Raw genomic sequence first — 57509 nt, 5'->3', positions numbered from 1 at the left:
CCACCCGACCGCACGCAGCCGGCAAGCAGCAATGACCTCAGCCGCAATGAGCGCGAGGTCCTGCAACTGGTGCTGGAAGGCCTCACCGTTTCCGAGATCGCATTGCGCCGCCACCGCAGCGTGAAGACCATCAGCACCCAGAAGGTGGCCGCACTGCGCAAGCTGGGCCTGCGCAACGATGCCGAGATCTATGCCATGCGCCGGCAACTGGCGGCACCATGAGGCGGCGCCGCCTGCGCGCCTCCCAGCCCCTGCTGCTGGCCCTCCTGCTGGTGCCCGCCGCCGCGGCCGAGGACACGCAATTGCTGGCATGGCGGCCCGGCAGTGTGGTCCGCGTAGCCACCGCCCCCTCCCTGCGGCCCGTGCCCGCAGCGCTTGCCGACGCCACGCCCACCCTCGCCCATGGCTACGCCGCGCTGGTCACCAGTCATTCCCGGCTGATCTTCAGGGAGCAGGCCTATCCCAGTACCGCTGCATCCATCGCCGCAGTGTGCCGCAACGAGGCCGACCTGACCGTGGTGGTGGGTATTACCCATCATCTACAGCCAGCCTGCCCCAACCTGCTGGCATCGCGGCGTTTCCGCAACGGCAAGACGATGGTGGCTGGGCGCGCCAGCGACCCCCTGCCGCACAGCCTCGCAGCACTGAAGAGCCGGAGGCTGGCCGTGGTCGAGGGCGGCCCCTACGCAGACTGGCTGGCCGTGCATCACCCCGATGTGCAGAAACTGCTGGTGCCCGACCGCCATGCCGCGCTGGCTGCCGTCGCCTCCGGCGTTGCCGACGCGACGCTTGGCGTGGAGACCACGCTGCAGCCGATCATCCGTCGGCATTTCGCGGACAACCTGCAGATGCAGCCGCTCGACACCGACTTCTCCTCCGACCTGTACCTGCTGGTGCGCAGCGAAGATGCGCAGCTTCTGGCTCGCATCGAGCAGGCGCTGCAGGACATCACACTGGAGCAACATGCAGACCTGTTGCAGCTCTGGTCCCAGCAGATGCTGCCCACCTCCGTCGAACGTGCGCTGGACTGGATGCGCGCGCCGCCGCCATATTGGCTGGTGGCCTTGGCTGCGGCACTCGGCGGCCTGCCACTGCTGTGGCACGCACTGCGCCCGCGCCTTGGACGGGGCGAGCGCAGTCGCGCCCGCGCGATGGGCATGATCAGTCATGAGGTGCGTAATTCGACGCAGGCGATCCTTGCATCACTCGACCTGCTCGGACAATCGCCCCTCGATCCAGGCCAGCGCACCCTGCTCGCCGCCGCCCACGCAGCGGGCAACGCATTGCGCAGCCTGCTGGGCCGCTCGCTGGATTTCTCACGCCTCGCCAGCGGCGGTTTCAGGCCACGGGTGCGCGCATGCGACGTCGCTTCGCTCTGCCAACAGGCACTGGACGCGATTCGCCCGCAAGCGCAGGCCAAGAGGCTGCACCTGCTGTTTGACTACACGCCGCAACCCGCGCCGATGGTGATGCTGGACCCCGAGGCGCTGCGCCAGATCATCGACAATCTGCTCGGCAACGCGGTGAAGTTCACCGACCTTGGCGGCATCGACCTGCGCCTGCACCTGGCACCAGCCGATGATCCACAGGAACTGCTGCTGGATGTGATCGACAGCGGCATCGGCATCAGCGCCAAACAGGCCGCGCGGCTGTTCCAGCCGTTCCAGCAGGCGGACGGAAGCCAGGCGCGTGGCGGCAGTGGACTCGGCCTGGCGATCGCCCGCGAACTGGCCAGCGCGATGGGCGGCAACCTGACCTTGCATAGCGTGCATGGGCGCGGCACCCGCTTCACCCTGCGCCTGCCGGTTCGAATCAGTGGAAGCGACGTCATGCCGGTACCGACCGGATCAGCCGGCACGCCACTGGACGGGCTCGACCTGCTGCTGGTCGAGGACCACCCGCTCAACCGCCGGATCATTGCCGAGCAACTCTGCCAACTCGGGGCGCAGGTGCACGCAGTGGGCGATGCCGCCGGCGCACTGGCTGAGCAGGCACGGCACGCGCGCCGCGCCGTACTGATCGATATCGGCCTGCAGGACATGGACGGCTATGCGCTGGCGAAGGGGCTGCGCGAGCAGTCCGATGTTCCCTTGCGATTGATTGCACTCTCGGCCCGGGAGGGGCGCGGGCATGTTGCGCGCTGCCGTGAGGCCGGATTTGACGCCGTTCTGGGCAAGCCACTGCAGGCGACGCAACTGCTGCAGGCGCTGGGCGTGGCAACGGACGAAGCGCCCGCGTCGATCGACAGCGTTGTTGCGCTGGATCGTGGCTACCTTGCCGAGATCAACCGCGAACTGCTCGACGTCGCGCAGGCCACGAACGCGCGCGATGCAAGCGCCCTGCGCCATCACGCCCACCGGCTGCAGGGCGCGTTGCAGATCTGCGGCGCGGCCGGACAGGCCGACATCGCCGCTGATCTATGGGAACTGGGGCATGACCCCGAGCCCGACTGGAACGATGCGCAGCGCCTGTTGCAGGTGCTGCGCAGCTGGCATGACTCCCGCCTCGCGGAAGGCATGCCCTGAGCCTGATCAAGCCGCCAGGCGCTCGACCTGGCGACGGGTCAGGTCGTTGAAGCGACCCAGCGACATCAGGTGCTGGTGGATCAGTGCCAGCCAGCCGCTGCGGTGCCACTCGACCACGGTCGCCTCCGGCAGCGCGACGAACTTCTCCACGTCCACGACCTGGAAGCCATTGAGGTTGAACTCGCGGCCATCCGGGGTGCGCACGGTGGCGTTGCGCTCGACCAGCAGGCCGTTGTCGATCAGGGCCTTGGAGAAGGCCTGGGTCTGTTCGTGCTCACGGGTGTACTGGCCGCAGAACTCCAGGGCCTGCTGCACCATCTCGGTGGCCTTGCCGTCGACGAACAACGGCTGGCCTTCGTCACCGCCCTTGACCACGCGCGCGCTTTCCTCGTCGATGCCCAGCAGGAAATCGTTGTCCGAGCCGGTATCGATGAAGATGAAGGGGTGGCGACGCAGGTAGGCCGGGATATAGGCCTCGTCTTCCCACAGGCCATCCTTGATGAACAGGTTCTGGTCGGACACGCCAACGGCCGCCATCGGCACTGCGGTCGGGCCGGCGAACAGAATCGGGAAGTGGTGCAGGGCCAGCGAGAACTCGCCCAGCACCAGCGGGATGGCGTTATTGCCGGCGGCAAACTCGAGCCTGCCGGGCAGGATGCGCAGGTCGGCGTGCACATCGGCCTGCAGCGGCACCGGACGGGTGTAGAACAGGGGAGCGCCGCTCGGCGCCGCTTCGGTGGTGGTGTCGCTGGTGGTGGTCATCTTGGGAACCGTTCGATCATGCGCGCCTGCCATCCCGGGCGCGCCAGCGGGAACAACCTGAATCCCGCATTATCAACAAGCTCGATGACAACGGCCACCCCAAGGCCGGCCTATTTCAGCTGCAGGGGGTAGCGCTGCCAGAGTACGTGCACCAGAAAACCCGCCAGTTCGGTATCGCGGGCGCTGACTGCCGCGCGGATCTTGTCCAGCAGCACCATGTCCGAGCAGGAGCGCACATCGGCGTGGTTGGCCTGCCCCGCCCTGCGCGCACGGTAACGAGCCGCACGCTGCGCATCACTCATTGCGTACCCGAACTTGGGCGGACGACCGCGCTTGCGCGGCAGGGTCAGCTCCAGGGTTCCGGGGTCTTTGTCATCACGCATGAGAGGGGTGCGGGCGGCGGCGAGCAACGGGGGGTGCGCAATTTATCGTGAGGCATCACTTTAATCCAGCTTTTTTCGCAGTTTTGTTGCGGTGCAGTGCAACATTTCCGTGCCCCGCGACGAATTCATCCACGCATGGTGTGGCGCTACTGCAGACCCACACCGATACGCAAGCCCATCCGCACCCAGCGAATCCTCGCCAGGGACGGATGGAGAACGTCGCCAGCACCCACAAAAAAAGGGGAGCCCGCGAACGGGCTCCCCTCGCCTTCCTCATGCAACCCGCACCGGCTCGTACCCATGCAGGTGCGCTTCGCTGCTGGCCCGACCCTGGCTGAGCGATCGCAGCGAGGTGGTGTAACCCACCAACTGCGCCAACGGCGCAAAGCCACTGACTTCGGCGCGACCGTCCTGGTCCTCGATGCGGGCAATACGGCCGTGGCGACGGTTGAGGTCGCCCACCACATCACCCACCGACGCCGACGGCGAATGCACCGTCACCGCCATCACCGGCTCCAGCAGCTGCGTGCCACCTTCGGCAAGCGCCGCCTTGACCGCCTCGGCGCCAGCGCGATGGAACGCCATCTCCGAAGAGTCCCTGGCATGGGTCTGGCCATCGACCAGGCTGACCTCGATGCCGACCACCGGATGCCCTTTCGGGCCTTCCGACAGCGCGGCACGCACGCCCTTCTCCACCGCCGTGATGAAGTTGCGCGGCACCACGCCACCGACGATGCGGTCGTTGAACACCACCTGATCGTCGTCCCGCGGCGCCAGATCCAGCACGACGTGCGCGAACTGACCCTGGCCGCCGGTCTGCTTGACCAGCCGCCCGACCACGCCGGACATCGCGTGGATCGGTGTCTCCTGGTAGGCAACGCGCGGCGCACCCACGCCCACATCGACCTTCCACTCGCTGCGCAGGCGCTCGACCATCACCTCCAGGTGGAGCTCGCCCATGCCCCAGACCAGGGTCTCCGCCGTGTCGCGGTCGGTTTCGACGCGGAACGAGGGATCCTCCTGGGCCAGGCTGGCCAAGCCCTGCGCGATCCTGATCAGGTCGGCCGCACGCGCCGGCTCCAAGCGCCACGCCAATACCGGCGTCTGCGCCTGGATGTTCTCCAGGCGCAGCGGCTGTGCACGGCCGCTCAGCGTTTCACCGCTCACCGCATCCTTCCAGCCCAGCACCGCCACGATGTCACCGGCCGCCGCCTGTTCGATGTCGTAGGTCTGGTCGGCCTGCACCCGCACCAGCCGGCTGACACGCCGGCCCTGCGGATGCTGCGAGCTGGCTACGGCGTCGCCCACCTTCAAGCTGCCGGAGTACAGCCGCACGAAGCTCAGCGCGCCGTGCTGCTGGTGGGTGATCTTGAACAGCAGGCCTGCCAGCGGGCCATCCGGGTCCGGCGGCAGCACCACCTCGCCGTGCTCGCTTTCAGCAGTCACGGCAGGCCGGTCCAGCGGCGAAGGCAGGTAATCGACCACGGCATCCAGCAGCGTCTCGATGCCCTTGTCCTTGAACGCAGCACCGGCCAGTACCGGCACGCCCGCACCCGCCAGCGTCGCCCGGCGGATCGCCGCGCGCAGCTGTTCGGCATCGATCACGCGCCCTTCCAGCCAGGCATCGGCCAGCAGCTCATCGTGATCGGCCACGGCTTCGACCAGTGCATCGCGCTGCGGTTGCCACTGTGCACGTGCGGCGGCGTCCCACCCGGTTGCGATCGTCGCTGCACCGTCGTGCCACTGCAGCACACGCTCATCGACCAGATCGACCCAGCCGTTGAATGCGCTTTCGCTGCCCAGTGGTACACCCAGCGCCCACGGGCGTGCCTGCAGTTTGTCTTGCAGTTGCTCCAGCACGCGCTCGAAGGAGGCACCCATGCGATCCATCTTGTTGACGAATGCAATCAACGGCACGCGATGGCGTCGCGCCTGCCGCCACACCGTCTCCGACTGCGGCTGCACACCGTCCACCGCCGAGAATACGGCCACGGCGCCGTCGAGCACGCGCAGCGAGCGCTCGACTTCAATGGCGAAGTCGATGTGGCCCGGGGTATCGATCAGGGTCAGTCGATGTGGCGGCAGATCGCGCGGCGCCCACTGCGCCTGCACGGCGGCAGCGCCAATGGTGATGCCGCGTTCGCGCTCGATCGCCGAGAAATCGGTGGTCGCGTTGCCATCGTGCACTTCACCGACGCGATGGATTTCGCCGCTTTTCCACAGCAGGCGTTCGGTCAGCGTGGTCTTGCCGGCGTCAATGTGGGCAATGATGCCAAGGTTGCGACGATGGGAAAGGACTTGGGTGTTCATGAAGAGATTCCTGCAAAGCCAACTTCAGGGGCCGCGCACCCCGGTTGGCGACAGGGCGCGCGGCTAGCGTTCGGTCTCGGCGATCTGGTGCATGGCACGTTCTCCTTGGCTACTGGGTAGAGTCGGGTCGGTAGAGACGAATGTCAGTCGACTTCCGGGAAAGCAGAAACGAAAAGAGCGCCCCGGAGGGCGCTCTGTCGAAGGTCCAGCGATGGCCGCTTCAGCGGCCTCGTGGGGCTCCAGGCAGACACGCCCGTTCCGCGCTTGCGCGGGTCAGGGTGAAAAACTTCAGGAGCGGCATCCGGTTCATGGGGTGCATTCTAGACCTGCCAATCTGGCGCGCAAGTGGATATTGCACACATAAATGGAACGATGCGGCCGGCAGCGCTGGTGACACTTAATTGCAGCCGTGGAGCTTGCGGGCCTCGGCCACCGTCGCAGCCCGGTCATCCCCCATCGACATCCAGCCCTTCAGTGACATGGCTGGATCCACATGCGGCAACCGCGGCCCCTGATGAACAACGACCTCGGTCCAGCTGCCGACGGGGGGCAGCTCGGACAGGCGCGCCGCTTGGTCGTCCTCGGTGCTGAACATGTCGTCCGGACCGGCCGGCGGCGTGGTATTCACGGTTTCCGCCTTGCGGGTTCGTACCCGAAGCGCACCGTCCGGGAGCCGCTGGGTGATCACGTCGTAGCGCTCGACACCATACGCCCACCTGTTTTCGCCAACGCTGCGGGTCTGGCTACCGTCGTCAGCCACGGTTACCACCTCCCCTGCCGGCCCGACAACGCCCGCGACAGCTCCCAGGCCGGACATCAGCGCCTGATAGACGATCATCTGCCGCTGCTCGGCGGTCAACGCTCCTGCCTTGAGCTTGGCGGCAGGAATCTGCAGGTACGCGGCTTCACTGCACAGCACCAGCACCTGCTGGTCGTCCCAACTCACCGACATTTCTTCGTTGGTGAAGTACTGCGTCTTCGTTGACGTCACAGCGGCACCGTCGCCACTGGAGTATCGGGTCTCGATCAGCGAGGCGTTCTCGGCCGCGTTGGTCAGCGAAACCTGAGAGGTCGAAGCTGCATTGGCAGCACAAGCGGACGCAATCATCGCGGCAAGCAGCACGCTGCGGGTAACGGTGCGGAACATGGCATCAGTCCATTGAAGAAGACGAAACGGCCATGATACCCGGAGCAACCTGGCGGGCCCTCGCTCAGGCCACCACCACCAGCGGCACCCGGCGCCGCGGATGCTCCAGTACCACCACATCCTGCTGGTACACACGCCGCAGGTTGTCTTCGGTCAGCACCTGCAGCGGCGTGCCATCGGCTGCCACCCTGCCCTGCTCCAGCAGCACGATGCGATCGGCATAGCCGGCCGCCAGATTCAGGTCATGCAGCACCACGATCACGCAGGCACCGGTTTCGGCACAGGCGCGCACACTGCGCAGCGTTCGCTCCTGATGGCGAAGATCCAGCGCGGCCGTCGGCTCATCGAGCAGCAGCAACGGCGTGTCCTGTGCCAGCACGCGCGCGAACGTGGTGCGAGCCGATTCGCCACCGGACAGCTGCTGCACCTCGCGCAGGCGAAGCGCCTGCAGCTCGGCGGCATCGATCGCCGCTTCCACCTGGGTGCCATCCACCACCGGATCCGGCGGATGCGGCAACCGCCCCATCGCCACCACTTCTTCCACGCTGAAGGCAAAGCGCACGCCGTGCTCCTGTGGCATCACCGCGCGCTCGCGTGCCAGCGGCCCCGCCTTGTAGCTGGCCAGCGGCTTACCCAGCAGGCTCACCTCCCCGGCATCCGCGCGCAGGTCTCCGGCCGCAACGGCCAGCAGCGTGGATTTGCCTGCACCATTCGGGCCAACCAGTGCGGTCACCGTACCCGGCTCGAACGACAGCGAGATGCCATGCAAGATCTCGCGCTGCTGGCGGCGCACCACCACCTCGTGCAACTTCAACAGCACGCTCATGGCGCCGCCTTGCGGCGCTGCTGCAGCACCAGCCAGAGGAAGAACGGCGCACCCAGTGCGGCCGAGAACAGGCCCAGTGGAATCTCCGCCGGCGGATCAAGCGTGCGGGCAGCAGTATCTGCCACCACGATCAACAACGCGCCGAGCAGGCCGGACAGCGGCAGCAACCAGCGATGCCCGGGGCCGACCAGCAGCCGCGCCACGTGCGGCACCACCAGGCCCACGAAACTGATCGAACCGGCGAATGCCACCGCCGCACCCACCAGCAGCGCACTGAACGCCACCAGGCGTCGCCGCGTGCGGGTCACATCCAGGCCGAGGTGCTGCGCCTGGCGCTCACCCAGCGCCAGCATGTCCAGCGGCGTTGCCAGACGCTGCAGCGCCAGCACGCCGATGGCAAACAACGGCACCACCGCCGCCACGTCAGCCCAGTTGGCGCGTGCCAACGAGCCCATCTGCCAGAACACCAGCGACTGCAGTTCGCTTTCGCTGGCGATGTAGGTGAGGAAACCGATCAGCGCCGAACAGAAGGCGGCTATAGCGATACCGACCAGCAACAGCGTCGCATTGCCACTGCCCTTGCCCGGCCGCGCCAGCGCGTAGGTCAGGCCGATGGCCAGCGCGCCGCCGGCAAAGGCTGCCACCGGCACCAGCCAGCCGGCGGCACCCGCAGCGCCCAGCACGATGGCGGCCACGGCGCCCAGCGCCGCGCCCTGACTGACGCCAACGATGCCCGGATCGGCCAGCGGATTGCCGAACAGCCCCTGCAGGCTGGCACCGGCCATGGCCAGTGACGCGCCGACCATCGCGCCCAGCAACGCGCGCGGAATGCGCAGCTGCCAGACCACGGCCAGATCGCGACTGCTGACCGCCTGCGGATCGACCAGGCCCAGCTTCACCCCCAGCGCCTGCACCACCTCCAGCGGCGGCAGCCGCAGCGGACCCACGGCAAACGACGCCAGCACCGCCCCCAGCAGTGCCAGCAACGCCACCATCACCATCATCCGTCCGCGACGGCGGCGCCGATCCGCTGGACTCATGCCTTCGGCATCGCTGCGAACGCCTTGGCCAGCGCCAGCGCACCGGCTCCGGAACCGGTGCTGGTGTACTTCAGCTGCACGTCCGGCATCACCCAGACCCGGTTGGCCTGCCCGGCCGGGGTCTGCTTCAGCGTCGGGTAGGACTTCCACAGTCCCTCGGCACCCCCAAACAGCTGCAGGTCATGCTCGGTCACCAGGATCACCTCCGGTGCGGCGGCGACCACACCTTCATTGCTCAGCTGCGAGTAGTTCTTCACTCCCGCTTCGGTACCGATGTTGGCGCCGCCGGCCAGCGCAATCAGCTGCGCCGAGGCGCTGTCGGCACCGGCCACGGTCGGCGCGCCACCGGCACCGGTCGCCGAAACATGGATCACGCGCGGCGCATGGCCCAGGCCCCTGCCCAGTGCCGCCGCCTCGTCCAGCTGGCGCTGCACCTGGGTCGCCAGCGCCTGCCCAGCCTCAGCCAGCCCAAGCGCCGCAGCGACCTTGCGCACCTTGTCCGGCGCCGGCTGCAGATCGTCGATGACCACGGCCGGCTCGCCCACCTCGCGCAGCTTCATTGCCAGTTCGGTATGGCGACGCAGGCTGTTGCCGAGGAACAGCGAGCCCTTCAGGCTCAGCACGCCTTCCACGCCGGTGGTGCGGTTGAACAGGAACTTGTGCGGCGCGGCCAGGCCGGCCTGGGTGGTGGTGTTGGTCGGCGCAGCAAACACCTGCTTGCCCAGGCCCAGCGCCTCGATCACCGCGATGACATCGTCGCCGCCGGCAATGATGCGGCTGGTGTCGGTCACGTTGATATCAGCGCCGTCATCGGAGTGCACCTGGGTCGGCAGCACCGCTTTCTGGCCCTGCACGGACGGCATGTCGGTGCCAGTCAACCGCTGCCAGCCGGCCGGCAGCGCGGCATCGGTGGCGGCGCTCGCGGCGGGCGCAGCGGCGGGCTTGTCGGTGCCGGCTGGCGCCGACGCACCACCACAGGCGGCCACCACCAGCGAGACGGCCAGCGGAAGCGCACACAGGCGCAGACGGGAGGCGATGTTCATGGGTTCTCCTTGCGGGCAGGGCAGCGCGGACGCCACCCTGCCCTGTGACTTACTGCTTCGGGGTGATGCGGGTAATGCGGTCACCCTTCGGGTCTTCCGCGCCGCGCGACTTGTTCACGGCAAACACGTTGCCCTTGCCATCGGCACGCACATGGTTCGGCAGCGTGCCGCCATCGAGATTGGCCACGACCTTGCCCTCGCCGTTGACCACGGTGATCGTGCCGGCGCCGCGGCTGCTGACATAGGCCAGGCCCGAGGCATCATCGAAAGCAACATTCAGTGCGCCGGCGCCGACCGGCACGTCGTACAGCACCTTGCCGGCGGCCACATCGACGATCAGCAGGTTGTCGGTACCCTGCGAGGCCACGTACAGGCGATTGCGCGCGGCGTCAAAGGCCACGCCGGAGGCGCTGATCGAGTTGCCCAGGTCGATGACCTTTTCGACCTTGCCGCTGGCCACATCGATCACCGCCGCTTCCGGGGTACCAATGCTGACGGTGAACAGCTTGCCGCCCTTCTCGTCCAGCACCAGGCTCATCGGGGTGAACTTCCCGTCATCCACGCCGGACTCCAGCGTCACCTGCGGCAGCTCCTTGAAGGTCCTGGCATCGAACACCGACAGGTGGTCCTCACCCGTGGCCGAGGCGAACACCTTGCCGTGGGTGCCGTCGACCACCACGTCGCGCGCGTGCGGTACGGCATCGACCGGGAACTGGTGGACCAGCGACAGGTCCTTCTGGCGATAGACCGCAATCGAATTCTGGCGGGTATTGGTCACCCACACATTGCCGTTGGTGTCATCCACGCCCACGCCATAGACCGCGTACACCGCACCGTTCTTGCTGCCCGGCACCTGCGCCGGGGTGATCGCCCTGGTCACCTTCAGGGTCTTCGGATCCAGCTTCAGCAGCTGCGACTGGGTCACCGGCGGGCGGCCCACGGCCGAGGTGACGAACACCGCGTTGCTGGCCGCGCTGTAGGCGGACTGGTACAGGCCCGGCACCAGCTTGTTGGACTGGGTGGCGAACTGCGCCTGGCCGGACAGCGGCAGCTGCGGCGATACGCGCAGCTTCAGCACCGTGGCTGCGGCCGGCTGGCTCGCGCGCACCACCACCGGATGGGTGCCCGGCACCGCGTCGGCCGGAATGCTCAGCTGGGTCTTGAAGTTGCCATCGGCATCGACCACCAGCGGCTGCGCATTGAGCACGCTGTCGCCACGCAGCAGACTCACCTTCTGGCCCGGCACGAAGCCTCGGCCGACCACGTCAGCGGTGCTGCCCGGCACGACGTTCTCACCGCGTGAGACGACTTCGCCCTTGAAGGTGGCGTTGGCCGGCTGGTCGAACACCGGCTGCGCGGTGGCGCTCACGGCCAGCAACAGGCCGGCGGCGAGAGAGGCAAAACGGTAAGACGGACGGAACGACATGGAAGGCTCCTTGCACACGTAGGCCGCGCCACGTGGCGCGGGATTCATCGGTTGCCTGGGCCGCTGCACGTCGGCAGCCTCGCCTGGGTAGTGGGGCTCGCACGGGATTGCGTGCGAGGCGATTCATTCTGCGGTGCTGTCACCGCCATTGGCGGCACCGTCGCGGGCACTGCGATCGGTCACGCCGTACAGTTCATGCAGCGCGGCATGGAACGAGGCCGGCAGCATCGGGCCGTGTCCCAGGCCCGGGAACTCGCGGTACTGCACGCTCAGGCCCGGCACCTTGGCCAGCCGCTCGGACAACCGCATCGCCGCATCCGGCGTGGCACCGCCAATGCGGCGCAAGTGCGCGACCACGCGTGGGTTGTTCAGGTCGCGCTTGCCACGATCGCCAACACGCTCGGCACCGCCGAGCATCAGCCAGAGCTTTGCCGGCTGGCCATGCACGTTCTGCACGAACTGCTGTTCCGGATCACCCAGCGCCGCGCCCTGGCTCCACCACAGCGAGGGACTGGCCGCCAGATACGACTGGAACGCTGCGGGCCGGGTATACAGCGCATTGAGCACGAACAGGCCGCCCAGCGAGTGGCCCCACAGCGCTTGCTGCTGCGCATCGATGCGTGCACGGCGCTCGACTTCCGGCTTGATGCGGCGCTCGATCACATCAAGGAAGGCAGCCGCACCACCGCCCACCGCCTGCGTGCTGCCGCTCTCGTCGTCGGCCCGGTCGATCCACGCGGTGTAATCGAGTGTGCGCGCCTTCGAATCGATGCGCAGGTCGTTGTCGTAGCCGATCAGTACCAGCACCGGCGGTGCCTTGCGTGCTGCCAGTTCGGCCAGGATCGCCTGGTCCAGCACCATCGCCACGGCATTCCCATCCAGCGCGTACAGCACCGGCAGCGGCGCCTTGCCGGCCTTGGCCGGGATCGCCACGTTCACCCGCCAGCGGCGTTGCCGGTCGGGGCTGTCCACCACGAAATGCTCGAAGCGATAGCTGGCGGCCGGCTCGTCGAGCACGGTGTGGCCGATCTTCTGCAGCGGGTTGCGCTGCTGCGCGTGGGCGTACGGAGTAGCCAGGAGCAGGCCCATCAACAGAGCGACCAGGCCGCGGGCCATCGGACCACGGTGCAAAGGCAGAACGAAATGCTTCATCGGCGGCGGCAGAGGCGGCCCGCGGCCGCAGATTCACAGGGGACCGCAGTCTACCTCAAACGCGAATGATTATCACATCGATCACACGTCACGCTGTGTATCACGCGCGCGCATGCCCGGTTGCACAGGGGGCGCCGATTCCCCTATGTTGCCGGCCACCGGGGCATTGGATCGCCCCGCTTCCAGCGCAGCCATGGACGGCGGGCACGTTGCCGCCTGCGGGTTGCGTTCATCGCGCCACAACCGCCATGGGATTGGATCCCATGATTGTGAGACTCCCTTGAAGCACACCGCACTGATCGCCCTTACCCTCGGCCTGTTCACACCGCTGGCCGCGCATGCCGCGCAGGATCTGCCTACGCTCTACCGGACCTTTGAAGAGGCCGGCAATTCGACGCTGAGCATGCAGGAACTCAACCAGACGGTGACCTTCACCGCCGTGGCACTGGGCGTTTCCAGCAACCTGGCGGGCGAACCGCTCATCGAGGCCGGCGATGACCAGGGCAATGTCCTGGCCCGGCTGACCAGCGATGATGAGCAGCAGGCGGCCAAACTGGGCGCCCTGGACGAAGGTGCCATCTTCACCGCCAGCTGCACGCTGCAGTTCAGCTCCGGCACGGACTACCTGTCATTCCGCGATTGCGCCATCAAGTAAAGGCGAAGCCGGCGAAACGCCGGCTTCATTTACCTGCCCTGTGGAGTCGAGCCATGCCCGACTCACGCAATCTCAAGGGCCCGCAGGCACCGGGCCGTAGACGTTCTCCTGCGGCGTACCCGGCAGCAGCGCGAACACGAAGATGACCAGGCCGCCAAACGGAACGAAGGCCAGCAGGTACATCCAGCCCGACTGGTTGCAGTCGTGCAGGCGGCGCACGGTAACGGCGATGACCGGCACGAACGTGGCCAGCCAGAACACGACGAACAGGATGATCGACCCGATGCCCAGGACGTCGGACTGCATCACCAACCCGGCGATGAGCGGCACCGCCAGGACGGCTGAGACGATCAGCAGGAACAGCTGGAACATCCAGTACTCGCGGCGGTTGGCACGGCCCTCGAACTGGGCATAGCGCTTCAACGGCAGAATCATTTCCTGCACGGCATCGATCCTTGATGAGAGAAGCCGCGCAGTGTGCCAAATGCAGGCGCCGGGAACAATATTGCCGCTGTGGAGTCGAGCCATGCTCGACGGCTGTTCCAGAGCGCCCTGCAGCCCGTGCAAGAGCGAAGTCGAGCATGGCTCGACGTTACATGAACCGGGTCAGCGACCCTTTACTGCACGCGCGGCCTCGCGTTCGGCGCGCAGGCGGTCGAGCTTTTCCTTCAGCTTGATTTCCAGGCCGCGCGGCACCGGGTTGTAGTACACCCGCTCGCCCATCGCATCGGGGAAGCCGGTCTGGTCCAGCGCGATGCCGCCTTCGGCGTCATGGTCGTACTGGTACTCGGCGCCGTAGCCGAGTTCCTTCATCAGCTTGGTCGGCGCATTGCGCAGGTGCAGCGGCACTTCTTCGGTACCGCTCTCGCGCACGTCGGCCTTGGCCTGGTTGAACGCGGCATAGCCCGCATTCGACTTGGCGGTGCTGGCCAGGTAAAGCACCAGCTGGGCGAAGGCGAGTTCACCTTCCGGGCTGCCCAGGCGTTCGTAAATGTCCCACGCCTCCAGCGCCATGCTCTGCGCGCGCGGATCGGCCAGGCCGATGTCCTCGATCGCCATGCGCGTCAGCCGGCGCGCCAGGTAGGACGGATCGCAACCGCCATCGAGCATGCGGGTGAGCCAGTACAGCGCGGCATCGGGATTGGAGCTGCGTACCGATTTGTGCAGCGCCGAGATCTGGTCGTAGAACTGCTCGCCACCCTTGTCGAAGCGTCGGGTGCGGTCGGCCAGCACCTGGGTCAGTGTCTGCGGCGTGATGCGACCGCCCTCCCCGCCTGCCAGCTCGGCGGCGATCTCCAGCAGGGTCAGCGCACGCCGCACATCACCATCGGCGGCGGTGGCGATCTCCAGCAGCAGCTCGGGCGCGACCGCGATGCTCTCTTCGCCCAGGCCGCGCTCGCGGTCGCCCAGTGCACGCTCCAGCGCCTCGACGATATCGGTCGGCGAAACCGCCTCCAGCACATGCACACGGCAACGCGACAGCAGTGCCGAGTTCAGTTCGAACGACGGATTCTCGGTGGTGGCACCGACGAACAGGATCGTGCCGCGCTCGATATGCGGCAGGAACGCATCCTGCTGCGCTTTGTTGAAGCGGTGCACCTCGTCCACGAACAGCACGGTGCGCCGGCCTTCGGCGAAGCGCTGCGCGGCCTCGGCCAGCACCTGGCGCACGTCCGGCAGCCCGGACAGCACGGCGGAGATCGCACGGAATTCGGCGTCCGAATATTCGGCCAGCAGCAGCGCCAGCGTGGTCTTGCCGCAGCCGGGCGGGCCCCACAGGATCATCGAATGCACGCGGCCGGATTCGACCGCGCGACGCAGCGCGCTGTCCGGCGCCAGCAGGCGCTTCTGCCCGACCATTTCATCGAGGGTGCGCGGGCGCATGCGCTCGGCCAGCGGGCGCAGGTGATCCCGATCAACGCTCAGCAGATCGGGGCCGGGAAAGGAAGTTGAACGATGTCTTGCCACCTGCTCATTGTACCGCGAGAGCGTGCCAACCAAGGTTGGCACCCACCAGCACCCGCCTCAATCACCGATGACGTCGGTGCCCTTCGGCGGGGTGAAACTGAAGGTGCCGGCGGCAAAGCCCGGGTTGCGCTTCCAGCCGCTGAAGCTGATCACGGTGCGCTGGCCGACAGCGTCGGTGATTTCCATCTTGGCCAGACCCTGGGCGTTGAAGCCCAGCGCGGCGTACTGGAAGCTGGCTTCGGTCTCGCGTTTCGGCGACAGCGACAGCCACTGCAGGCCATCACGCTGCGCGGCCTCTTCGCTGACGTCGTACTGCTGTTCCAGCAGCGCCGGGTTGATCAGCGCGGTCAGCGGGCTGTTCTGCTCTTCCTTGCCCTGCTCGCGCACGGTGGCCTGGCCCAGATCCGGCTCGTACATCCAGACCTTCCTGCCGTCGGCCACGATCAGCTGTTCGTGCGGGCGCACGTACTCCCAGCGGAACAGGCGCGGCGCCGACAGGGCCACGCGGCCGCTGGTCGATTCTTTCACCTTGCCGCGGCTGTCGAACACCTGCTGGCTGAACTGGCCATCCAGGCCCTTCAGGCCACTGGTGAAGGTCTTCAGGTCATCGCGTGCGCCAGCCCAGGCGCTGCTGGCGGCGGCACAGGCCACGGCAAGGGTGGTGGTGGCAAGGAAACGGCGAAGGCGGACGTTCATGCGGAGATCCTGTCGGCACGCAGGCCAGGAAAGTTGGATACGAGTGTGCCCGGAACAAGCTGAATGGGCGATCAGGGCGCCATTATGACGCCCCGACTGTCGGACGGCGATGCGTGAACAGGCCGGCATTACGCCATGCACGCGGAGCGTGGATCTACTTCAGCTTGCCGTACAGCACCTGGCCGCGGAAGCCACGACGTACTTCGCGGTACAGCGCGCGGAACGCGGGGTAGTCCTGCGGCTGGCACAACGCCTCCGGTCCACGCACCGCGTTCTGCTGCAGGCGGTGGTGCACGATCACGTCCTGGCCTTCACGGCTCCAGTCCACCCGGTACTCGCCAGCGGCGTTGGCAAAGCGCTGGCTGGCCGGAATGGCGATGATCGGCGCGTTGGCCGGGAACTGCAGGCGGTAGGATTCTTCGCGCAGGCTGGCATTGCAGTAGAACGGCGTCTCGTTGGCCGGCGCCGAGGCGGTGGCGTACAGCCCCCGTACCGACTCGCCACCCGGCGGATCCGGCACCGCCATGCCACCGGCCACGCTGAAGTCGGCGTAGTCCTCGGCCTGGAACGCCATGCGGTAGCCGAACGGCCGGGTCAGGTCGACCGGTACGCCCTGGATCTGCAGCTGTCCTCGCCCGTCGAAACCGGACGCGGCCATGATCTGCTCTTCAGCGCGCGCACGGTTCTGCGCATTGAGCTGGGAGAACTGCGCGCGCATGCCGATCTCGGCATTCTCACCCAGGTTCGGAACGGTTTCGCCGCGCAGGTTGCCGTTGGCATCGAAGGTGAAACGCACTTCCATAGAGGTCGCGTTGCGCTCCGGCGTGTTGGCCGGGGTGCGCGCCAGCGTGGCATCGCGCGTGCGCATCACCGGCGCACCGAGGTCACCTTCCGGCAGCTGGCCGAAACGCGCCCACGCGGTGGTCGAATCCAGGTAAAGATCGAACTCTGGAATGTAGGTGATGGCGTGGTTGAAGCGGCCCAGCACCGGAATCTTCGGCAGCGTGGGGCCACCGCCGGCGCCGATCAGCACCGGCGAACTGGCGATGCCCTTGGCTGCCAGCAGCGCCTCGAGGATCGTGACGTGATCCTTGCAGTCGCCGTAGTGGTTGTCGAGGATGCTCTGCGCACTGTTCGGCTCCAGGCCGCCATTGCCCAGGTACACCGCCACATAACGGATGTTCTGCGCCACCCAGCGGTACAGCGCGTCGGCCTGCTCGCGGCGACCACTGATGCCGGCGGTGATCTCATCGGCCAGCGCCTGCAGCGCCGGGGTCACTTCGGCCGCCGGACCTGCCTTGAGCTGGTAGGCACGCCCCATCTGCGCCCAGTCACGGTAGGTGCTGGCCATGATGTTCGGGCCGAACTCCCAGCCGGCGGCCGACCAGTTCTGCGCCGGCATCGCCTCGCGGCGCTGGTAGCGCCAGCGCCACTGCGCCTGGCCGTTCTTCACCGTCGGCCGATCACTGCCCTGCACGCCGCGGCTGTCGACGAACATCGGCAGGCTGGCCGGCGCACTCAGGGTGACCTCGGCGTCCTCGTATTCGGTGAACACATTGAAGGTTTCCCACAGGCCGAAGTAGCCCGGGAAGTACGGCGTGGCCTGGGTCCGCCGCACCTGGTAGTACAGGCGCGTGCCCGGGGCCAGGTTGGGAAACACGATCACCCGCACCTTGCGGTCGGCGTACATCGCCGCCGAAGCGCTGGAGTAGCTTTCCTGGGTGTAGATGCGGTCGGCCGGCACGTCGCGGCGCTGGCCGTCGGCGGTGATGGTATAGGCGCCAAGCACTTCCAGCGTTTCCATCTTCTCGCTGTAGCTCAGCCGCACCTGGCTGAACTGCTCGACGGACGCCTTGGTCTTGAGCAGGACTTCGTAGGTTTCGGTCTGCACATTGCCCGCATCCGGCCGCACCTGGTAGTCGGCGCGGTAACGGACAATGCTGAAGTTGTTGCTGGCTTCGGTGTCGCCGCTGGCGGAAGGCGGCGCCGTGGCGGGCGCGGAGGTGGCGGTGTCTGCCAGTGCCGGGCCGGCAGCCATCATGGCTGCCAGCGCCAGAGCCAGCGCGCTGGGTACGGGGTGAAGCATGCGTCGGTTCCTTGGACGTCGTGGGGGTACGTCGGGTCTTACTTTGGCGGCGGCGGTGCCAGCACCGTGCGGTCGCCATTGTGTTCGGGCGCGCTGACCACGCCGGCCGCTTCCATGGCCTCGATCAGTCGCGCCGCGCGGTTGTAGCCGATCTTCAGCCGGCGCTGAACACCGGAAATCGAGGCACGACGGGTCTCGGTGACCACTCGCAGCGCTTCGTCATACAACGGGTCGGACTCGTCGCCGCCGCCGGAACTGGTCTCCGGCAGGCCGGTGGCGCCGACGATCACGCCGTCACCCATCGTCTGCACTTCGTCCAGCACGCCATCGATGTAGTCGGCCGGCCCCATCGCCTTCAGGTGCTCGACCACGCGATGCACCTCATCGTCGGAAACGAACGCACCGTGCACGCGCTCGGGCAGCGCGGTACCAGGCGGCAGGTACAGCATGTCGCCGTGGCCCAGCAGGGTTTCGGCACCAGACTGGTCCAGGATGGTGCGCGAGTCGATCTTCGAGCTGACCTGGAAGGCGATGCGGGTGGGGATGTTGGCCTTGATCAGGCCGGTGATCACGTCCACCGACGGGCGCTGCGTGGCCAGGATCAGGTGGATGCCGGCCGCACGCGCCTTCTGTGCCAAGCGCGCGATCAGCTCTTCCACCTTCTTGCCGACGATCATCATCATGTCGGCGAATTCGTCGATGAAGATGACGATGAACGGCAGCGTCTCCAGCGGGCGCGGCGCCTCGCCCAGCTCCGGGTTCGGCTTGAACAGCGGGTCCATCAGCGGCTGGCCGGCGTCCTGGGCTTCCTTCACCTTCTTGTTGAAGCCCGCCAGATTGCGCACGCCCACCGCGCTCATCAGCTTGTAGCGGCGCTCCATCTCGGCCACGCACCAGCGCAGGCCGTTGGCGGCCTCCTTCATGTCCGTGACCACCGGCGCCAACAGGTGCGGGATGCCCTGGTAGACACTCAGCTCAAGCATCTTCGGGTCGATCATCAGCATCCGCAGATCTTTCGGCGAAGCCTTGAACAGCAGGCTTAGCACCATCGCGTTGACCGCCACCGACTTGCCCGAACCGGTGGTGCCGGCCACCAGCAGGTGCGGCATGCGCGCCAGGTCGGCCACGGTCGGGCGGCCGGCGATGTCCTTGCCCAGCGCCAGGGTCAGCGCACTGGCTGACTTGTCGTATTCCTTCGAGCGCAGCAGCTCGGACAGGAAGATCATTTCGCGGGTGACGTTGGGGATCTCCAGGCCGATCACCGATTTGCCCGGAATGACGTCGACCACGCGCACCGACTTCACCGACAGGCCACGCGCGATGTCCTTGTCCAGCGAGCTGATCTGGCTGACCTTGATGCCCGGTGCCGGCTCGATCTCGAAGCGGGTGATGACAGGGCCGGGATTGGCGCCGACCACCTGCGCATCGATGCGGAAGTCCTTCAGCTTGAACTCGATCTGCCGCGACAGGGTCTCCAGCGTCTCTTCGTCGTAGCCCTTCGGCTGCGGCTTGGGATCATCCAGCAACGCCAGCGGCGGCAGGTCCGAGCCGTCACCATTGACGCCGCGGAACATCGGGATCTGGTTGTCACGCTTGGCGCGATCGCTCTTCTCGATCACCGGCTCAGGACGCGGCTCGATCTTCACCGGCTCGCGCTTGGCGCGCACCTCGGCATCGGCCTTGCGCACTTCCTGGCGCTCCTCGCGCATCACCCGGGTCTGCTTCCACTCGGTGACCTCTTCCTTCTTTCGCTGCAGCAGCGGTGCCAGCGACATCACGCCGCGGCCGATCTTCTCCATCACCGAGAACCAGGACAGCCCGGTCGCCAGCGTGATCGAGGCCAGCAGCAGCACCAGCACAAACAGGTTGGCGCCCAGCGCGCCGAAGCCCACGGTGAGTGAATTGCCGACCAGCTTGCCCAGGATGCCGCCGGCACTGGCGACATCGCCACTGAACAGGCGCACGTGCAGGAAGCCGGTGCCGGCAATCAGGAAGCCGACCAGGCCGACCAGGCGCAGCGCCGGGTCCAGGTCGTTCTCGCCCTTGCTCTCGCGCTTGAGGCCGAACATGGCGATCCACGCCAGCGCGCCGAGCACCACCGGCAGCAGGAAGGCGATGTAGCCGAACAGCTGCAGCAGCACGTCGGCGATCCAGGCGCCGGCACGGCCACCCATGTTGTGCACCGGCGCGACCACGCTGCCGGTATGCGACCAGCCCGGGTCGGTAGCTGAATAGGTGAACAGACTGGCCGCCAGATACAGCAGCGCTGGCGCGATGGCGATGAGGCCAAGGTCGCGCCAGAGGCGTTGGCGGCGTGGATTGTCGGTCGCCGCCGCCGCGGCCGTGCGACGTGACGCCTTGCTGTCGTCGGACTTGGAGCGTTCGGGGACCTGCTTCGCCACCTTAGACCATACCTTTGGAATGCGCTGTTAGTGATTGATAATAAATGAGACGGCGTCAGTTTTCAGTTATCCGTCATCTGACCGGGCAAGGTTGGGCCGGAACGGCCGCTGGACAACGGCGTTCTGTTCATCGGCTTGAATCGCCCTGCCCCAGCCGCCACTCTATGACCAGCCAAGGATGCTGCGCAAACATCGCCAGCGCCTTGTCCCATCTACCTTTTCGCGAGTCTACATGAGCACCAGCCTGCCCTCCCGCCACCAGCGCCTCGTCATCCTCGGTTCCGGCCCGGCCGGCTGGACCGCCGCCGTCTATGCCGCCCGCGCCAACCTGAAGCCGGTCGTCATCACCGGCCTGCAGCAGGGTGGCCAGCTGATGACCACCACCGAAGTGGACAACTGGCCGGGTGACGCCCACGGCCTGATGGGCCCGGACCTGATGGCGCGCATGCAGGCCCACGCCGAGCGTTTCGAGACCGAGGTCATCTTCGACCACATCCATACCGCCGACGTCTCCCAGCGCCCGTTCAAGCTGATCGGTGACAGCCACGAGTACACCTGCGATGCCCTGATCATTGCTACCGGCGCCACCGCCAAGTACCTGGGCATCCCGACCGAAGAGGCCTTCAAGGGCCGCGGCGTCTCCGCCTGCGCCACCTGTGACGGCTTCTTCTACCGCGACCAGGACGTGGTCGTGGTCGGTGGCGGCAACACCGCCGTGGAAGAGGCCCTGTACCTGTCCAACATTGCCCGCAAGGTCTACCTGGTCCACCGCCGCGATACCCTGAAGGCGGAAAAGATCATGCAGGACAAGCTGTTCAAGAAGGTGGCCGAAGGCAAGATCGAGACCGTCTGGCACCACCAGGTGGACGAAGTGCTGGGTAACGACGCTGGCGTGACCGGGGTGCGCGTGAAGTCCACCCTGGACGGCAGCACCCGCGACATCGATGCCCATGGCTTCTTCGTCGCCATCGGCCACCACCCGAACACCACCCTGTTCGACGGCCAGCTGGCGATGAACAATGGCTATCTGGAAATCCGCTCGGGCCTGGGCGGCAACGCCACCCAGACCTCGGTGGAAGGCGTGTTCGCCGCTGGCGACGTGGCCGACCAGCACTACCGCCAGGCGATCACCTCGGCCGGCTTCGGCTGCATGGCCGCGCTGGACGCCGAGCGCTTCCTGGATGCCGAGGGCAAGGCCAGCTGAAACGCTGACCTGCATCTGTAGCGTCGGGCCATGCTCGACTCAAACGAAGGGCCGACGCCATTGCGTCGGCCTTTTCGGTTCATCTGCCCTATCCTTCCCTCATGCCCTCCGCCCGCTTCATCAACGCCCTGCAGTCCATTCCCGCCAGCGACTGGGATGCCCTGCACGACGGCCTCAACCCGTTCGTCAGCCACGCCTTCCTCTCAGGCCTGGAACAGCACGGCTGCCTGCGCGAGGACTGGGGCTGGCAACCCCGGCACTTCACGCTCTGGGAAGGCAATTCTCTGATCGGCGCCATTCCGGGCTACCTGAAGACCAACTCGCATGGTGAGTTCGTGTTCGACCACGCCTGGGCCAACGCCTACGCCCGCCACGGCCGCGACTACTACCCGAAGTGGCTCGGTGCGGTGCCGTACTCGCCGGTGACCGGCCCACGGCTGCTGGCCCGTCACGATGCGCAGCGCGCGGCATTGCCGTCGGCCCTGCGCAAGGCGCTGCCGGCGCTGGGCGTGTCATCGGCCCACATCAATTTCCACACCGCCGCTGACGAGGGGGTGTTCGACGATGACTGGCTGCTGCGCGAGGACGTGCAGTTCCAGTGGCAGAACCCGGGAGACTGGCACACGTTCGAGCAGTTCCTCGCCGCGATGGACCACAAGCACCGCAAGAACATCCGCCAGGAGCGTGCCAAGGTCGCGCGCCAGGGCATCAGCTTCCGCGTGGTGCATGGCGACCAGGCCAGCCGCGCGGATCTGCAGGCGATGTATCGCTTCTACCTGCAGACCTTCCTCGAATACGGCAATGCGCCGGCACTGACCGACGCGTTCCTGTGCCATCTGGCTATCGCACTGGGGCGTGGCCTGGTGCTGTTCCTGGCCGAGCAGGACGGCGAGCCGATTGCCGGTGCGCTGTGCCTGCGCGGCGGCGACACGCTGTATGGCCGCTACTGGGGCGGCGCCACCCTGCCCGGCCTGCACTTCGAAGCCTGTTACTACCAGGGCATTGAGTACTGCCTGCGCGAAGGCCTGAGCCGTTTCGAGCCGGGCGCGCAGGGAGAGCACAAGCTGGCGCGCGGCTTCCTGCCGACGCGGGTGCGCAGCCGTCACTGGGTGGCCGATCCGGAGTTCGCGCAGGCATTGCAGGACTGGTGCCGACAGGAGCGCCGCGATGTGCAGCGTTACCAGCAGGAACTGCAAGAGCACAGCCCGTTCCGCGCGGAACCGTAGCGTCGAGCTTGCTCGGCTGACATACCAGTACTCGACCGATGTGCCAACCAAGGCTGGCACCTGCCGGAGAAGGTTCGCATCTGCCACAGACTGCGCTCGCTACAATCATCCGCATGACACGCCAGCTGCCCTGGCGCCTGGCCGATACGCCGGACGCGCCCTTCCCTCCGGCCGAAACCGCGCTGCGCCAGCCTGACGGCCTGCTCGCCGTCGGTGGCGACCTGCACCCGGTGCGCCTGCTCAACGCGTATGCGGGGGGCATCTTTCCGTGGTTCAGCGAGGGCGAACCGATCCTGTGGTGGTCGCCTGACCCGCGCATGGTGTTCCGCACCGATGGCGTGCACCTGTCCAGCCGCTTCCGCCGCCAGCTGCGTAGCTGCGACTGGGAGGTGACTGCCGACACCGCGTTTGGCCAGGTGATGCGCGCCTGCGCCGCCGCGCCGCGGCCCGGCCAGGACGGTACCTGGATCAGCCCGGCCATGATCGAGGCCTACAGCCAGCTGCACGACCTCGGCTTTGCCCATTCCTTCGAAGTCTGGGACCGGCAGACGCTGGTCGGCGGCATCTATGGGGTGGCGATCGGATCGATGTTCTTCGGCGAGAGCATGTTCAGCGGTGCCAGCGGCGGCTCCAAGATCGCGCTGGCCGCGTTGGCGGCCACGCTTGGCGGCTGGGGCTGGCCGATGATCGATGCCCAGGTGGAGAATCCACACCTGCTGCGGATGGGCGCCACGCATCTGCCGCGCGCAGCGTTTCTCGATCACGTGCGCCAGGCGGTGCGCAACAAGGGCCGTGAAGGCCCGTGGACGCAGGCGGTGGGACGCGTGCCGGCTCGGCGTTTGGCAGGGAGTTAACACAAACTTTGCAAGCTGGCCTCGTCACGCGTAAAATACCGCGCCTTAGGCCCAGCGTGGCCGTTTTCTGAACCGCACAGGACTACATGTCGAAAGACGATTCCATCGAGTTCGAGGGCACCGTCAGCGAGACGCTGCCGAACACCACTTTCCGCGTTCGTCTGGAAAATGGGCACGAAATCATCGCCCACATCTCCGGCCGCATGCGCAAGAACTACATCCGCATCCTTACCGGTGACCGGGTCAAGGTTGAAATGACCCCGTACGACCTGACCAAGGGCCGTATCACCTACCGCATGAAGTAAGCGGTCGGCGCCTGGCGCCACTTCAACAAGGCCAGCCCTGGTTGCTGGCCTTTTGTCATGCGCGGACTCCGGCCCTGCCGGAGGTCATCGTGACCGAACTCACCATGGCGTCAGTCAGCCCCGCTTGCGGCAGATTCGCATTTGCGCCTGCGTCGGCATCGTGGGATCCGATCCAGTCCGGATCGCCACCCCCCGCCCGACCATGAACGCCCTGCTCCCGCATGTCCTGCTGCAGGCAGTTCTGCTGGCCAGCCTCCCCCTGTCGGCATCCGCTGCCGAACCCGCAAAGCCCACCGCCCCGGCGGACTGCATCGCCGTCGGCGCCGACAGTGATATCCGCGCGTCCAGCACCGAGCGCGAAGTGCTGCTGCGCGACGGCGACAACCACTATCGGGTGCACCTGCAGAAGCGCTGTCTCGGCGCTGCTGCCTCGGCCAGCTACGTGTTCTTCACGCCCAACACGCCCGAGCGGATCTGTGGCGATGCCCGCAGCACGCTGCGCACCGACAGCAACCATTGCGGCGTGACCCGGATCGAGCCGATCGATGCGGCGACCTTCAAGCGACTGGCCCAACAGGGGCGCTGAGCGACGGAAACAACAAGGGCGGCCGAAGCCGCCCTTGTTCCCTTCTGCACCCGGCATGCACCCCGGGGCAGGCTTATTCCACCGTCGCCGGCAACAGGCGCTCCGGCTCAGCCTGGGTTTCGACCACCAGCTCGTCATCGCGGACATCGATGCTGACCTTGCCGCCATTGACCAGCTTGCCGAACAGCAGTTCGTCGGCCAGCGGACGCTTGATCCTGTCCTGGATCACACGGGCCATCGGACGGGCACCCATCAGCGGATCGAAGCCATGATGGGCCAGCCAATCGCGGGCGGTCGGGGTGGCCGACAGGCTGACATGCTTGTCCTGCAGCAGCATTTCCAGCTCGATCAGGAACTTGTCGACCACACGCAGGATGTGCTCGAAGCCCAGTGCCTGGAATTGCACCACCGCATCAAGACGGTTGCGGAACTCCGGGGTGAAGGCGCGACGGATGGTCTCCATCGCGTCGGTGGCATGGTCCTGCTTGGTGAAGCCGATCGAGCGCCGCGAGGCCTGCGCCGCGCCGGCATTGGTAGTCATCACCAGCACCACGTTCTTGAAGTTCGCCTCGCGACCGTTGGTATCGGTCAGCACGCCGCGGTCCATCACCTGCAACAGGATGTTGAAGATGTCCGGGTGCGCCTTTTCTATTTCGTCCAGCAGCAGCACGCAGTGCGGCGTCTTGACGATCTTCTCGGTCAGCAGGCCGCCCTGGTCAAAGCCGACGTAACCCGGAGGGGCGCCGATCAGGCGGCTGATCGAATGCGGCTCCATGTATTCGGACATGTCGAAGCGGACCAGTTCGATGCCCAGCTGCAGCGCCAGCTGCTTGGTCACCTCGGTCTTGCCGACACCGGTCGGACCGGCGAACAGGAAGTTGCCGATCGGCTTTTCCGGGTTGCCCAGGCCCGAACGGGCCAGCTTGATCGCCGAGGACAGCGTCTCGATGGCCGGGTCCTGGCCGAAGATCACCATCTTCAGGTTGCGCTCCAGGTGCTGCAGCACATCCTTGTCGGTGGCGCTGACCTGCTTGGCCGGAATGCGCGCCATCTTGGCGACGATCGCCTCCACTTCCTCGACGTCGATCAGCTCCTTGCGCTGGCCTTCCGGAAGCAGCCGCTGACGGGCGCCGGCCTCATCGATCACGTCGATGGCCTTGTCCGGCAGCAGGCGGTCGCCGATGTGCTTCACCGACAGGTCCACCGCCGCCTGCAGCGCCTCGTCGGAATAGGTCACACCGTGGTGCAGCTCGTACTTGGATTTCAGCCCCTGCAGGATCTCGTAGGTCTCGCCGACAGTCGGCTCGACGATGTCGATCTTCTGGAAGCGGCGGGCCAGCGCCCGATCCTTCTCGAAGATGCCACGGTATTCCTGGAAGGTGGTCGAACCGATGCAGCGCAGCTCGCCCGAGGCCAGCGCCGGCTTGATCAGGTTGGAGGCGTCCATGGTGCCACCCGACGCGGAACCGGCACCGATGATGGTGTGGATCTCGTCGATGAACAGCACCGCGTTGGGTACCTTCTTCAGTGCGGTCAGCACGCTCTTCAGGCGCTTCTCGAAATCGCCGCGGTACTTGGTGCCCGCGACCAGCGCGCCCAGGTCCAGCGAGTAGATCACCGCGTCGGCCAGCACATCGGGCACCGAACCTTCGATGATGCGGCGGGCCAGGCCTTCGGCGATGGCGGTCTTGCCCACGCCGGCCTCACCCACGTACAGCGGGTTGTTCTTGCGGCGGCGGCACAGGACCTGGATGGTGCGCTCGATCTCGTCGGCACGGCCGACCAGCGGGTCGATGCGCCCGGCCCGGGCCTGCTCGTTGAGGTTGCTGGCGAACTCGGTCAGGGCATCACCCTTTGGCTCGCCTTCCCCGCCTTCCATGCGGCCTTCGCCCTCGGAGGACGAGGACGGCTGCTCGCCCTCCTCGCCCAGCTTGGCGATGCCATGGGACAGGTAATTGACTACATCCAGCCGGGTCACATCCTGCTGGTTGAGGTAATAGACGGCATGGGAGTCCTTCTCGCCGAAGATGGCGACCAGCACATTGGCGCCGGTGACTTCCTTCTTGCCCGAGGACTGCACGTGGTACACGGCCCGCTGCAGCACGCGCTGGAAGCCCAGTGTCGGCTGGGTGTCACGACCATCGTCTTCGGCCAGACGGGACACCGACGCCTCGATGGCCTGCTCCAGCTCCTGGCGCAGGCGTTCGGCGTCGGCTCCGCAGGCCTTCAGAACGGCCTGGGCAGACGGGTTGTCGAGCAGTGCCAACAGCAGGTGTTCGACCGTCATGAACTCATGCCGGGCCTCACGGGCGCGCTTGTAGCACTGGCCGATGGTGTGTTCGAGGTCTTTGCTGAACATGGATTACTCCGGCGGCAGATGGGGACAATATGCGGCCTGACTACGCGATTTCCATCACCCTAGCGGATTGCAGCGTTCAGATGGCGTTAGCAGTACCGATTGCTTGAACTTCATTCACTCCAGGACAGACCAACCGGCATGAGCGAACCCTACCTGAGCCGATGGCGATTGCGACGTGATGGCCCGGCCATCCAGACACCCCGCGCCCAGCTCTGGCCGGTACTGACCCACGCCGGCGAGCCGGCGATGCTGAAGCTCAGCAGCGAGCCCGAGGAGCAGAACGCGTACCGGCTGCTGCGCTGGTGGGAGGGCGACGGCGCCGCCAGGCTGCTGGCCCATGAAGGCCCAGCGATCCTGATCGAGCGCGCCCGCGGCGATTCGCTGCGGCAACGTTCGATCGACGGCGGCGACGACACCTGCACCACGATCCTGTGCCAGGTCCTGCAGCGGCTGCACCGGCCCCGGAACGCGCCGCCAGCGGAACTGGTCTGCCTGCGTACATGGTTCGCCGACCTGCTGCAGCCAAGAGCGAGGCTGCCGCCACTGCTGGAACAGTGCAGATCACTGGCGGAGGCACTGCTGCAGGATTTTGCAGCAAGGCTGGAGCAGGTCAGTGCACTGGCTTGCCTGGAGCGCACCCGCCTGCTGCGCTGGATCGCGGCCAGCATGGGGCTGTCGGCGGTGTGGTTCCGCGACGATGGTGACCCGGCCGACATTGACGAGGCGGTGGCGACAATGGCGCTGGAGGCGCTGGCGCAGGAGTGACCCGCGGTGGGTGCCACCTTGGTGGCCCCCCTCCGGCAATCGGCATGCCCGGGCAAAACGCAGTCGAGCATGGCTCGACGCTACAAAAGGTCGGTCAGGCCTTTTCCATCGTGCACAGCAGCGGGTGCTGGTTCATCCGCGAGTACTCGTTGACCTGTGCAACCTTGGTCTCGGCCACTTCGCGGGTGAAGACCCCGCACACCCCGCGGCCACGGGTATGCACGTGCAGCATCACTTGCGTGGCCTTGTCCAGGTCCATGCTGAAGAACTGCTGCAGCACGTCCACCACGAAGTCCATCGGGGTGTAGTCGTCGTTGAGCAGCATCACCTGGTAGAACGGCGGTGGCGCCACTTCCGGGCGCGCGGGCTCCACGGCGACGCCGTGCTCGTGGTGGGAATCGGGGGAAGACTCGTGGGGCATCTGCCCATTATAGAGGTTGCGCCGGGCCTGCGTCGGCCCGCCGCAGATTGGACGGCACGGACGCCCACCGTCACAATTGCATCTTCTTTCAAACCTGCTTCACAGGATCTTCATGAAAAGGACTCTTCTCCCCGCCCTGCTGATCGCGCTGACCGCTGCTGGCCCTGCCGCCGCCGCGCCCGAGGCCGACAAGGCAGTGGCCCGCCACCTGGACAAGCTGGGCTACACCTATGAAGTCGACGAGGATGGCGACTACCGCATGGTGTTCGATGTCGAGGGTGACCGCACCCAGATGGTCTACGTGCGCTCGGCGGTGGAAGATTTCGGCACCCACAACATCCGCGAGATCTGGTCGCCGGGCTACAGCGCCAAGACCAAGCAGTTCCCGGTGGCCGTGGCCAACCGCCTGCTGGAAGACTCGCAGGACGCCAAGATGGGCGGCTGGGTGAAGCAGGACACCACGGCGATGTTCGTGGTGAAGATCGATGCCGATGCCACCGCCGACCAGCTCAGCGACGCCATCGATGCGGCTATCCGCACCGCCGACGCGATGGAGCTGGAACTGACCAAGAAGGACGAGTTCTGAGTTGAACGCCACACCCGACCCGCGCTGGGCACCGCACGCCACTGTCGCCACGGTGGTGATCGACGGCGGCCGCGTGCTGCTGGTCGAAGAGACCATCGATGGCCGCCCGGTGCTGAACCAGCCGGCCGGCCACCTCGAGCCGGGCGAAACCCTGGCCGAGGCGGCCCTGCGCGAGACCGTCGAGGAGACCGGCTGGACGGTGCAGCTGACCCATTTCATCGGCTGCTACCAGTGGACCGCCGGCGATGGCACCGCCTTCCTGCGCTTCTGCTACGCCGCACGCCCACTCTCGCACGACCCGGCACGGCCGCTGGATGCCGGCATCGACCGCGCGCTGTGGCTGACCCCGACCGAGCTGCAGGCGGCCGGTGAGCGCCAGCGCAGCCCGCTGGTGTGGCAGGTGGTGGCCGATTACCTGGGTGGCCAACGCCATCCGCTTTCGCTGGTCCGGGAGGTCGCATGAGCACCCCACGCGTGATGGTTGGCGTCTCCGGCGGCGTCGATTCCTCGGTCGCCGCCTGGCGGCTGGTGCAGCAGGGCGAGGCCGTGGCCGGCCTGTTCATGCAGAACTGGGCCGACGACGGCAGTGGCGAGTGCCGCGCCGAGGACGATCGCCGCGACGCGGTGGCCGTGTGCGGACTGCTCGGCATTCCGTTCCACTTCCGCGATTTTTCCAGCGAGTACTGGCAGGGCGTGTTCGAGCACTTCCTGGCCGAATACGCCGCCGGCCGCACGCCGAACCCGGACGTGCTGTGCAACCGCGAGGTCAAGTTCAAGCACTTCCTGGACGCCGCCCGCGAGCTGGGCGCCGAGCGCATCGCCACCGGCCACTACGCGCGGGTGACCCAGCGCGGCCACCAGTGGCTGCTGCTGCGCGGCGCCGACCGTTCCAAGGACCAGAGCTATTTCCTGCATCAGCTCGGCCAGGAGCAGCTGGCGGCGACGCTGTTCCCGATTGGCGACCTGGAAAAGAGCGACCTGCGCCGGATCGCGCGTGACGTCAGCCTGCCGACCCACGCCAAGAAGGACTCCACCGGCATCTGCTTCATCGGCGAGCGCGACTTCCGTGAGTTCCTCGGCCGCTACCTGCCGGCCAAGCCCGGCCAGATCCTCGACCCGGCCGACGGCAGCGTGATCGCCGAACATCCGGGCGTGTTCTATTTCACCCTGGGCCAGCGCGAGGGCCTGAACATCGGCGGCGTGCGTGGCCGTCCTGCCGCGCCGTGGTATGTGGTCGGCAAGGACGTGGCCAGCAACGTGCTTTACGTGGACCAGGACCGTGAAAGCCCGTGGATGCTGTCCGAGCGCCTGCGATCGGAGGCCGCGCACTGGATTGCCGGCTCGCCGCCGGCACGGCGCTTCGAATGCACCGCGCAGACCCGCTACCGCCAGCCCGACGAGCCGTGTACGGTCGACGTGCTGGACGACGGCAGCGTGCTGGTCACCTTCGCGCGCCCGCAACGCGCCGTTACCCCCGGTCAATCACTGGTGTTGTATGACGGTGATGTGTGCCTGGGTGGCGCGGTGATCGCCGCCACCGATGCGCCGCTGGAGCAGCGCTTGCGCACCACCCCTTCTCCTTTTGAGGTAATCGCTGCATGAGTTTCACTGTCGACGACCGCGTCCTGGCCCTGGCCGGCATTGCCCAGGCCCTGCAGCAGGTACGCCGTATCGCCGATACCGGCCATTCCGATGCCGCCGCCGTGCGCACGGCCGTGGACAGCGTGTTCCGGGTTGATGCGTCCTCGCCGCAGGAGGTCTTCGGTGACAGTCACGCACTGAAGGCGGGCCTGCGCCTGCTGCACAACTACTTCCGCAGCCAGGGCCAGGATCCGGTGCTGCCCAAGCTGGCGCTGTCGGTGCTGCAGCTTGAGCGCCGCTTCGTGCAGGACGGCGCCACCGTGAACAAGGTCGCCTCCGGCATCGAGCGCGCCCAGCGCCAGGCCGCCGAGCTGGGCGACAGCGGCCACCCGGACGTGCTGGCCAACCTGGGTGGCCTATACGCGGACACCATCAGCCACCTCAAGCCGCGGGTGATGGTCCAGGGCAACCCGCACTACCTCGGGCAGGCCGGTGTGGTCGCTGAGATCCGCGCGCTGCTGCTGGCTGCGGTGCGCTCTGCGGTGCTGTGGCGGCAGCTGGGCGGCAGCTACTGGGACTTCCTGTTCAGCCGCAAGGCGATGATCGAGGCTGTGGATCGGCAGCTGGCCTGAGGGTGCTGGCTTGAGCCCTGGATGCGGATCCTTCTCCGGCACGGAAAGGGCTCTGCCCCCGGAGCCGCCAAGGCGCCGGAAAACCGGCGCATTCAGAATGCACTTCAAGGCACATCGACGTTAAAGAGAAGGGGGGCACGGCCGATACATCCTCCGTGCACCTCCCGAGAACGTCCATGTACTCACGCATTTTCATCCGTCTGGCCGCCCCCCTGGCTCTGACCCTGCTGCTCCCCTTCGCCATCGGTTTCGAATGGCCGGCCGCCCTGCGCTGGGCGATCCTGACCACGATGACGCTGAGCTGGCTCGGCTTTGCGTGGTGGACCACCCGCGCCCAGGCGCACCGCTCCCCGGAACATGCCCGCGTCCTGCGTGAGCAGGATCAGCTGCTGACCGAACTGCGCAACTTCGTAGGCAACGAGATCGACGGATCTCGTGGCGAAGTGGAACGCGCCCGTGACCTGATCCGCCAAGCCGTTTCCAGCCTCGGCGGCAGCTTCGATGCAATGAACCGCAAGTCGCGCCAGCAGAGCCAGGCGCTGTCGCGCATCGTCGACCGCGCCGGCGATGAAGGCGGCGCCGGCCTTGACGTTGCCCGTTTCGCCCAGCACGCCAGCCATCGCATGGAGCAGCTGGTGGAAGCGCTGGAACAGGTCAGCGGCCAGAGCAGCGCCACCGTGCAGCACATCGACCAGATGGCACAGCACCTGGATGGCATCTTCGCGCTGCTGGAAGATGTCAAGTCGATCGCCGACCAGACCAACCTGCTGGCCCTGAACGCCGCCATTGAAGCGGCGCGCGCCGGTGAAGCCGGTCGTGGCTTCGCCGTGGTCGCCGATGAGGTCCGCAACCTGTCCGAGCGCTCGACCACCTTCAACGAGCAGATCCGCAAGCTGGCGCACAGCTCCAAGGACGCCATCGCCAAGGTCCGCGAGACGGTCTCGCACATGGCCTCGCGCGATATGGACCGTTCCCGCGAAGCGCGCCAGGAAGCCGCTGCGATGCTCGACAACGTCGCGCAGATCAATGCCTCGCTGGGCGACGGCATGCGCGAAGTGTCCGACTGCGCCCGTTCGATCGATGGCAGCGTGGCCGAAGCCGTGCGCGCCCTGCAGTTTGAAGACATCGCCACCCAGGCCCTGGGCGGCGTGCACACCCACCTGGACCGCCTGACCGCCATCAATCGAGAAGCGGTGGCCCTGCAGGAGCTGCTGCACCGCAATGGCGGCGTGTTCGACGAAGAGATCGCCACCGCCCTGCAGCGCACCGGCAGCCGCCTGCGCGAACTGCGCAGCGAGTGGGAACGCCCGCCGCACAAGCCGGTTGCCCAGCAGAGCATGGGCGCCGGCACCGTCGAGCTGTTCTGATCCTGATGTCCGCTGCCGTTGCCGGCAGCCCGCAAGGCCCCGGTTCGCCCGGGGCCTTTGCCTGTACCCTGCCGTTGGATGCATCCTGTACGCGCACCATGACCCTGATCCGCGCCCTGCCCCCTCTGACCGATACCGAGCGCCCGCGCAACGCGAGCGTGCGTGAGCAGCTGCAACAGCTGGAAGAGGTCGCCCGCGAAGAGATCCGCGAACTGCAGCAGCTGGCCGATGCGCGCCCGGCGCCTTGCCGCGCGGACGAGGCACTGCTGGGGCTGGCGTGGGACCTGGGGCTGGATGGCGAAGCGTTGAGGTAGATCCACGCCATGCGTGGATGGGTGGCGCCGCATGGCATGATGCCCCCGTTCCGCTCATGGAAGACCGATGGCCATCGCCCTGATCGCAGTACTGCTGATCGAGACAGTCCTTCTGACGGCCTGGGTGGCCGGCTATTTCAGCCGGGGCATCACCCTGTTCAATGAACGCATCGCGGCGTCGCCGGCCATGCAGGCCCGGCTCCATCTGGGCAGCCTGGAACGTGACCTGCCGCAGGACAGATGGCTGCACTTGGCCTTCCATGCACTGCCCGACGGCAGCATGGCGTTCCGCGAGAGCTTCGCGCCGAGCTTCGGCCTGCGCTACTTCCCGGTGATGCGAGGACGCATCATGCTCGACGCACGGCGGCACGAGGTGCGGGTGATCGGCCTGTGCAGCTGGTTCGTGGCGATCCTGTCGCTGCTGCTGTTGCCGCTGGTGGCCATGCGTCCGATGGTGGCACCGCTGCTGCTGGCACTGCCGCTGTTCCTGGCCAGCTATCTGGTCCAGAAGCGGCGCTATGGTGCCATCGTCGAGGCCTTGCGCATGCAGCTGAAGTCGGAGTTCCCGAGCTAGATCCACACCACGCGTGGAGGGCCGCATGTGCAGGCATTGGTGCCGACCAACGGTCGGCACCTGCCGGCGTCGGGGTTTCTCAGCCCACCAGCACCACTTCGCCGCTGGCGTCGGTGCGCGCCGAGGCCGGCAGGGGCTGGCGCAGCCACTGCGCCAGGTCGCGCGGGCTGAGCGGGCGCGAGTACAGGTAACCCTGAATCTCGTCGCAGCCCTGGCGACGCAGCATGTCTTCTTCCTGGTGCGTTTCCACGCCCTCGGCCACCACCTTCATGCCCAGCGCGTGGCCCAGATGCACGATCGCCTGGGTCACTTCGGCCGTGCCCGAATCGTGCAGCATGCCCTGCACGAAACTGCGGTCGATCTTCAGGCGCCCGACCGGGAAGCGGTTGAGGTAGTTGAGGTTGGAGAAGCCGGTACCGAAGTCGTCCACCGCCAGCGGCACACCGTGCCGTTCCAGCACGTCGAAGCAGTGGCGCAGGACGTCGGTGTCACGGATCAACGCGGATTCGGTCAGCTCCAGCTCCAGCCGCTGCGGCGGCCAGCCGTGGGCATGGCAGATCTCGATCACGCGCTCGGCAAAGCCGCGGTCGCGCAGCTGTACCGCTGAAACATTCACTGCGATGCGGTCGAAGCGCAGTCCTGCGCGGTCCCAGGCGGTGGCCTGGCGGCAGGCCTCGTTCAGTACCCAGTCGCCGATCCGTACGATCTCGCCGCATTTCTCTGCGATGGGAATGAACTCGGCCGGGCTGCAGTAGCCGATACCCGGCCGATGCCAGCGCAGCAGCGCTTCGATCGCCGGCGGCTCGCCGTGGTGGGCGTGCAGCAGTGGCTGGTAGGCCAGGCTGAACTCTTCGCGCTCGATCGCGCCGTGCAGGCCGTGTTCCAGCTCAAGCCGTCGCTGGATGCGGGCCAGCGCATCTTGGCTGTAATACTGATAGGTGTTGCGGCCAGCTTCCTTGGCCGCGTACATGGCAGCGTCGGCAGCGCGCAGCAATGAATCGAAGTCGGTCTGTGCATCGCCCAGCATTGCGATGCCGACGCTGGCGCCGACCTTCAGCGTGGTGTCGCCGCGACGCAGCGGCTCGGCCAGCGAGGCGATCAGCTTGCGTGCGACGTGGCCGGCGTCCTCCGGCTCGGCCAGGTCACGCAGCACGACGATGAACTCGTCGCCGCTGAAGCGGCCGAACAGATCGTTGTTGCGCAGGTTCTGGTGCAGGCGGGTGGCAGCGGCCTTCAACAGCGCATCGCCGGTAGCGTGGCCGAAGCTGTCGTTGATGGTCTTGAAGCCGTCCAGGTCGATGAACAGCATCGCCAGCGAAGTGCCGCGGTCGCGTGCTTCCTCGATGGCTTCGGCGGTCTGCTCGCCGAGCAGGACGCGGTTCGGCAGGCCGGTCAGCAGATCGTAGTGGGCCAGCAGTTCGATGCGCTCATTGGCTTCGCGCTCACGGGTGATGTCACGGAACAGCACCACGAAGCGCGGCGGCAGCCCATCACGACGGTCCAGCTCGACCAGCACCTGCACCCAGACGCGCAGGCCGGACTGGCGATAGAAACACAGGTCCAGCTGTTCAGGCAGACCGCCATTGGCGATACGTACCAACGCCGCTTCAAAGGCGTTGCGTGAGTCCTCGGTGTACAGCGCCAGCGCCTGGTCGAGGGTGATCGGCTCCTTGCGCAGGCCGTGGATGCGGTAGCACTCCTCGGTCCACTGCATGTGCCGGGTCTGCACCTCGATCTCGCAGCCACCGATGCGGCCCAGCGCGGAAACCCGGTTGAGCAGTTCGGTGCGCCAGCGGATCAGCGCATCGGTCTGGTGCTGCTCGGTGATGTTCTGTACCTGGCCCAGCAGGCGCTTGGGCTGCCCATCCATGTCCAGCAGCGGCTGCATCCACAACCGCAGGTGCTGCGAGGGCTCGCTGCCGCGGGTCAGTTCCAGTTCGAGATTGGCGGCGCGGCCATCGCGCCACAGCCGCCGCCAGGCCGCGCGCAACGCACCGCGCGAGCGGGGATGCAGCTGTTTCAACCAGCGCCGCTGGCCAGGCACGGCACCCTGCTCCAGCGCCAGCAGCGAACGCAGTTCCGGCGACCACCAGAAATGGCCCGTAGTGGGGTCGAACGACCAGCTGCCCATGCTGGCGATGCGCTGCGCCTCGCTCAGGTGCAGCTGCTGTTCCTGCAGCAGCGATTCAAGCTGCTTCTGTTGCTCGATATCGGTATGCGTGCCGACCATGCGCAACGGTTGGCCGTCGGCGGTTCGCGCCACCACGCGGCCACGGTCGAGCACCCAGCGCCACTGGCCATCGGCCTGGCGGAAGCGGAACTGGGCGCTGTACTGCTCGCTGTGTCCACGAAGGTGCTCGTCCAGCGCCGCGCGTACCTGCACGATGTCCTCGCTGTGCACGCGTGACAGCATTCCGGTGGCCATCTCGTCACCGAGCGCCGGGGTCCTGGCCACGCGGTCGCTGGGAATATCCCAGTCCCACAGGCTGTGGCCAGCACTGTCCAGTGCCAGCTCCCACCGCCCACCGCCATCGACCGGTGCCGGCTCGGGAATGCTCAGCGTGAAGGCCAGCAGGTTGCCGGCGCCGTCATGCACCGCACGCAGGTGGCCGTCGTAGTGGCCACGTGGGCCGCCCGGCAACGTACACGCCACGATGCCACCATCAGCGGCCATCAGGCGCAGATCTTCCAGCATCGGCGCATACGCTGCCACGGTAGCCGGCAACCCATGCTCGCGCGCAGCCGGATTGGCGGCCAGGGGGCGCCCGGTACGGTCGACGATGACCAGAGCCGAAGCAAGCGGGTGCTGCAGCAGGCTGGCGATGATCCCTTGGTCCACGCGATCTTGCTCCGGATGACACGCCCGTCAGCGGGGCACGCAGTGGTTAACGGCGCCTGCGGCGGATAATTGAGTGGTCAGGGCACACCTGCGCGGTAAGATGGCCGGCGCCCCTTTCATCCACGCCGTCCATGCCCGCAGAACCGACCGGCAACGCCCCTGTTCCAGACCCGCGGATGGCGCAGGCGCTGAGCCGTGACCGGCGGCGGGTGGTGCTGAGCTACCTGGTGATGGCACTGGCCTGGATGATCGCGTCCGACAGCGCCGTGCAGGCACTGGTGCCCGACCCGCAACAGGCCGCGGTCTGGCAGGGCGTGAAGGGCTCGTTCTTCGCGCTCGCCAGTGCCGGCCTGCTGTATCTGCTGCTGCGCCCGCTGGCCGAGCATGTGCTGCACACCCACGCCCGTCAGCAAGCCTCCGAGCTGCGTCTGCGGCAGATGTTCGAGGGCAATCCTGGCCCGATCCTGGTCTACGACCTGGATACGCTGGCCATCCTCGACGCCAACCCCGCCGCCTGCAGCACCTTCGGCTGGGAGCGCGACGAACTGCTGGAACAGACCATCGACGCGCTGTGGCCGCCGGGCCAGGACCAAGCCCTGCAGACCAAACTGGAAGCGATCCGCGAAGCGCCGGAGGAGCTGTGCATCCTGCGCACGCAGCTGCAGCTGCGCGATGGCAGCCTGCGCCAGATGGAACTGCGCTCCAATGCCATCAGCTACGACGGCCACAACGCGCGCCTGCTGATCGCCATTGACCGCACCGCCGAAGACCTGGCGCAGCTGCGTCGCGACCAGGCGCTGGCGCGCGTGGAAGAGGCGCATGAGCTGGCCCGCATCGGCGCCTGGGAACTGGACCCGTCCAGCGGCTTGGGCCGCTACTCCAACCAGGTCTATCGCCTGCTTGGGCGGCGCCCGCCCGAGGCCCGGCGCTGGCACCGTTTTGACGAACTGCTGGTACCGGCCGATCCGGCCACCGCGGCCCAGACCGAGCAGCTCCTGGCCGATCTGTGCTCGGGCGACACGGTGCAGGTGGACGTGCTGCTGCCACTGCTGTCGATGGATGGCCGCGCATTGACGGTGCACCTGCGCGCCACCAGTGGCCTTGATGAGGCCGGCCGCGATCGCGTGCTGGGTACCCTGCAGGACGTGACCGAGCATGAACAGTCGCGGCGCCTGCTGCGCGAGCGCGAGGAACAGTTCCGCGAACTGGTGCGGGTGCTGCCCGATGGCGTGGTGATCCTTTCCGACGAACACGTGCTGTACACCAACGCCTGGGCCGCCAGCCTGTTCGGCTATGGCACCCACACCCTGCTGGGCGAGCCGCTGTCGGCACTGGTGGCGGCCACCGACCTGGCACGCGTGCGCAGCCAGCTGCGGGTCGGGCAGCCGCACCTGGGTCCCGGGCACAGCAGCGTGGTGGCGATGCAGCGTGCGGATGGACGCAGCTTCCAGGCCGGGCTGGCCGTGGGCGAAGTGCGCTACGGCGGGCGCGACTGCAAGCTGCTGATCGTGCGCGACCTGAGCGATGCCGAGCGCACCCGCAGCGCACTGGAAACCAGCAACCGCGAACTGCAGGCGATGGCCGGCCGGCTGTTCTCGCTGCAGGAGGACGAGCGCCGTGCGATCTCGCGCGATCTGCACGACGACATCGGCCAGGCGATCACCGCGATCAAGCTATCGGCGTGTGCCGCACAGGAAGAGGACGACCCGCAGCGCCGCGCCGAGGACCTCGCGCAGATCGTCGGGCTGGCCGACACCACCGTGGCCAAACTGCGCGACATCTCCACCCTGCTGCGCCCGCCACAGCTGGACGCGCTGGGGCTGGAAGCCGCGCTGAGCTGGCAGGCGCGCGTGCTGTTCCGCTCCTCACCGGTGGAACTGCTGGCCGAGATCGAGCCGCTGCCGCACCGCCCCGACAACAGCATTGAGCAGGCCTGTTTCCGCATCGCCCAGGAAAGCCTGACCAACGTGCTGCGCCATGCGCGCGCCAGCCAGGTGCAGCTGCAGCTGCGCGACGTCGGCCAGCGCGGGCTGCACCTGCAGATCCGCGATGATGGCGAGGGCTTCGACCCGGACGGACCGCGCGGACTGGGCCTGATCGTGATGCGCGAGCGCGCGCAGAGTGTCGGCGGCCATGTGCGGATCGAGTCCGCGCATGGCGAAGGCACCCTGATCGACGTCCATCTCCCCTACCAGGCGGCCAGCATGGCCGCCGTCGAGTCACCGGAATACTGAGCCTATGTGGAATCCCAACCTGCCCCCGGTCAGCATCGATGATGCCCCTGACCGCCTCGGCGCCGGCAACCCCGAGCTGCAGGCGATGGTCGCCGAGGCGGCGTCGGGCGGCACCACGCTGATGCTGATGCACGTGGATATCGACCATTTCGCCTCGGTCAACGAGAACATGAGCGCCGAAGTGGGTGACCAGGCCTTGGTACTGGTGGCGCAGCGGCTGCAGTCCTACCTGCGCGGGCGCGGCAAGCTGTGGCGCCACGGCAGTGACGAGTTCCTGATCGCGGTGCCGCGCACCGCTGACGTGCCGCTGCCGGAGGACTTCGCTGAAGAGATCCGCCAGCAGATGGAGCTGCCGCTGTCGGTGCTGCCGTACACGCTGTTCATGACCGGCAAGCTGGGAGTGAGCCTGTGCCCGGAACATGCCAGCAGCACCTCGCGCCTGCTGGACCATGCCGAGGACGCGCTGTACCAGGCCGCGCGCGAAGGCGGCAACGCGGTGCGCATCCATGCGGTGGACACGCCGCCGAGCGCGCACAGCGAGAGCATCATCGCGCGCCAGATCATCGATGCCATTCCCAATGGCGAGCTGAAACTGCGCTACCAGCCGCTGGTCAGCGCCCGCGATGGCCACGTGGTGGGCATGGAAGCGCTGCTGCGCTGGCAGTCCCCGACCCTGGGCATGCTTGTGCCTGAGCGTTTCATGCGAACTGCCGAGCGACTGGGCATCATCGTGCAGATCGGCACCTGGGTGCTGGAAGGCGCGCTGAAGCAGGCCCGGCTGTGGCGCGACCAGGGCTTCGACGACTTCACCATCGCTGTGAACGTGTCGACCCTGCAGCTGCTGCGCCCGAATTTCTTCGCCGAAGTGATGTCGCTGTTGCAGACCGCCGGCGTGCCGGCGCAGATGCTGACGCTGGAAATCAACGAAAGCGCGCTGACCAACAACGTCAACTTCGTGCATGAAACGCTGGCCAACCTGCGCAATGAAGGCATCAGCCTGAGCCTGGACAACTTCGGCACCGGCGATTCCAGCCTGAGTGCGCTGGTGCGCTATCCGGTGGACAAGCTGAAGATCGACCGCAGCTTCATCAAGAGCGCGCCGGCCGGCAACCGCGAGGCGGCCATCGCCCGCGCGATCATCGCCATGGGCCACCAGCTGGGCATGACCGTGATCGCCAACGGCGTTGAATCGCAGGCGCAGCTGGGCTTCCTGCGCCGCAACGACTGCGACGTGTTCCAGGGCTATCTGTTCGGCGAACCGATGTCGGCCGATGCCGCCGGCATGACCCTGCGCCGCCGCTACCTGCGCCCGGAGGCCTTCGCCGAGACCCGCCCGGACCGCACCCTGTTGCTGCTGGACGACGAGGAGAACGTGCTGCGCTCGCTGGTGCGGCTGTTCCGCCGCGATGGCTACCGCATCCTGGCGGCGGGCAACGTGCGCGATGCGTTCGACCTGCTGGCGATCAACGACGTGCAGGTGATCCTGTCCGACCAGCGCATGAGCGACATGAGCGGCACCGAATTCCTGGGCCGGGTGAAAATGCTGTACCCCGATACGATCCGCCTGGTGCTGTCCGGCTACACCGATCTGAACACGGTGACCGACGCGATCAACCGCGGCGCGATCTACCGGTTCCTGACCAAGCCGTGGAACGACGATGAGCTGCGCAAGCACATCCACCAGGCGTTCCGCACCTACGAGGAACAGCGCCGCAGCAATGGCGGGCCGGCACCGGTGGAAAGCGGAGAGGGTGGCGAGGACCGCTCGCCGCTGCGGTAACCCACCTGTAGAGCCGAGCAGGGCTCGATTCTACAGAAGCGAGGTCAGCGCGGCTGCTTGATCGGCAACACCACGCGGAAGCGCGAGCCGACACCCGGGGTGCTGTCCAGGTCGATGCGGCCGTGGTGCTTGTTGATGATGCTGTAGGAGATCGACAGCCCCAGGCCGGTACCGCTGCCGACCGGCTTGGTGGTGAAGAACGGATCGAAGATGCGCTGGCGCAGTTCCGGCGAGATGCCGCCGCCGGTGTCTTCAAACTCGACCCAGACATGATCGCCATCAACACCGGTACGCACGGTGATGGTGCCGCGCTCGGCGATGGCATGGCCAGCGTTGAGCAGCAGGTTCATGTAGACCTGGTTCAACTCGGACGGCAGGCACTCCACCAACGGCAGCTGGCCGAATTCACGCACCAGGGTGACCTTGTACTTGAGCTCGTTCCAGATGATGTTGATGGTCGATTCCAGGCCGGCATGCAGGTCGACCAGCTTCCACGACTCGTCACGGCCGGAATACGAGAAGTCCTTCAGGTCGCGCACGATGCGGGTCACACGCTCGATGCCCTCGCGCGACTCGGCCATCAGCTGCGGCAGGTCGCGGCTGATGAAATCGATGTCCAGGCGGTCACGGATATCGTCGATTTCCGGGATCAGCGCCTTCGGATCCGGGGCACGCAGGGCGCGCTCGTAGGCCTCGATGACGGTGAACAGGCTGCGCAGGTATTCCTGCAGGCTGCCCAGGTTGGAATGCACGTAGCCGATCGGGTTGTTGATCTCGTGCGCAACGCCGGCGGCGAGCTGGCCGATCGACGCCATCTTCTCGGACTGCAGCAGCTTTTCCTGCGTACCGTTCAGGCGCAGGTAGGCCTGGCGCAGTTCGGCGTGGCGCTGCTGCAGCTCGCGCTCGTAGTCTTCCTGCCCTTCGATATGCCGGAACAGGGCAAGGAAGTGCCCTTCACCGGCCGGGCCGTGGTGGTACAGGTGGGCGATGACCACGCCCTCGCCAAGCGGCAGGCTGCCATTCCAGTGACCATGCTGGCGCGCCTGCTCCAGCGCATCCGGCGGCAGCAGTTCGCGCAGCCGTTGCGGCGGTGGCAGCGCGCCGTCCTCGCCGCCGGCCAGCAGGTTCTGCGCGGCCGGGTTGGCCAGCGCGACCTGCCCGTCCTCGGTGAACAGAAGCAGGCCTTCGCGCAGGCGCTCAAGCAGCGCCTGCAGCACCGGCTGCGGCGGAAGGGGGGCGGTAACCAGGGCGTTGGCAGCGGACACGGCGACTCGGGGCGTTCGAACAGGCGCCCAATATACGCGGTCGCGCAGCGGGCTTCAGCCCGCCGGAATACAGAGCACAGCTGCCGTCGCGTCAGGCGACGGCGAGGGGGCGGCGTGCAGTGACCGTGTGCGACTGGCCCTTGGCGTCGTACGCCGAGGCGTCTTCGGTACGGCCCAGCTGGCGCAGCGCCCAGTTGACCTCACGGCGGCGGCGCGACAGCAGCACGCCATTGGCGCGATTGCGCTCGGCCAGTTCCTGCAGCCGTTCGCCCTCGCCGACCGGCGGTGCGCCTTCCAGCGCTCGCAACGCCTCCAGCTTGGCACCGGTGGCGCGGATCAGGGCGTGCACATCGTGCTCGACCAGGGCCTGGCGCTCAACGTCCAGGGCCTGGGCGAGACGCTGCAGCGGCTCGCTCATCGCTGCGGTCATCCCTGCAGCTGCTGGTCCAGATCGAGCATGCGCGATGCGATCGCGTCCGGATTGATCTTGTAGGTGCCGTTCTGCAGCGACTCGCGCACGGCCGCCACGCGCTGGGCATCGATTGCCGGGGCGGTGGTCAGCTCACGCTCGATGGCCTGAAGATTGGTGGCCTCGCCGGTCAGGCGCAGGCTGTCGGCGGCCTCGACCGGGCGTGCCGGCGAATCGCTGCTGACGCCAGGCTTGCTGGCCGGGGTCGTCACGCTGCGCAGTGCCTGGGGGACCTGCAGGTTGCCGTCGATTTTCTGGCTCATGGGGTGTCCTGGAGTTGCCGTTCACAAGGGATAACGGCCGCAGGGCCGTGATCTTTAGGGATATTCTGCGGTAATTCAACGCGCCACGATTACGTCACCTGCGGCATCGACCGTGCCCTGCACGATCCGCCGCGAGGACAGGTTCTCCACCGAGACCCGTTCGTTCTCACCGGCATCACCCATCGCGCGGCCGGCAATGCGGACCTCGACCGAGCCGCGACGCGAGACCAGGGCCACATTGTCTCCTCGCTTGATGAGACGCTGCACCACCAAGTCATTGTTCGACAGCAGGGCCCCGGCCTGCAATGGACGGCGGGCGAGACGGCCGACCGCCGCGTTGGGGTCGGACAGCACCGCACCGGCAATCCGCGCTGCGTCGCGCTGGGCAGTCGTGATATCGGCGGCGGTGATGGTTTCTCCAGTGCCGATTCCACGATTGAGCACCAGCACGTTCTGGTTGCGCCGCACCTTCACCGGTACGAACAGGCGCCAGCCGCCAGCGTCCGGGCAGCTGACCTCGACCGTGGTAGTGGCGGTAGGCTGAACCTGCAGCGCGCCGCTGCACTTGGGCAGGCGCAGGGCGTCGGCCACCTGGGCCTCGCCCTCGCTGCCCGCCGGCAAAGTCGTCAGCGCTGCGGCGCGGATGCTGGCGACGGGCTGCCAGTCGGAGGCAGCCGCCCACGGCGAGGCCAGGGCAAGCGCGATGGCCAATAGAGATGTGACCCGGCGCATGGCGCCTCCTGTCGATGGGATCTGGCCCAACTGCGTGCAAGGGGTGTGCCAGAGGGGCAGAGCCTCTTGGCCGGGATGGGATCGGGGGACCGAGGATGGGGATCGGGATGGGTAGAGTCGACTGTTGGTCGACTTTCGCGCGAAGCGCGGGATTTCCCGCGATCGGATAAGAGCAGTCGACTAACAGCCGGCTCTACAAAAAAGCAGAAGCGATGCGGAACACGCGTGTGGCAGACCACCCTCAAGTTCTGCCACTGCAGCGCCGATACAGCAGCCATGTCCCATGACCTGCTCAACCGGATCGACCAGCGGACCCGACTGGCCGGCCACAACCGCCTGGCGCTGCTGCTGTTCCGTCTCGGCGGACGTCAGCTTTTTGGCGTCAATGTCTTCAAGGTGCAGGAAGTCCTGCGGCGCCCGGAACTGTTCCAGGTGCCCGGGCTGCCTGGACAGTTCGCCGGCGTGGCCGATGTGCGTGGCCGCTCGGTACCGGTGCTCGATCTGGGACTGGCCATTGGCCATCCCGAGCGTGAGCCGGAGGCGGACACTGCGCCCGGCTACCTGGTCGTCACCGAATTCAACCGCTCGATCCAGGGCTTCCTGGTCAGCGGCGTGGAACGCATCGTCAACATCGCGGTGGAAGACATCCATCCACCACCCGAGCTGGGCGCCGAATCCAGCTACCTGACCGCAGTGACCCGCTTCCAGGGCGAGCTGATCCAGGTGATCGACGTCGAGAGCGTACTGGCCGACATCGCCCAGGTCCGCGGCGAAGCGGTGCTCGACCCGGCAATGGCAATGCCGTCCGATGGCCCGCAGTTGCAGGTGCTGGTGGTGGACGACTCGCGCGTGGCCCGCCAGCAGATCCGCAGCGTGCTGGACCAGCTGGGCGTGGGCGCCACCCTGCTCTCCGACGGCAAGCAAGCGCTGGATCATCTGCTGCAGATCCACGCTTCGGGCGAGAACCCGGCCGAGCGCTATGCCATGGTCATCTCGGACATCGAGATGCCGGCCATGGACGGCTACACGCTGACGACGGAAATCCGGCGCCATCCGGGCCTGGCCGGCCTGTACGTGCTGCTGCACACCTCGCTGTCGGGCGTATTCAACAATGCGATGGTCGAGCGCGTCGGCGCCAATGCCTTCGTCGCCAAGTACTCGCCGCACGAGCTGGCCGACTTCGTGCTGGACCGCCTGCGCAAGGTAGCGATGGCGGCTTAGGGCCGCCCCGCGCGCCTCCACCGGGCATGGCCCGGCGCTACCGGGACCTCCCTCACCCGATCGGTAGTGCCGGGCCATGCCCGGCAGCGCTCACGTTCTGGCACACCGCTTGCAGCTTCCCGGGCAACGTTCCCGTGGGAGTGCACCGTGCGCAACCTGATTACCGACTATCTGGGCGTCCATGCCCAGGCCATGCCGTTGCGCGAACAGCGGATGAAGCTGATCGCCAGCAACCTCGGCAATGCCGATACGCCCGGCTACAAGGCCCAGGACCTGGACTTCGATGCCGCCCTGCGCCACGCCCAGGGCCAGGATGCCAATGGCCTGATGGCCACCACCCACGAGCAGCACTACGAGATCAGTAGTGGCCTGAATCCGTTCCAGATCGCACGCGAAGGCGCGCAGCCCAGCCTGGACGGCAATACCGTCGATCCCGATGCCGAGCGCGCCGCCTATGGCCGTGCCGCACTTGAATACCGTGCCTCGCTCAGCTTCGTCGAGAGCAAGGTGCGTTCCATGCTGACCGCGATCACGGGGCAATAAGCCATGAGCAACCTGCCGATCTTCGATATCGCCGGCTCCGCGCTGCAGGCGCAGTCGGTGCGCATGAGCACCATCGCCTCCAACCTATCCAACGCCGACACCGTCGCCGGCTCCGCCGACGCGGTGTACAAGCCCCTGGAACCGATCTTCCAGGCCGTCACCAGCAAGAACGATCCGAACATCACCTCGGTGAAGGTCAAGGAGATCACCCAGAGCGATGCAGCGCCGATCAAGCGCTACGAGCCCGGCCATCCGCTGGCCGACGCCGATGGCTACATCTACCAGCCCGACGTCGATCCGGTGGCACAGATGGTCAACCTGATCTCGACGTCGCGCAATTACCAGGCCGGCGTGGAGATGTTGACCACCGCCAAGGAACTGGCTCTGGCCACCCTGACCATGGGCCGCTGAGGCCCGCAGTACCGGATACCGCCATGAGCACCTCAGTCAACACCCAGACCAACCAGGACGTCTACGCCGCACTTGGCCTGAACGCTCCCAACAGCAACGCCACCAAGAAGAAGAACACGCTGGACCAGGCCGATTTCCTGCGCCTGATGACCGAGCAGCTGCAGCACCAGGACCCGCTGAAGCCGATGGACAACACGCAGATGGTCGCGCAGATGGCGCAGATGTCCACCGTGCAGGGCATCACCGATCTGAACAAGACGGTGAAGGGCTTCCAGGAATCGATGGCCAGCGACCAGGTGCTGCGTGGCGCGGCGCTGGTCGGCCACCAAGTGCTGGTGCCGTCGGAAAAGCTGGTGCTGGAAAAGGAAGGGAGTGTCGAAGGCACGGTCGCCGCGCCCTCGGCCGGCATCGTCACCGTGGACATCACCGACGCCACCGGCGCCAAGGTCACCTCGCTGAGCGTTGAGGCCAAGGCCGCCGGTGAAACCGCGTTCCAGTGGGACGGCAAGGATGCCAACGGCAAGCGCATGGAGCCGGGCAAGTACTCCATCGTCGCCAACCACGTCGACACCGCCGGCAAGAGCACCAAGCTGTCCACCTATGTGCAGGCACCGGTGGAAAGCGTGACCGTCGGTTCCGACGGCCTGTACCTGAACCTCAAGGGCCTGGGCACGGCCCCGATCGACTACGTGCTCCGCGTCAGCTGAGCCGCACCTTCCGCATCAACCAGGAGCATCCCATGGGCTTCAATGTCTCGCTGTCCGGCATCAATGCCGCCAACACCGACCTGAGCGTCACCGCCAACAACGTCGCCAACGTCAACACCACCGGCTTCAAGCAGTCGCGCGCCGAGTTCGCCGATCTGTTCGCTTCCACCAGCTACGGCCTGTCGAAGAACCAGACCGGCTCGGGCGTGCGCGTGTCCAACGTCGCCCAGCAGTTCATCCAGGGCCACAACGAGCAGACCGGGCGCAGCCTGGACATGGCCATTTCCGGTGAGGGCTTCTTCACCATGAACATGAACGGCTCGCGCGTGTACTCGCGCGCCGGCAACTTCCAGACCGATGCCGCTGGCTACGTGGTCAACCCGCAGGGTGCACGCCTGCAGGTGTTCGCACCGAACGCCGACGGCACCAACTTCGACGCTGGCCGCCTGATCGATCTGCAGCTGCTGACCACCGACAGCCCGCCGAAGCAGACCAGCGAAGTGAAGGTGGGCTTCACCCTGCCGGCCAACGCCAAGCAGCCGACGGTGGCCACGTTCGACCCCGCCGACTCCAACAGCTATAACCACTCCAGCGGCGGAATCACTGTGTACGACTCGCTCGGCGTGAGCCACATCCAGGTCTCGTACTTCGTGAAGGGCGCTAACCCGAACGAATGGACCGTGCGCAATTATGTCGACGGCCAGCCGGCCGGTGCACCGACCCCGGTCACCTTCGACAACAGCGGCAAGCTGACAGCACCGGCCAGCGGCAAGGTCAGCCTCGGCACCTTCACCCCGACCACCGGCGCCGGCCAGCTGAACATGACGCTGGATATCACCGGCTCGACCCAGTACGGCGAGAAGTTCGCGCTGCGCAACACTCAGCAGGACGGCTATGCGGCCGGCAAGCTCAACGAGATCACCGTGTCCGAGTCGGGCGTGGTCTACGCGCGCTACTCCAACGGCGACGACAAGCCGCTGGGCCAGGTCGCGCTGACCACCTTCAACAATACCCAGGGCCTGGAATCGAAGGGCAACAACCTGTGGGTGGAGACCTTCGAATCGGGCACGCCGCGCACCGCGATGCCGGACACCTCCAACCTCGGCAAGATCCAGGCCGGTTCGCTGGAGGCGTCCACCGTCGACCTCACCGAGCAGCTGGTCAACATGATCACCGCGCAGCGCAACTTCCAGGCCAACGCGCAGATGATCACCACCCAGGACCAGATCACCCAGACCGTCATCAACATCCGTTGATGAGCTGCTGAGCCCATCACGGAACTCCCCGCATGGATAAAGCCCTTTACGTGGCGATGACCGGTGCCCGCGCCTCCCTGCAGGCGCAGGGAACGCTCAGCCACAACCTCGCCAACTCGGACACACCCGGCTTCAAGGAAGCACTGGCCAACACCGAAGCCTTCCCGATTCGTGGCCCGGGCTTTGCCTCGCGGGTGGATGCGCTGCACGTCGACGCCGGCTTCAACCGCCGGCCCGGCGCGCAGCACATCACCGGCAAGCCGCTGGACCTGGCGTTGCAGACCGGCACCTGGCTGGCCGTGCAGTCCTCCGATGGCAGCGAGGCGTACACGCGCGGCGCTGCACTGTCGGTGACGCCCAACGGCCAGCTGGTGACCTCCAGCGGCCGCCCGGTACTGGATGACAACAACAACCCGATCGCCATTCCGCCCTACCAGGCGATGGAAATCGGCGCCGACGGCACGATCTCGATCATCCCGCAGGGCGAAGGCCCGCAGACCATGGCCCAGGTCGGCCGCATCAAGGTGGTGCAGGCACCGGACGAACGGCTTGAGCGCGGCCTCGATGGCCTGTTCCGCAACACCGACCCGCGCCAGCCGTTCGCGCCGGCGCAGGGCACCGCGGTGCACAGCGGCCAGCTGGAGGGCAGCAACGTCGATGCCGCCGGTGCGCTGGTGCAGATGATCCAGCTGCAGCGCCAGTACGAAATGCAGGTGCAGGTGATCAAGCACGGCGACGACAACGCACGCAGCGCCAACAGCCTGCTGCGCCTGGGCAGTTGACGGTATTCCGGCGCCCGCCTGGCGGCGGCGCTGGCACACCGCTTGCACACCCGATACCAAGGGCCGCACCGCGCGGCCAGTTCCACCAGACAGGACAGCGAAGATGAACCAGGCATTGTGGATCGCAAAAACCGGACTGGATGCGCAGCAGATGCGCATGTCGGTGGTTTCCAACAACCTCGCCAACACCAACACCACCGGCTTCAAGCAGGACCGTGCCAGCTTCGAGGACCTGCTGTACCAGCAGGTGCGCCAGCCCGGCGGCTCCTCCTCGGCACAGACACAACTGCCGACCGGCCTGCAGCTGGGCACCGGCGTGCGCGTGGTCGCCACCGCCAAGAACTTCGAGCAGGGCAGCCAGCAGCAGACCGGCCGCGCGCTTGACGTGATGGTCAACGGCCGCGGCTTCTTCGAAGTGCAGATGCCCGACGGCAGCTCGGCCTACACCCGCGACGGCTCGTTCAAGATCAACCAGGACAGCGAACTGGTCACCAACAGCGGCTACCCGGTACAGCCAGGCATCCAGATTCCCGAAGGGGCGCAATCGGTGACCATCGGCACCGACGGCACCATCAGCGTGAAGATGGCCGACAACGCGGCCTCTGTGGAGGTGGGCGCGCTGACCCTGACCGATTTCGTCAACCCGGCCGGCCTGCAGGCGCGCGGCGAAAACCTGTTCCTGGAGACCACTGCATCGGGCCCGGCGCAGAACGGCAACCCGGGCCTGAATGGCCTGGGCACCGTGGTGCAGGGCGCGCTGGAAGGCAGCAACGTCAACGTGGTGGAAGAGCTGGTGTCGATGATCGAAACCCAGCGCGCCTACGAAATGAACGCCAAGGCGATCTCCACCACCGACTCGATGCTCGGTTACCTCAGCAACAAGCTCTGACCGGCCCAACCGGGAAAACGCCATGTCGCTCACTTTCAAACTCGCCCGCACTGCCCTCGCCTGCACCGTGGTCGCCCTGCTCGGTGGCTGCGTGATCGCGGGCGATGTGCGCCCGTATCCGGCGATGGCGCCGATCCAGCCGATCGTGCCGCCGCAGGCCGCGCCGACCGCCGGTGCGATCTATGCCGCCGGCCCGACCCTGCAGCTGTATTCAGACCGCCGCGCACGCGATGTCGGCGACCTGCTGACCATCACCCTGCTGGAAAATACCACCGCGCAGACCAGTGCCAACACTGCCACCAACAAGGAATCGAACCTGAGCCTGGGCACGCCGTCCATCCTCGGCGCGCCGGTCACCCTCGGCGGCAAGGACATCCTCAGCGCCACCGCGACCGGCAAGCGTGATTTCACCGGCAAGGGCAACAGTGCGCAGAGCAACCGGCTGCAGGGCAGCGTGACCGTCACCGTGGTGCAGCGGCTGCCCAATGGCAACCTGGTGGTACAGGGGCAGAAGAACCTGCGCCTGAACCAGGGCGACGAGCTGGTGCAGGTACAGGGCATCGTGCGCCCCGGCGACATCAGCGCGGACAACACTGTGCCTTCCAGCCGCGTGGCTGAGGCACGCATCGTCTACGGCGGCCGCGGCCCTGTCGCGCAGTCCAACGCGATGGGCTGGCTGAGCCGCTTCTTCAACTCCGGCCTGACGCCGTTCTGAGTATGGCCATGAAACTCTTCTCCTCTTCTTCCTGGCAGCGACGCATGGCGTCGCTCCACGGCGCGCTTTTCCTGGTCATCGCCGTTGCGTTTCCGGCCAGCGCCGAGCGCATCAAGGACCTGGCCCAGGTCGGTGGTGTGCGCGGCAACGCGCTGGTGGGCTACGGCCTGGTGGTCGGCCTGGATGGCAGCGGCGACCGCACCAGCCAGGCGCCCTTCACCGTGCAGAGCCTGAAGAACCTGCTCGGCGAACTGGGCGTCAACGTGCCGCCGAACGTCAATCCGCAGCTCAAGAACGTGGCCGCCGTGGCGATCCATGCCGAGCTGCCGCCGTTTGCCAAGCCGGGCCAGCCGATCGACATCACCGTGTCCTCGATTGGCAATGCGGTATCGCTGCGCGGCGGCTCGCTGCTGATGGCCCCGCTGCGCGGTGCCGACGGCCAGATCTACGCCATCGCGCAGGGCAACCTGATCGTGGGTGGCTTCGGCGCGCAGGGCAAGGACGGTTCGCGGGTCTCGGTGAACGTCCCCAGTGTCGGCCGCATTCCCAATGGCGCCACCGTCGAGCGTGCCCTGCCCGATCCGCTGGCCAATGGCGGCGACATCACCCTGAACCTGCACAACAACGATTTCACCACCGTCTCGCGGATGGTCGCTGCGCTCAACAACGCGTTCGGCGAAGGCGCGGCGCGTGCGGTCGATGGCGTGACCGTGGCCGTCACCGCGCCAACCGACCCAGGTGCGCGCATCGGCCTGCTGGCCCGCATCGAGAACCTGGAACTGACCCCTGGCAGCGCCCCGGCCAAGGTTGTGGTCAATTCACGTACCGGCACCGTGGTCATCGGCCAGCAGGTACGCGTTGGCCCCGCTGCGATCGCGCATGGTTCGCTGACGGTGACAATCCAGGAAAACACCAACGTCAGCCAGCCCAACGCGCTTTCCGGCGGCCGCACCGTGGCCACCCCGCAATCGACCATCACAGCCACCAACGATGGCAGCCGCATGTTCAAGTTCAGCGGCGGCACCACCCTGGACGAGATCGTCCACGCCGTGAACGCCGTGGGCGCGGCGCCGGGCGATCTCATCGCGATCCTGGAAGCCCTGAAGCAGGCCGGCGCACTGAGCGCCGAGCTTGAGGTGATCTGACATGCGCATCACTCCCGCATTCGATCTGCATCCGGCGCAACAGAACGATCCGGCCAAGATCGACAAGGTTGCACGCCAGCTGGAAGGCCAGTTCGCGCAGATGCTGGTCAAGAGCATGCGTGATGCCAGCTTCGGCGACTCGCTGTTCCCCGGCGAGAACAAGATGTTCCGCGACATGTACGACCAGAAGATTGCCGAGGCAATGACGCGCGGCAAGGGTCTGGGCCTGTCGGGGATGATCGCCCGCCAGTTGTCCGGCCAGGCCGCCGAGGGCCCGGCGCTGGATACCCGCGTGGACCCGGCCAAGGCCAGTCGCGCCTACCAGTTGAATGCGCCGGCCAAGCCGGCCCCGTCGCTGCCGCTGGAAGACGGCAGCCAGGCGGTGCGCCTGCTGCAGCAGATGGCGGCGGGCGCCCAGTCGGGCGCGCAGGCCGCGGCGGCTCCGATGGAGCAGGCCCTGGACCTGATCGCCGGCCGCGAGAGCAGCAGCATGCACCGCTCGCTGGGCACCGAGGATCCGTACATCGGTGGCCTGCAGGGCGAGGACTGGGCAGCGGGCAGCGACCAGTGGGCCGCCACCGCCAGCAATCGCGGTACCGCGATCAGCCCTGCCGACGCGATGGCCACACGTACCGCTGTCGCCCAGCTGGGTGCGCATACGCCGGAAGGCTTCGTCGCCAGCATCTGGCAGCACGCGCAGAGCGCGGCCAGGGAACTGGGCGTCGACGCACGCGCACTGGTGGCCCAGGCCGCGCTGGAAACCGGCTGGGGCAAGCGCCATATCCGCCAGGCCGATGGCAGCACCTCGCACAACCTGTTTGGGATCAAGGCCACCGGCTGGAGTGGGCAGCGCGTCGAGGCCGGCACCCATGAATACGTTGACGGCGTGCGCCGCAACGAAACCGCCAGCTTCCGCGCCTACAGCTCGCCGGCCGAGAGCTTCGCCGACTACGTGCGCCTGCTGAAGACCAGCCCGCGCTACCAGCAGGCACTGCAGGCCGGTACGGATGTGCAGGGCTTCGCCCGCGGCCTGCAACGCGCCGGCTATGCCACCGATCCGCGTTACGCGGCCAAGATCGCCGCGATCGCCGGCGGCCCGACCATCGAGCGCGCCGTCGCCGCCGTGGCCGATGCCGGCTCGCGCCTTGGCCAGACCTTCGCCAGCACCGCAACCGCGGCGCTGGGTATCACCCGTCGTTGAGGAACCCCATGTCCAGCGTACTTTCCACCGGTACCGGTGCCCTGCTCGCCTTCCAGCGTGCGTTGGCGACCACCAGCCACAACGTGGCCAACCTCAATACCCCCGGTTACAGCCGGCAGAAGGTCAACTTCGCCACCGCCGATCCGCAGAACTATGGCTACGGCACGGTCGGCAACGGCACCCGCATCACTGACATCCGCCGCACCGCCGACCAACTGGCGATCTCGCGCCTACTCGACAGCAGCGGTGAGCTGGCGCGCTTGAAGCAGCTTTCGGGCATGGCCGATCGGGTCAATTCGCTGTTCTCCGATGCGGCCACCAATGTCTCCGGCGTCTGGTCGAAGTTCTTCGACTCGGTCAGCGGCCTGTCCTCCAATGCTGCCGGCACCGCCGACCGCCAGAACATGCTGGACGGCGGCAAGGCCCTGGCCAACCGCTTCGTGCAGCTCAACACGCACCTGAACAACCTCAACAGCGAGGTCAACAACGGCCTGCTGGCCGGTGCCACCGAGGTCAACCGACTGGCGCAGGAAATCGCTCAGATCAACGGTGCCATCGGCACCAATGTCGCCAGCGCGGCGCCTGACCTGCTCGATCGCCGCGACCAGCTGATCAGCCAGCTGATCGGCTACACCGGCGGCACCGCGGTGATCCAGGACGGCGGCATCATGAACGTCTACACCGCTGGCGGCAACGCGCTGGTGGTGGGCACCACGGCGACCAAGGTGAGCACCGTGGCCGATCCTTACCAGCCCGAGCGCCTGCAGCTGGCACTGGAAACCCAAGGCAACACGATCCGGCTCGACCCGAAGGCGGTCGGCGGGCAGATCGGCGGCCTGCTGGAGTTCCGCGACACCGTGCTGACGCCGGCCCAGGCCGAACTGGGCAAGCTGGCCGTAGGCCTGGCAGAGAGCTTCAACCAGGTGCACCACCAGGGCGTTGACCTGTACGGCCAGCTCGGTGGCGACTTCTTCAACATCGGTAATCCGCGCGTCACCGGCAACACCAGCAACACCGGCACCGCCAGCCTCAGCGCCACGTATGGTGATCTGGGCAAGCTGGACGCGCAGAACGTGATGCTGCAGTTCGATGGCACGAACTGGAAGGCCAGCCGCGCCGACACCGGCGCCAGCATTCCGCTGACCGGTACCGGTACCGCCGCCGATCCGCTGGTGATCAACGGCGTCAACCTGGTGGTCGGCGGCACACCGGCCGCCAACGACCGCTTCCTGTTGCAGCCGACCGCCGGGGTGGCCGGCAGCATGGAAGTGGCGATCACCGATCCGTCGCGCATCGCCGCCGCCGCTGCGGTCAAGGGTGCGGCCGCGACCGCCAACACGGGCACCGGCAAGCTCAGCGGGGTCACCGTCACCGATTCGAGCAACGCGAACCTGCGCAATCCGGCCGCGATCGTGTTCACCTCGGCCACCACCTACACCATTGATGGCGGCCCGCCGCAGACCTATACACCGGGCCAGACCATCAGCGCCAACGGCTGGAGTTTCGTGCTGGACGGTGCGCCCAAGGTCGGCGACACCTTCAACATCACCCCGACCCCGGCCGGTTCGTCGGACAACAGCAATGCGACCCGCCTGTCCAAAGTCGAGAGCGCCAAGGCGTTCAACAGCGGCACGGTCACCCTCAACGGTGCGCTGGGCGGCCTGACCACGCAGGTCGGCGCCGCCGCACGTTCGGCCGAGTACTCGCTGGAGGCGCAGCTGGTGATCAATGACAAGGCGCAGGAGGCGCGCGACGAAGTGTCCGGCGTCAACCTGGATGAGGAAGCCGCCGACATGCTGCGCCTGCAGCAGGCTTACCAGGCCGCGTCGCAGTTGATCTCCACCGCCGACAGCATGTTCCAGACCATCCTGGGAGCCGTCCGCCGATGAGCAGCCGCATCTCCACCAGCATGATGTTCAACCAGTCGGTGTCGCTGATGATGGCCAAGCAGGCCAAGCTCAGCCACCTGGAGCAGCAGATCGCCACCGGCAGCAAGATCGTCAGCGCCAAGGACGACCCGGTCGCGGCCGGTGCCGCAGTCGGGCTTGACCGCAGCCTGGCGGCACTGGACCGGATGAAGCTCAATGCAGGCAACGTGCAGAACCGCCTCGGGGTGCAGGAAAACACCCTGGCCCAGGTCAACGACATGATGGCACGCGTCAATGATCTGACCATCCAGGCCAGCAACCCGGCGCTGAGCGCGGCCGACAAGAAGACGTTGATCACCGAGTTGAACCAGATCCGCGACGGCCTGATGTCGCTGGCCAACGCCGACGATGGCACCGGCCGCTATGTGTTCGGCGGCACCAACGACGGTGATCCGCCATTCGCCAAGATCAACGGCAAGGTGGTCTACCGTGGCGACCAGACCCAGCGCCAGATCGAAGTCGGCCCGGATACCTATGTGCACGATGCGCTGCCCGGCAGCGAGATCTTCATGCGCATCCCCACAGGCGATGGGTTCGTCGACGGCAATGCCGCGGCCGGCAACACCGGCAATGGCGTGCTGACCAACATCACCCGCGATGGCAGTGACAGCTGGAACGGGCAGACGTTCAGCATCCGCTTCACCGCCGCCGACCAGTACCAGGTGCTGGACGGTGCCGGCAACGTGACCGGCACCGGCACCTTCAAGGCCGGCGACAACGTTGAAGTGAACGGTGTGCGCCTGCAGATCACCGGCGCGCCCGCGGCCGGGGACAGCTTCAACGTCACGCCCGCGACCAGCCGCGACATCTTCGACACCATGGACAAGCTGATTGCCGCACTGGATGCCGACACCGGCACCACCGCCAAGATGTCCGCACAGCAGAACGAGCTGCAGAGCGCGCTGCGCGATGTCGCACGTGCGTCGGAACGGATGATCGATTCGCGCGCCGCCGGTGGCGCACAGCTGAAGGCGCTGGACAACGCCGCCGACATGCGTGAGGCCAACGGCGTGACGTTGAAGACCACGCTGTCGCAGATGCGCGACCTCGACTACGCCGATGCACTGAGCCAGTACCAGCTGCAGAGCACTGCACTGCAGGCGGCGCAGACGATCTTCTCGCAGATGCAGTCGATGTCGCTGTTCAACAAGATCCGCTGACGCTTCCACAACGCCTGCTCTGGAAGGCCGCGATGCCCTTGCATCGCGGCCTTTTTCGTTTCCGGATGTCGATATCGCTGCAGTCGCCGGGCGTGGCCCGGCGCTGCCGGGATGGCGGTCCGGGGAATTTTCCGTGATTGCCCATCAAGCCCGGGGCACCCGCGCCGATACCTTCATCAGCGCTGGCCGGGCTCGCCCGGCCGCCCCTTCCGGTGACGCCATCACGCCCAGCAAAGGGCGGAAAACTCCGGAAAAACAGCCTCCGGCAACGAATTGCAGCTTCAGCGGAATTCACGGCTAAAGGTTGTTGACAAAGCGCCGTTATTCATTTGGCAACGGCGAAGCACACAGCCACACAAAAAACAGGCGGCGCTTCGCTTCATTCACCAACGGGTTCCATATAAGAGGAGACGACCCCATGGCACAGGTAATCAACACCAATACGATGTCGCTCAACGCTCAGCGCAACCTGAGCACCAGCGGCAGCTCGCTCGCTACCACCATCCAGCGCCTCTCGTCCGGCCTGCGCATCAACAGCGCGAAGGACGACGCCGCCGGCCTGGCCATCAGCGAGCGCTTCACCACCCAGATCCGCGGTCTGGACGTGGCCATCCGCAACGCCAACGACGGCATCTCGCTGGCCCAGGTGGCCGAAGGTTCGCTGAACGAAGTCGGCAACAACCTGCAGCGCATCCGCGAACTGGGCGTGCAGGCCTCCAACGCCACCAACTCGGCCAGCGACCGCAAGGCCCTGCAGGCCGAAGTGACCCAGCTGGTCAGCGAAATCGACCGCGTCGCCAAGCAGGCCGACTTCAACGGCACCAAGCTGCTCGATGGCAGCTTCACCAGCCAGCTGTTCCAGGTCGGCGCCAACGCTGGCCAGGCGATCGCGATCAACAGCGTGGTCAACGCCAAGGCCGATTCGCTGGGCGCGGCCACCTTCGCCAACGGCTACACCGGCACCAGCCTGGCCGCCGCCGACAAGGCCACCGCCGACACCACCTACTCCGGCCTGCAGGTCTCGGTGACCCCGCCGGGCGGCACCGCCACCACGGTCACCATCAGCGATTTCACGGTAAAGGCCGGCGAATCGATCACCTCGGCCACGGCGGCGGCGATCAACAACAAGCTGGGCGAAACCGGTGTGGTGGCCTCGGTCAATGCCGGCGTCGTCAGCCTGGCCTCGGTCAAGGATGGCCAGACCTTCGCCCTGAGCGTCAGTGCCGCAACGCCGCCGACCGGCGTCACCGCCGCCACCCTCGCCGGCCTGGGCCTGACCGAGACCAGCACCAACGGCGGCACCCTGACTGGTGCAGCGGCCAGCTTCGTCAAGGACCTGAACGTCACCACCGCCGAAGGCGCGCAGAAGGCGATGTCCATCGTCGACAAGGCCCTGGAGTCGGTCAACAGCGTCCGCGCCGACCTCGGCGCGATCCAGAACCGCTTCACCTCGGTGGTGGCCAACCTGCAGACCTCCTCGGAGAACCTGTCGGCCTCGCGCAGCCGCATCCGCGATACCGACTTCGCCAAGGAAACCGCCGAACTGACCCGCACCCAGATCCTGCAGCAGGCCGGTACGGCCATGCTGGCCCAGGCCAACCAGGTACCGCAGAACGTGCTCAGCCTGTTGCAGCGCTGACATGAGCCGCCCCCGGGGCACGTCGGGGGCGTCTAACCCAACTCACGTGCAACCGCTCAAGGACCTCTCCTCATGGCACAAGTCATCAACACCAATACGATGTCGTTGAATGCTCAGCGTAACCTGAGCACCAGCGGCAGCTCGCTGGCCACCACCATCCAGCGCCTGTCCTCCGGTTCGCGCATCAACAGCGCCAAGGACGACGCCGCCGGCCTGGCGATCTCCGAGCGCTTCGGCACGCAGATCCGCGGTACCGACGTGGCCATCCGCAACGCCAACGACGGCATCTCGCTGGCCCAGGTCGCCGAAGGCTCGCTGACCGAAATCGGCAACAACCTGCAGCGCGTCCGCGAGCTGTCGGTGCAGGCCTCCAACGCCACCAACTCGGCCAGCGACCGCAAGGCCCTGCAGGCCGAAGTGACCCAGCTGGTCTCGGAAATCGACCGCGTCGCCAAGCAGTCGGACTTCAACGGTACCAAGCTGCTGGACGGCTCGTTCTCCAGCCAGCTGTTCCAGGTCGGTGCCAACGCCGGCCAGGCCATCGCCATCGACAAGACCATCGATGCCAAGGCCAATGCCCTGGGCGGCGCGAGGTTCGATACCAACTCGCTGGCCCTGGCCGACCCGGGCACCAACGCCGACTTCAGCACCACCGGCCTGTCCATCAACGGTGTGGCCATCGCCGACGTCTCGGTCAAGCAGGGCGCCGACGCCGCTGCCACCGGCAAGGCCTCGCGTGAAGCGCTGGTGACCGCGATCAACGCCAAGATCGGCGAGACCGGCGTCTACGCTGAAGTGAACGGCACCGCTGGCGTGACCCTGACCTCGGTCAAGGACAGCGTCAACGCTGACGGCTCGTTCAAGGCCATCACCGCGACCCCGGGCACCTGGACCGGCGCCACCGCGCCGACCTTCACCGCCACCGCCGCTGCGGCGGCGCCGGCGGCAAAGTACGCCAGCAACCTGGACGTCAGCACCGTGAAGGGCGCCCAGCAGGCGATGGAAATCGTCGACAAGGCCCTGGGTGCGATCAACAGCACCCGCGCCGACCTCGGTGCGATCCAGAACCGCTTCACCTCGGTCGTGGCCAACCTGCAGACCTCGTCGGAAAACCTGTCGGCTTCGCGTAGCCGCA

The 57509-nt window shown here is 66.9% G+C and carries 53 protein-coding genes (1 of these 53 running past the window's edge); 32 read left to right on the top strand and 21 right to left on the bottom strand.

The annotated features are described in order from the left end of the window. On the top strand, positions 1 to 222 hold the 3' end of the coding sequence (locus tag QZ853_RS15420; RefSeq protein WP_295576261.1) for a response regulator transcription factor. It extends 405 nt beyond the left edge of the window; the window shows 222 of its 627 coding nt (coding positions 406-627); the start codon falls outside the window, past its left edge; its stop codon occupies positions 220 to 222. Further along, positions 219 to 2525: an ATP-binding protein gene (locus tag QZ853_RS15415; RefSeq protein WP_295574980.1), complete on the top strand. Its 2307-nt coding sequence runs from the start codon at positions 219 to 221 to the stop codon at positions 2523 to 2525. The genes QZ853_RS15420 and QZ853_RS15415 overlap by 4 nt, the downstream gene beginning before the upstream one ends. Before the next feature lie 6 nt (positions 2526 to 2531). Here the strand turns inward: QZ853_RS15415 and QZ853_RS15410 are convergent, their stop codons facing one another. From QZ853_RS15410 to QZ853_RS15370, 9 genes are all read right to left on the bottom strand, one after another. Beyond that, on the bottom strand, positions 2532 to 3287 hold the full coding sequence (locus QZ853_RS15410) for a SapC family protein (RefSeq protein ID WP_295574978.1): 756 nt from the start codon (positions 3285 to 3287) through the stop codon (positions 2532 to 2534). A gap of 110 nt (positions 3288 to 3397) precedes the next feature. Continuing rightward, positions 3398 to 3670: a hypothetical protein gene (locus QZ853_RS15405; RefSeq protein ID WP_005409616.1), complete on the bottom strand. Its 273-nt coding sequence runs from the start codon at positions 3668 to 3670 to the stop codon at positions 3398 to 3400. 273 nt (positions 3671 to 3943) lie between these two features. Then, positions 3944 to 5980 (bottom strand): elongation factor G, encoded by a 2037-nt coding sequence (gene fusA, locus QZ853_RS15400; RefSeq protein ID WP_295574976.1) that lies wholly within the window; start codon positions 5978 to 5980, stop codon positions 3944 to 3946. 397 nt (positions 5981 to 6377) lie between these two features. After that, on the bottom strand, positions 6378 to 7127 hold the full coding sequence (locus QZ853_RS15395; protein ID WP_295574974.1) for a hypothetical protein: 750 nt from the start codon (positions 7125 to 7127) through the stop codon (positions 6378 to 6380). A gap of 64 nt (positions 7128 to 7191) precedes the next feature. Continuing rightward, on the bottom strand, positions 7192 to 7953 hold the full coding sequence (locus QZ853_RS15390; RefSeq protein ID WP_295574971.1) for a heme ABC transporter ATP-binding protein: 762 nt from the start codon (positions 7951 to 7953) through the stop codon (positions 7192 to 7194). Continuing rightward, on the bottom strand, positions 7950 to 8993 hold the full coding sequence (locus tag QZ853_RS15385) for an iron ABC transporter permease (protein ID WP_295574968.1): 1044 nt from the start codon (positions 8991 to 8993) through the stop codon (positions 7950 to 7952). The genes QZ853_RS15390 and QZ853_RS15385 overlap by 4 nt, the downstream gene beginning before the upstream one ends. Next, positions 8990 to 10036: an ABC transporter substrate-binding protein gene (locus QZ853_RS15380; protein ID WP_295574965.1), complete on the bottom strand. Its 1047-nt coding sequence runs from the start codon at positions 10034 to 10036 to the stop codon at positions 8990 to 8992. Before QZ853_RS15380 ends, QZ853_RS15385 begins: the two co-directional genes overlap by 4 nt. A 49-nt stretch (positions 10037 to 10085) precedes the next feature. Next, the gene (locus QZ853_RS15375) at positions 10086 to 11462 is read right to left on the bottom strand and encodes an ATP-binding protein (protein ID WP_295574962.1); all 1377 of its coding nucleotides are present in this window, start codon (positions 11460 to 11462) and stop codon (positions 10086 to 10088) included. A gap of 123 nt (positions 11463 to 11585) precedes the next feature. Continuing rightward, a complete protein-coding gene (locus QZ853_RS15370; protein WP_295574958.1) occupies positions 11586 to 12614 on the bottom strand; it encodes an alpha/beta hydrolase-fold protein in 1029 nt (342 codons plus the stop codon). 280 nt (positions 12615 to 12894) lie between these two features. Between QZ853_RS15370 and QZ853_RS15365 the strand changes: the two genes are divergently transcribed. Beyond that, complete coding sequence (locus tag QZ853_RS15365; RefSeq protein ID WP_295574955.1) at positions 12895 to 13269, top strand: hypothetical protein; 375 nt, start codon at positions 12895 to 12897, stop codon at positions 13267 to 13269. A 72-nt stretch (positions 13270 to 13341) separates the two neighbouring features. Here the strand turns inward: QZ853_RS15365 and QZ853_RS15360 are convergent, their stop codons facing one another. From QZ853_RS15360 to QZ853_RS15340, 5 genes are all read right to left on the bottom strand, one after another. Further along, positions 13342 to 13713, bottom strand: a complete 372-nt coding sequence (locus QZ853_RS15360) for a DUF805 domain-containing protein (protein ID WP_295574952.1) — start codon at positions 13711 to 13713, stop codon at positions 13342 to 13344. A 162-nt stretch (positions 13714 to 13875) separates the two neighbouring features. Continuing rightward, positions 13876 to 15153: a replication-associated recombination protein A gene (locus QZ853_RS15355; RefSeq protein ID WP_295574949.1), complete on the bottom strand. Its 1278-nt coding sequence runs from the start codon at positions 15151 to 15153 to the stop codon at positions 13876 to 13878. A gap of 141 nt (positions 15154 to 15294) precedes the next feature. Continuing rightward, the gene (gene lolA / locus QZ853_RS15350) at positions 15295 to 15933 is read right to left on the bottom strand and encodes an outer membrane lipoprotein chaperone LolA (protein WP_295574947.1); all 639 of its coding nucleotides are present in this window, start codon (positions 15931 to 15933) and stop codon (positions 15295 to 15297) included. Positions 15934 to 16087: 154 nt separating this feature from the next. Then, the gene (locus tag QZ853_RS15345; RefSeq protein WP_295574944.1) at positions 16088 to 18019 is read right to left on the bottom strand and encodes a DUF3857 domain-containing protein; all 1932 of its coding nucleotides are present in this window, start codon (positions 18017 to 18019) and stop codon (positions 16088 to 16090) included. 38 nt (positions 18020 to 18057) lie between these two features. Next, on the bottom strand, positions 18058 to 20421 hold the full coding sequence (locus tag QZ853_RS15340) for a DNA translocase FtsK (RefSeq protein ID WP_295574942.1): 2364 nt from the start codon (positions 20419 to 20421) through the stop codon (positions 18058 to 18060). Positions 20422 to 20653: 232 nt separating this feature from the next. Between QZ853_RS15340 and trxB the strand changes: the two genes are divergently transcribed. The 5 genes from trxB to QZ853_RS15315 all read left to right on the top strand — a co-directional run bounded on the left by trxB (position 20654) and on the right by QZ853_RS15315 (position 24596). Then, complete coding sequence (trxB, locus tag QZ853_RS15335) at positions 20654 to 21625, top strand: thioredoxin-disulfide reductase (protein WP_295574940.1); 972 nt, start codon at positions 20654 to 20656, stop codon at positions 21623 to 21625. Positions 21626 to 21726: 101 nt separating this feature from the next. Then, a complete protein-coding gene (locus QZ853_RS15330; protein ID WP_295574937.1) occupies positions 21727 to 22851 on the top strand; it encodes a GNAT family N-acetyltransferase in 1125 nt (374 codons plus the stop codon). 113 nt (positions 22852 to 22964) lie between these two features. After that, positions 22965 to 23705: a leucyl/phenylalanyl-tRNA--protein transferase gene (gene aat, locus QZ853_RS15325; protein WP_295574933.1), complete on the top strand. Its 741-nt coding sequence runs from the start codon at positions 22965 to 22967 to the stop codon at positions 23703 to 23705. Between the two features lie 86 nt (positions 23706 to 23791). Beyond that, positions 23792 to 24010 (top strand): translation initiation factor IF-1, encoded by a 219-nt coding sequence (infA, locus tag QZ853_RS15320; RefSeq protein ID WP_005409596.1) that lies wholly within the window; start codon positions 23792 to 23794, stop codon positions 24008 to 24010. A 202-nt stretch (positions 24011 to 24212) separates the two neighbouring features. Further along, positions 24213 to 24596, top strand: coding sequence for a hypothetical protein (locus QZ853_RS15315; RefSeq protein ID WP_295574930.1), 384 nt, complete (start codon positions 24213 to 24215; stop codon positions 24594 to 24596). 73 nt (positions 24597 to 24669) lie between these two features. On the opposite strand, the gene clpA is transcribed toward QZ853_RS15315, so the two are convergent. Then, entirely contained in the window at positions 24670 to 26955 is a 2286-nt protein-coding gene (gene clpA / locus QZ853_RS15310; protein ID WP_295574927.1) for an ATP-dependent Clp protease ATP-binding subunit ClpA, read from the bottom strand. 138 nt (positions 26956 to 27093) lie between these two features. On the opposite strand from clpA, the gene QZ853_RS15305 reads away from it, so the two are divergent. After that, the gene (locus QZ853_RS15305; RefSeq protein ID WP_295574923.1) at positions 27094 to 27720 is read left to right on the top strand and encodes an aminoglycoside phosphotransferase family protein; all 627 of its coding nucleotides are present in this window, start codon (positions 27094 to 27096) and stop codon (positions 27718 to 27720) included. 94 nt (positions 27721 to 27814) lie between these two features. Here QZ853_RS15305 and clpS read toward each other — a convergent pair whose 3' ends face one another. Beyond that, on the bottom strand, positions 27815 to 28141 hold the full coding sequence (clpS, locus tag QZ853_RS15300; RefSeq protein WP_006444529.1) for an ATP-dependent Clp protease adapter ClpS: 327 nt from the start codon (positions 28139 to 28141) through the stop codon (positions 27815 to 27817). Positions 28142 to 28253: 112 nt separating this feature from the next. Here clpS and QZ853_RS15295 point away from each other — a divergent pair, with 112 nt between their 5' ends. The 7 genes from QZ853_RS15295 to QZ853_RS15265 all read left to right on the top strand — a co-directional run bounded on the left by QZ853_RS15295 (position 28254) and on the right by QZ853_RS15265 (position 33195). After that, positions 28254 to 28727 (top strand): hypothetical protein, encoded by a 474-nt coding sequence (locus tag QZ853_RS15295; RefSeq protein WP_295574916.1) that lies wholly within the window; start codon positions 28254 to 28256, stop codon positions 28725 to 28727. Between the two features lies 1 nt (position 28728). Further along, positions 28729 to 29190: an NUDIX hydrolase gene (locus tag QZ853_RS15290; protein ID WP_295574913.1), complete on the top strand. Its 462-nt coding sequence runs from the start codon at positions 28729 to 28731 to the stop codon at positions 29188 to 29190. Beyond that, the gene (gene mnmA / locus QZ853_RS15285; protein WP_295574910.1) at positions 29187 to 30329 is read left to right on the top strand and encodes a tRNA 2-thiouridine(34) synthase MnmA; all 1143 of its coding nucleotides are present in this window, start codon (positions 29187 to 29189) and stop codon (positions 30327 to 30329) included. Before QZ853_RS15290 ends, mnmA begins: the two co-directional genes overlap by 4 nt. After that, positions 30326 to 30940 (top strand): high frequency lysogenization protein HflD, encoded by a 615-nt coding sequence (hflD, locus tag QZ853_RS15280; RefSeq protein WP_295574908.1) that lies wholly within the window; start codon positions 30326 to 30328, stop codon positions 30938 to 30940. Before mnmA ends, hflD begins: the two co-directional genes overlap by 4 nt. A 176-nt stretch (positions 30941 to 31116) precedes the next feature. Then, positions 31117 to 32307, top strand: a complete 1191-nt coding sequence (locus QZ853_RS15275) for a methyl-accepting chemotaxis protein (protein ID WP_295574906.1) — start codon at positions 31117 to 31119, stop codon at positions 32305 to 32307. 98 nt (positions 32308 to 32405) lie between these two features. Continuing rightward, positions 32406 to 32621, top strand: a complete 216-nt coding sequence (locus QZ853_RS15270; protein ID WP_295574903.1) for a hypothetical protein — start codon at positions 32406 to 32408, stop codon at positions 32619 to 32621. A gap of 67 nt (positions 32622 to 32688) precedes the next feature. Next, positions 32689 to 33195, top strand: coding sequence for a hypothetical protein (locus QZ853_RS15265; RefSeq protein ID WP_295574901.1), 507 nt, complete (start codon positions 32689 to 32691; stop codon positions 33193 to 33195). Between the two features lie 79 nt (positions 33196 to 33274). Here QZ853_RS15265 and QZ853_RS15260 read toward each other — a convergent pair whose 3' ends face one another. After that, positions 33275 to 36034, bottom strand: coding sequence for a GGDEF domain-containing phosphodiesterase (locus QZ853_RS15260; protein ID WP_295574898.1), 2760 nt, complete (start codon positions 36032 to 36034; stop codon positions 33275 to 33277). A gap of 131 nt (positions 36035 to 36165) precedes the next feature. Between QZ853_RS15260 and QZ853_RS15255 the strand changes: the two genes are divergently transcribed. Further along, the gene (locus tag QZ853_RS15255) at positions 36166 to 38268 is read left to right on the top strand and encodes a PAS domain-containing sensor histidine kinase (RefSeq protein ID WP_295574896.1); all 2103 of its coding nucleotides are present in this window, start codon (positions 36166 to 36168) and stop codon (positions 38266 to 38268) included. Between the two features lie 4 nt (positions 38269 to 38272). Further along, positions 38273 to 40048: an EAL domain-containing protein gene (locus tag QZ853_RS15250; RefSeq protein WP_295574894.1), complete on the top strand. Its 1776-nt coding sequence runs from the start codon at positions 38273 to 38275 to the stop codon at positions 40046 to 40048. 44 nt (positions 40049 to 40092) lie between these two features. Here QZ853_RS15250 and QZ853_RS15245 read toward each other — a convergent pair whose 3' ends face one another. From QZ853_RS15245 to flgA, 4 genes are all read right to left on the bottom strand, one after another. Beyond that, a complete protein-coding gene (locus tag QZ853_RS15245) occupies positions 40093 to 41313 on the bottom strand; it encodes an ATP-binding protein (RefSeq protein ID WP_295574892.1) in 1221 nt (406 codons plus the stop codon). Positions 41314 to 41404: 91 nt separating this feature from the next. Then, positions 41405 to 41743 carry a flagellar protein FlgN gene (locus tag QZ853_RS15240; RefSeq protein WP_295574890.1) on the bottom strand — a complete coding sequence of 113 codons (339 nt, stop codon included), beginning with the start codon at positions 41741 to 41743 and terminating at the stop codon, positions 41405 to 41407. Beyond that, positions 41740 to 42045, bottom strand: coding sequence for a flagellar biosynthesis anti-sigma factor FlgM (gene flgM / locus QZ853_RS15235; RefSeq protein WP_006444133.1), 306 nt, complete (start codon positions 42043 to 42045; stop codon positions 41740 to 41742). The genes QZ853_RS15240 and flgM overlap by 4 nt, the downstream gene beginning before the upstream one ends. Before the next feature lie 75 nt (positions 42046 to 42120). Next, a complete protein-coding gene (gene flgA, locus QZ853_RS15230; protein ID WP_295574875.1) occupies positions 42121 to 42777 on the bottom strand; it encodes a flagellar basal body P-ring formation chaperone FlgA in 657 nt (218 codons plus the stop codon). 276 nt (positions 42778 to 43053) lie between these two features. Between flgA and QZ853_RS15225 the strand changes: the two genes are divergently transcribed. From QZ853_RS15225 to QZ853_RS15160, 14 genes are all read left to right on the top strand, one after another. Then, positions 43054 to 43998 (top strand): chemotaxis protein, encoded by a 945-nt coding sequence (locus tag QZ853_RS15225; protein WP_295574871.1) that lies wholly within the window; start codon positions 43054 to 43056, stop codon positions 43996 to 43998. 147 nt (positions 43999 to 44145) lie between these two features. Beyond that, positions 44146 to 44541: a flagellar basal body rod protein FlgB gene (flgB, locus tag QZ853_RS15220; RefSeq protein WP_295574869.1), complete on the top strand. Its 396-nt coding sequence runs from the start codon at positions 44146 to 44148 to the stop codon at positions 44539 to 44541. Between the two features lie 3 nt (positions 44542 to 44544). Further along, positions 44545 to 44952: a flagellar basal body rod protein FlgC gene (flgC, locus tag QZ853_RS15215; RefSeq protein WP_033835497.1), complete on the top strand. Its 408-nt coding sequence runs from the start codon at positions 44545 to 44547 to the stop codon at positions 44950 to 44952. A gap of 23 nt (positions 44953 to 44975) precedes the next feature. Continuing rightward, positions 44976 to 45659, top strand: coding sequence for a flagellar hook capping FlgD N-terminal domain-containing protein (locus QZ853_RS15210; protein WP_197582840.1), 684 nt, complete (start codon positions 44976 to 44978; stop codon positions 45657 to 45659). Positions 45660 to 45691: 32 nt separating this feature from the next. Beyond that, positions 45692 to 46915: a flagellar hook protein FlgE gene (gene flgE / locus QZ853_RS15205; protein ID WP_295574864.1), complete on the top strand. Its 1224-nt coding sequence runs from the start codon at positions 45692 to 45694 to the stop codon at positions 46913 to 46915. A gap of 32 nt (positions 46916 to 46947) precedes the next feature. Further along, entirely contained in the window at positions 46948 to 47697 is a 750-nt protein-coding gene (locus QZ853_RS15200; RefSeq protein ID WP_295574861.1) for a flagellar basal body rod protein FlgF, read from the top strand. A gap of 103 nt (positions 47698 to 47800) precedes the next feature. Further along, positions 47801 to 48586 carry a flagellar basal-body rod protein FlgG gene (flgG, locus tag QZ853_RS15195; protein ID WP_295574859.1) on the top strand — a complete coding sequence of 262 codons (786 nt, stop codon included), beginning with the start codon at positions 47801 to 47803 and terminating at the stop codon, positions 48584 to 48586. A gap of 22 nt (positions 48587 to 48608) precedes the next feature. Then, the gene (gene flgH, locus QZ853_RS15190) at positions 48609 to 49301 is read left to right on the top strand and encodes a flagellar basal body L-ring protein FlgH (protein ID WP_295574855.1); all 693 of its coding nucleotides are present in this window, start codon (positions 48609 to 48611) and stop codon (positions 49299 to 49301) included. Between the two features lie 2 nt (positions 49302 to 49303). Then, positions 49304 to 50446 carry a flagellar basal body P-ring protein FlgI gene (locus QZ853_RS15185; RefSeq protein ID WP_295574853.1) on the top strand — a complete coding sequence of 381 codons (1143 nt, stop codon included), beginning with the start codon at positions 49304 to 49306 and terminating at the stop codon, positions 50444 to 50446. Position 50447: 1 nt separating this feature from the next. Next, a complete protein-coding gene (gene flgJ, locus QZ853_RS15180) occupies positions 50448 to 51647 on the top strand; it encodes a flagellar assembly peptidoglycan hydrolase FlgJ (protein ID WP_295574850.1) in 1200 nt (399 codons plus the stop codon). Between the two features lie 8 nt (positions 51648 to 51655). Next, complete coding sequence (gene flgK, locus QZ853_RS15175) at positions 51656 to 53536, top strand: flagellar hook-associated protein FlgK (protein WP_295574848.1); 1881 nt, start codon at positions 51656 to 51658, stop codon at positions 53534 to 53536. Continuing rightward, positions 53533 to 54735, top strand: coding sequence for a flagellar hook-associated protein FlgL (gene flgL / locus QZ853_RS15170; protein WP_295574845.1), 1203 nt, complete (start codon positions 53533 to 53535; stop codon positions 54733 to 54735). Before flgK ends, flgL begins: the two co-directional genes overlap by 4 nt. 418 nt (positions 54736 to 55153) lie before the next feature. Continuing rightward, positions 55154 to 56374 (top strand): flagellin, encoded by a 1221-nt coding sequence (locus QZ853_RS15165; RefSeq protein WP_295574842.1) that lies wholly within the window; start codon positions 55154 to 55156, stop codon positions 56372 to 56374. A 72-nt stretch (positions 56375 to 56446) separates the two neighbouring features. Then, positions 56447 to 57509, top strand: a 1063-nt coding sequence (locus QZ853_RS15160) for a flagellin (protein ID WP_295574839.1), incomplete at its 3' end; no start/stop codon positions are given.

The organism is uncultured Stenotrophomonas sp., from assembly GCF_913778665.1.
GTDB lineage: Bacteria > Pseudomonadota > Gammaproteobacteria > Xanthomonadales > Xanthomonadaceae > Stenotrophomonas.
Note: the sequence above shows the minus strand (reverse complement) of the source record. Positions and strands in the feature narration are given on the sequence as shown.

Excerpts from the sequence above, each read along its gene's own strand:
- QZ853_RS15415 (WP_295574980.1), top strand. The coding sequence starts at position 219 with ATGAGGCGGCGCCGCCTGCGCGCCTCCCAGCCCCTGCTGCTGGCCCTC.
- QZ853_RS15410 (WP_295574978.1), bottom strand. The coding sequence starts at position 3,287 with ATGACCACCACCAGCGACACCACCACCGAAGCGGCGCCGAGCGGCGCT.
- QZ853_RS15405 (WP_005409616.1), bottom strand. The coding sequence starts at position 3,670 with ATGCGTGATGACAAAGACCCCGGAACCCTGGAGCTGACCCTGCCGCGC.
- fusA (WP_295574976.1), bottom strand. The coding sequence starts at position 5,980 with ATGAACACCCAAGTCCTTTCCCATCGTCGCAACCTTGGCATCATTGCC.
- QZ853_RS15395 (WP_295574974.1), bottom strand. The coding sequence starts at position 7,127 with ATGTTCCGCACCGTTACCCGCAGCGTGCTGCTTGCCGCGATGATTGCG.
- QZ853_RS15390 (WP_295574971.1), bottom strand. The coding sequence starts at position 7,953 with ATGAGCGTGCTGTTGAAGTTGCACGAGGTGGTGGTGCGCCGCCAGCAG.
- QZ853_RS15385 (WP_295574968.1), bottom strand. The coding sequence starts at position 8,993 with ATGAGTCCAGCGGATCGGCGCCGCCGTCGCGGACGGATGATGGTGATG.
- QZ853_RS15380 (WP_295574965.1), bottom strand. The coding sequence starts at position 10,036 with ATGAACATCGCCTCCCGTCTGCGCCTGTGTGCGCTTCCGCTGGCCGTC.
- QZ853_RS15375 (WP_295574962.1), bottom strand. The coding sequence starts at position 11,462 with ATGTCGTTCCGTCCGTCTTACCGTTTTGCCTCTCTCGCCGCCGGCCTG.
- QZ853_RS15370 (WP_295574958.1), bottom strand. The coding sequence starts at position 12,614 with ATGAAGCATTTCGTTCTGCCTTTGCACCGTGGTCCGATGGCCCGCGGC.
- QZ853_RS15355 (WP_295574949.1), bottom strand. The coding sequence starts at position 15,153 with ATGCGCCCGCGCACCCTCGATGAAATGGTCGGGCAGAAGCGCCTGCTG.
- lolA (WP_295574947.1), bottom strand. The coding sequence starts at position 15,933 with ATGAACGTCCGCCTTCGCCGTTTCCTTGCCACCACCACCCTTGCCGTG.
- QZ853_RS15345 (WP_295574944.1), bottom strand. The coding sequence starts at position 18,019 with ATGCTTCACCCCGTACCCAGCGCGCTGGCTCTGGCGCTGGCAGCCATG.
- trxB (WP_295574940.1), top strand. The coding sequence starts at position 20,654 with ATGAGCACCAGCCTGCCCTCCCGCCACCAGCGCCTCGTCATCCTCGGT.
- QZ853_RS15330 (WP_295574937.1), top strand. The coding sequence starts at position 21,727 with ATGCCCTCCGCCCGCTTCATCAACGCCCTGCAGTCCATTCCCGCCAGC.
- aat (WP_295574933.1), top strand. The coding sequence starts at position 22,965 with ATGACACGCCAGCTGCCCTGGCGCCTGGCCGATACGCCGGACGCGCCC.
- infA (WP_005409596.1), top strand. The coding sequence starts at position 23,792 with ATGTCGAAAGACGATTCCATCGAGTTCGAGGGCACCGTCAGCGAGACG.
- QZ853_RS15315 (WP_295574930.1), top strand. The coding sequence starts at position 24,213 with ATGAACGCCCTGCTCCCGCATGTCCTGCTGCAGGCAGTTCTGCTGGCC.
- clpA (WP_295574927.1), bottom strand. The coding sequence starts at position 26,955 with ATGTTCAGCAAAGACCTCGAACACACCATCGGCCAGTGCTACAAGCGC.
- QZ853_RS15305 (WP_295574923.1), top strand. The coding sequence starts at position 27,094 with ATGAGCGAACCCTACCTGAGCCGATGGCGATTGCGACGTGATGGCCCG.
- clpS (WP_006444529.1), bottom strand. The coding sequence starts at position 28,141 with ATGCCCCACGAGTCTTCCCCCGATTCCCACCACGAGCACGGCGTCGCC.
- QZ853_RS15295 (WP_295574916.1), top strand. The coding sequence starts at position 28,254 with ATGAAAAGGACTCTTCTCCCCGCCCTGCTGATCGCGCTGACCGCTGCT.
- mnmA (WP_295574910.1), top strand. The coding sequence starts at position 29,187 with ATGAGCACCCCACGCGTGATGGTTGGCGTCTCCGGCGGCGTCGATTCC.
- hflD (WP_295574908.1), top strand. The coding sequence starts at position 30,326 with ATGAGTTTCACTGTCGACGACCGCGTCCTGGCCCTGGCCGGCATTGCC.
- QZ853_RS15275 (WP_295574906.1), top strand. The coding sequence starts at position 31,117 with ATGTACTCACGCATTTTCATCCGTCTGGCCGCCCCCCTGGCTCTGACC.
- QZ853_RS15270 (WP_295574903.1), top strand. The coding sequence starts at position 32,406 with ATGACCCTGATCCGCGCCCTGCCCCCTCTGACCGATACCGAGCGCCCG.
- QZ853_RS15265 (WP_295574901.1), top strand. The coding sequence starts at position 32,689 with ATGGCCATCGCCCTGATCGCAGTACTGCTGATCGAGACAGTCCTTCTG.
- QZ853_RS15255 (WP_295574896.1), top strand. The coding sequence starts at position 36,166 with ATGCCCGCAGAACCGACCGGCAACGCCCCTGTTCCAGACCCGCGGATG.
- QZ853_RS15250 (WP_295574894.1), top strand. The coding sequence starts at position 38,273 with ATGTGGAATCCCAACCTGCCCCCGGTCAGCATCGATGATGCCCCTGAC.
- QZ853_RS15240 (WP_295574890.1), bottom strand. The coding sequence starts at position 41,743 with ATGACCGCAGCGATGAGCGAGCCGCTGCAGCGTCTCGCCCAGGCCCTG.
- flgM (WP_006444133.1), bottom strand. The coding sequence starts at position 42,045 with ATGAGCCAGAAAATCGACGGCAACCTGCAGGTCCCCCAGGCACTGCGC.
- flgA (WP_295574875.1), bottom strand. The coding sequence starts at position 42,777 with ATGCGCCGGGTCACATCTCTATTGGCCATCGCGCTTGCCCTGGCCTCG.
- QZ853_RS15225 (WP_295574871.1), top strand. The coding sequence starts at position 43,054 with ATGTCCCATGACCTGCTCAACCGGATCGACCAGCGGACCCGACTGGCC.
- flgC (WP_033835497.1), top strand. The coding sequence starts at position 44,545 with ATGAGCAACCTGCCGATCTTCGATATCGCCGGCTCCGCGCTGCAGGCG.
- QZ853_RS15210 (WP_197582840.1), top strand. The coding sequence starts at position 44,976 with ATGAGCACCTCAGTCAACACCCAGACCAACCAGGACGTCTACGCCGCA.
- flgE (WP_295574864.1), top strand. The coding sequence starts at position 45,692 with ATGGGCTTCAATGTCTCGCTGTCCGGCATCAATGCCGCCAACACCGAC.
- QZ853_RS15200 (WP_295574861.1), top strand. The coding sequence starts at position 46,948 with ATGGATAAAGCCCTTTACGTGGCGATGACCGGTGCCCGCGCCTCCCTG.
- flgG (WP_295574859.1), top strand. The coding sequence starts at position 47,801 with ATGAACCAGGCATTGTGGATCGCAAAAACCGGACTGGATGCGCAGCAG.
- flgH (WP_295574855.1), top strand. The coding sequence starts at position 48,609 with ATGTCGCTCACTTTCAAACTCGCCCGCACTGCCCTCGCCTGCACCGTG.
- QZ853_RS15185 (WP_295574853.1), top strand. The coding sequence starts at position 49,304 with ATGGCCATGAAACTCTTCTCCTCTTCTTCCTGGCAGCGACGCATGGCG.
- flgJ (WP_295574850.1), top strand. The coding sequence starts at position 50,448 with ATGCGCATCACTCCCGCATTCGATCTGCATCCGGCGCAACAGAACGAT.
- flgK (WP_295574848.1), top strand. The coding sequence starts at position 51,656 with ATGTCCAGCGTACTTTCCACCGGTACCGGTGCCCTGCTCGCCTTCCAG.
- flgL (WP_295574845.1), top strand. The coding sequence starts at position 53,533 with ATGAGCAGCCGCATCTCCACCAGCATGATGTTCAACCAGTCGGTGTCG.
- QZ853_RS15165 (WP_295574842.1), top strand. The coding sequence starts at position 55,154 with ATGGCACAGGTAATCAACACCAATACGATGTCGCTCAACGCTCAGCGC.